Genomic DNA, 57,671 nt, shown 5'->3' with positions numbered 1-57,671 from the left:
CATCAAAAGAAAAGGCTACTTTTTCATCTCCACTATCCATGTAATTTGACCAAGTTCCGTTTAATGAAATTGCGTTTTTTACTGCTAATGAAGTTCCGTTTACATTAAATGTAAAATTATAGCCTGCATAATCTGAAGTTTCATCCGTATCATCAAAGAAATAAGATACGTACCAAGTTCCACTACTTAAAATTGCAGAAAGATTAGCATTTCCTCCTCCCGATGGAGAATCATCACAATCATCAATTGAATCTTCAATAACATCTTCTAATTGATTGTTATTCGTAATTGTGATAGTTTGTCCATTAGAGTTTACTAAAGAAATTGGATATTGAATAGCAACATATTCGTTGTCTTCTAAATTTTCCAGAAAATTATATAAATCTGTATTATTATTTAATGTAACTGTATCCGCCAATTGGTTATTAGCATTATAAACATTAATTACAATTGGAAAATTAAAACTAATACAATCTATTTCATCAAAACCGTCATCTTCACCACAAGCATCAATTGCATCATCTAAATCGTCAGAATCTTGCAATACTTGAGTTGAAAAATTTTGATATTGAATTGTTATTGGGTAAACAAAATTTACGATATCATCATCATTTGAAAAAGCATTAATAGCATCTTGAACCGTTTGATAATCTGCTTGTGTGGCAACCACAATATTTTGACCATTTACAATAACTGTGGCAGGCAATACAACGCTAAAACAGCTTGAATTATCCATCACATTATCCCCAGAAGTAGGATTTTGAGTAACTCTAGTTAACAAAGTGGTTAATGGTGAAGTATTCGTTAAATTTTGATTTGCATCTTGAATTACTTCATTTTCTTCACTTTGACAAGACATTAAAAGCAAACCTACTAAGCTTAAATTTAAAAAATGTTTTAGTTTCATGATTAATTTTTTTTTGGGTTTATAATGGTAAAACAATTCAAATTAATTATACCCTACCTAATTTTTAAAAAAAATAATTAAAATCAAAAATGACTATATTTGTTTCAACTATATAACAATTCATTTTTATAAAACCCTTCCTAAGGTTTAATTAATTTTTAGCAATTTATTCAAAGATGCCTGAAAATAATACAATTTGCCAAGAAAACATTTTTTCAACTTTTTTTAAAAGCCATGCAAAAGGATTACGAAATTATCTTTACTACAAATTTGGCAATACAGAACAGGCTGAAGATGCCACACAAGAAGCTTTTATAAAACTGTGGCAGAATTGTAAAGATGTCCCAATTGAAAAAGCTAAATCTTACATTTACACGATTGCAACTAACAATTCTTTAAATGCAATTGCACATAATAAAGTAGTTCTTACCTATGAAAAAAACAATACTTTAATAGATAGAACCAACGAAAACCCAGAACATATATTAGAACAAGAACAATTTGAATCTAAACTATTAAAAGCTATTAATAATATAAATGAAACGCAAAGAATAGCTTTTTTAATGCATCGAATTGATAGTAAAAAATATGCCGAAATTGCCTCTGAATTAAACATTAGTGTAAAAGCTGTTGAAAAACGTATTCACTTGGCTATGATAGAACTAAAAAAAGAAATAGAAAATTTTAAGTAGGGTAAAAAACAATATACTTGTTACATTATTGTAATACGAAAATTATGGACGAAGATTACAAATTAGCCAAATGGCTTAATAACGAATTAACCGCTGAAGAATTAGCCGAATTTAAACAAAATCCGGACTTTGCTTTGTATGAAAAAATCAAAGAAAATTCAGCACGCTTAAAAACTCCAGCATTTGACCAAGATAAAATGTTGAGTAACGTTGTTGCTACTAAAAAAGCAACAAAAGTTGTGAAACTTCAACAAAATTGGTTTACTCGTGTTGCGGCGGTATTAGTTATTGCTTTGGGATTAAGTTTTTTTGTTGTTAATAGTTTTAAAGAAAAATATTACGGTACTGAACTTACACAATCTGTAAGTTTACCAGATAATTCAGAAGTTATAGTGAATAAAAATTCATATATTGAATACAAAACTTTCTTCTGGAAACACAACAGAACAATTGACTTAAAAGGTGAAGCTTATTTTAAAGTGGCAAAAGGAAAAACATTTGAAGTCAACACGAATTTAGGAAAAGTGACCGTTTTAGGGACACAATTCAATGTAAACTCAAAAGACAATACCTTTGAAGTAACTTGCTACGAAGGAAAAGTAAAAGTAAACTACAAAAATCACGAACTTATCCTAACAAAAAGCATGTTAGTTACTTTTGAAAATGATTCTAAAAAAGAAGGAAAAACAACATTATCAATGCCAAAATGGGCATCTGATAAAATGGAAATGAGTTTTACAAATCAAAACTTAAAAACTATTATTACTGATATTGAAAACACCTATAACGTTACAATTAAAACAAATACTATAGCAACAGAACAATTATTCACTGGAAAACTTCCAAGTAATAATTTAGATGTAGCCTTACAAATAATTGCCTCAACCTATCATTTACAAATAAACAAATCAAACGAAACAAGTTTTGAATTAGTAAAAAAGTAAATGAATTACAATCGTTTTTTAATAATGATATTTAGCTTATTTGTCATTGTCTTACCGCTTCGAGCACAAGACAATGGCAAGGCTATTTTATTGAAAAAAATATTAGAAAACATTGGCAAAACTCACGAAGTAAATTTTAATTTTATTGAAGAAGAAATTGCGTTTTTTAAATTAATTCCTCCTTCGAATTCATTAACTCTTCAAGAAAAACTGAACTATATTTCTGAAAAAACACAATTAAAATTTGAATTTATTTCTGAAAAATACATCTCAGTAATCAACAATCAAAAACTTGACAAACCTTTGTGTGGTTATCTTTTGGATAAAGAAACGAAAGAACCCATACAAAATGCAACACTTCTAGTTTCTGGAACAAACTCTTATGCCATTACAAACGAAATTGGGTTTTTTGAACTTAAAACAAAATCTGCGAATACCATAGAAATTTCGCATTTGAATTATAAATCAGAAATCATTCAATCTTCATTTTTATATGTAGAAAATTGTCCAACAATCTACTTAAAAAGCATAATTAATGATTTAGAACCTGTTGTAACCACCTTATATTTAACCAAAGGAATCAGTAAAAAAAGAGATGGCACTTACGAAGTAAAACCAAAAAAAATTGGCCTTCTTCCCGGTTTAACAGAACCCGATGTATTTCAAACTATGCAGCAAATTCCCGGAATTCATGCTACCGATGAAAGCATTTCAAATACAAGTGTAAGAGGCGGAACACACGACCAAAATTTATTTCTTTGGAACGGCATTAGATTATATCAAACAGGGCATTTTTTTGGATTAATTTCTTCTTTAAATCCCAATTTAGCACACAAAATTAATATTGCTAAAAACGGAACTTCTGCATTTTATGGCGATGGAGTTTCAAGTTCGGTCTTAATTTCAACACATACAGATTCTATAGAAAACACAACTGGAGCTGTAGGTTTTAACCTAATTAACGCTGATTTTTATACGAAAGTAAAAACTTCTAAGAAATCAAATATTGAAATTAGCGGAAGACGATCGTATACAGATTTAATCACTTCGCCAACTTATAAAAGTTATTTCAATAAAATATTTCAAAACACTATTGTAACCAATTACTTTGACAATCAAAACATTAAATACAACTCAAAAGAAGATTTCTATTTTTACGATTTTACAGCACAATACCATCAAAAAATAAAGCAAAAAACCGATTTATTTATTGATATTCTAAGTATTAGTAATGTTTTAGATGTGTTACAAACTAAAACAGAAAATAGCATTACAACTTCAAAATACAGTTGCTTAGAACAACAAACTTATGGAGCAAATGCATTGTTAAAAACAAATTGGAATGCAAAAAATAGAAGCGAAATATCAATTTACGCCTCCTATTACAATATTAAATCTGAAAATGAATCAATTGAAAATAATCAGATATTTAATCAAGAAAACACCATTTTAGATACGGGTATAAAATTACAAAATAGTCATATCTTATCTGACAATTTTACCTTTATGAATGGGTATCAATTTAATGAAATTGGAGTTCGAAATGTGGATATTGTAAATACGCCTGTTTTTTCTAGAAAAATCAAAGAAGTTTTAAAAAATCATGCACTAATTGCCGAACTTAACTATTTTTCAGTTAACACTAAATTTAATGGTCGAATTGGTTTCAGACAAAACTATATTCAAGAATTCTCTACTTTTATTTTTGAACCGCGAATTCAGTTAAATTATAAATTCACTCCGTTTTTCCAATTGGAAATTATGGGTGAAAGCAAACATCAAACTACATCACAAATTGTTGATTTACAACAAGATTTTTTAGGCATAGAAAAACGAAGATGGACTTTATCTAACAATGAAGACATTCCAATTGTGAAAAGTAATCAAGCGTCATTAGGATTCTCTTTCAATAAAAACAATTGGTTGCTAACTTTAGAAAATTTCTATAAAAAAGTAGATGGAATTACCAGTATGAGTCAAGGTTTTCAAAACCAATATGAATTTGTAAAAACCAATGGAAATTTCACGGTTTATGGAACAGAATTTTTAATTCAAAAACAATTCAAACCCATTACAACATGGGTAAGTTATACTTTTCAAGAAAATAATTATGAATTTAAAACATTGAATGCAAAAGCATTTCCTAATAATTTTGAAATTAAGCATCACATAAAATCTGCTATTATTTCAGATTTTAAAAACATTAAACTAGCCATTGGTGCTCAGTGGTTTACAGGAAAACCAACAACTTTACCAATAAGCACAACCCCCATCTACACTGACCCAGAAACACCAACTGTTGGTTATCAAGCGCCAAATTCATCTAATTTAGAAGACTATTTTCAAGTGAATTTTTCAGGTTCTTATGCATTTGCTATTGGTACAAAATCAAAACTAAATTTTGGTTTTTCAGTTCAAAATATATTGAATAATAAAACCAGTATCAATCAACATTATCGCATAAACAACAATACAAATATTGTGGAACAGGTAAATACTTTTTCATTAGAAAGAACACCAAATGCCTTTTTAAGATTTACTTTCTAATAAAAAGTCAGGCTTTCACCTGACTTACTATCTTAATCTTGAATCTTAAATACTTTTCTCAAAATATCTTCCATTAAACACCATTTGGTAAAGGATGATTGAAGCAAATTGGCTCCTACAAAAAGGGTAAACCAATACCAATTTTCATTTACATACATTCCTAAAAGAACACTTAAAATAATAAAGGTTCCTGCCACTGCTCTAACAATTCTATTGATCATAATTTTTGATTTTAATTATATTTTTCTACCGATAAAACGGCTAAATGAACTTTTGATATGGATTCAAGTTTTTTATTAAATGCAGCTACTTCTTCGAATAAAGCATCTAAATTTTGTTGTAAAATGAAGGCGTAAAACAGTACCGAATCGGTTTCATTCATTTCAGAACCAAACCAATTATCTTCTACACTTTCTTCTGAAGCATCTCTAAAACCTTTTACATCGCGGTACGAATAGGATTTTACTTTTGCTTCTTTTAGCATTTTTTTGACTTCTTTTTCAAATTCTGCTATAGCGGTGATTAATACTAATTTCATATTTTTTATTTAAACCTGACAGGTTGTTATTTAATTGTTTTTCTCCCATTTTTTACGTTCTGTAATGTAGTAAATCAAAGGCACCACGATTAATGTCAACAATGTTGAAACAATCGCTCCTGCTACTAACGAAATGGCTAATCCTTGGAAAATTGGGTCAAACAAAATGATTGATGCTCCGATTACTACTGCTCCTGTTGTTAATAAAATTGGGGTGGTTCTCACAGCTCCAGCTTCAATAATAGCTTGTTTCATTGGAATTCCATCGTTCAAACGAATTTCGATAAAGTCAATTAGCAAGACCGAATTTCGTACCATAACTCCGGCTAAGGCAATCATTCCAATGAATGAAGTAGCTGTAAAGAAAGCACCTAAAACCCAGTGACCTAATACAATTCCCACCAAAGAAAGTGGAATCGCAACCATCATTACTAAAGGCGTTTTGAAGTTTTGGAACCAACCTACAATCAACATGTAAATCACGATAATTACCACTAAGAAAGCTGCACCTAAATCACGGAACACTTCTAAAGTAATTTGCCATTCTCCATCCCATTTTACAGTGAAATCACTTTCGTCTGAAGGAGAATCCATATACAATTCGTTTACTTTATATCCTTTTGGTAATTGCATTTTTTCCAACTTCTCATTCATTCCCAAAATCGCATACACCGGACTTTCTAATGCTCCCGCCATATCAGCTAAAACATAAACTACACGTTTTTGATCTTTTCTATAAATGGTATTTTGAAGTGTATCTGTAGTAACTTTTACTAAATCACTAACAGGAACTACATTTCCACGACTGCCTTTAATTTTCAAATTTTGAATATCTTGCATCGAAGTTTTGTCTTTGTCCGCTAAGGATAGTGTGATTCCCACAGGATTATTTGAACGTTCATCATACAAGTTGGAAACTGGCATTTCTCTTAACAAATAAGTTAAATTACCTACTACTTGTTGCGGAGCGATTCCATTTAACATCGCTTTTTCTCTATCTACCTCTAATTTATATTCTACTTGAGGTGCTTCCACCATCCAATCGGTATCTACCACATCAGAAGTAGTTTCTAAAATGGTTTTTACTTGATTCGCAACTTTGATTTGTTCTTCATAATTAGGTCCGTAAACCTCAGCCACTAACGTTGATAAAACGGGTGGCCCTGGTGGAACTTCAACAATTTTTACATTCGCACCGTATTTTTTAGCAATTTTTTGTACTTCTGGACGCACTACTTTTGCGATATCGTGACTTTGTAAATCTCTATCTTCTTTGTGCAGTAAATTCACTTGAATATCCGCCATATTGCTTCCGCCACGCATATCGTAATGACGTACCAAACCATTAAAGGTTATTGGAGCAGATGCACCTATATAATTTTGATAATCCACTACCTCAGGAACAGTTGAAAGATATTGCGCAATTTCTTTGGTAACCGCTGCAGTTCGTTCTAACGTAGTTCCTTCTGGCATATCGATTACGACTTGGAATTCGTTTTTGTTATCAAAAGGCAACATTTTTACCGCAACTGATTTCGTAAAAAACATCAAAACCGAACCGATTAACAAAACACCTGTAACCAAAAACATTAGATTACGTTTTTTAGAATTGTCTAAAAGTGGTTGTTCAATTTTTTTATAGATTTTATAAATCCAAGACGTTTCTAAACCTTGTTCTTCTTTGTGTTCTTGCTCGTCTTTTTCATGTAATAAATGGTAGCCCAAATAAGGTGTAACAGTCAAAGCTACAAACAACGATAATATCATCGCAATCGAAGCTCCAATCGGCATCGGACTCATATAAGGTCCCATCATTCCGGATACAAAAGCCATTGGTAAAATAGCTGCAATCACGGTAAATGTTGCTAAAATCGTTGGATTACCTACTTCGTTAATCGCATAAATAGCGGCTTGTTTAAAAGGCAGTCGCTTCATTTTGAAATGGCGGTGCATGTTTTCGGCAATAATAATACTGTCGTCAACCACAATACCAACTACGAATACTAAAGCAAAAAGAGTAATTCGGTTTAGGGTATATCCCAATAAATAGTAACTAAATAAAGTCAAAGCAAACGTTAATGGAACTGAGAAGAAAACTACTAATCCACCTCGCCAACCCATGGCTAACATTACCAAAACCGTTACTGCAATAATAGCAACACCTAAGTGCAACAACAACTCTCCTACTTTGTGCGAAGCGGTTTCTCCGTAATTACGAGTTACTTCTACATGCACATCGGCAGGAATAATATTTTTCTTTAAGCTTTCAACTTTAGTAATGATTTTCTCTGAAATCTGCATCGCATCGGCACCTTTTACTTTCGCTACCGAAATAGTTACAGCCGGATATTCTGAGTTGAATTTTGAGAATTTCTCATTCGCTTTCCCGTAACCAAAAGACACATAATTCTTTGGTGTTTGAGGTCCATCTTGAATCGAAGCTACTTGTTTTAAGTAAACAGGCATGTTGTTATTTACACCTACTACCAAGTTTTCTACATCTTCTGAAGTGGCTAAAAACTTACCAGTAGTTACTAAATACTCCGTATCGTTTTGTACAAAACTTCCCGATTGTGAACTACCATTATTGGCTTGAATCATTTGCATAATGCTCAACGCATCAACACCATTTTCAGCCATTTTATCTTTGTCTAAAACTACTTTTAGTTCGCGAGTTCTTCCACCAATTTCTTTCGTAATAGCAACGTCTTTTACTTTTTCTACTTCCGAAGTAACTTCTTCTGCGATTTGACGTAACTGAAAATCATCATATTTTTCACTCCAAAGCGTTAATCCTAACATCGGAACATCATCAATCGAACGTGTTTTTACGATGGGTTGCATCACGCCTTCTGGGAACATGGTGCGGTTTTTCATTAATTCGTCATATAATTTTACATACGAATCTTCGCTGTTCTCACCCACATAAAATTGGACCACCATCATCGAATAACCATTCATCGCCATACTGTGAATGTGCTCCACTCCTTTGATGTTGCCAATGATTTTTTCTAATGGTTTTACCACTCTATTTTCAATCTCAGACGGACTTGCGCCAGGATACATGACCATAACATCGGCCATAGGAACGTTAATTTGCGGTTCTTCTTCCCTTGGAATTAAGAACGAACTATAAGTACCAATAATCATCAACGCCACCATTAATAAAATGGTTAATTTTGAGTTGATAAAGAAATTGGCTATTTTACCTGATATACCTTCTTGCATTGTTTTTAAGTTTAAATGTTTATAGCATTCTTTTTACTGAACACTAACCTTCGCTCCGTTGAATAATTTCCCTTCTGCTGAAACGATATATTGCTCGTCTGCTGATAATCCTGATAACACTTCTACTTGATTTCCGAATGTTTTTCCAATTCGTAACCATCTTAGAATAGCAACATTACCGCTTCCTACGGTGTAAATTCCAGTTAATTGACCTTGTTTTACCAAAGCACTTTCAGGAACTAGCACTACATCCGATTTTACAGCAGTTGTTGCTTTTTTAGCTGTTGGAAATTGCACGTTTACGAACATTCCAGATAAAATTTCTTTATCCATTTTGTCTAAAGTTACTTTTACCAAATATTGTCCTCCTGTATTTTTTGCGGATAAACTCACTTCCGAAACTTTTCCAGCTACTTCTTTATTTAATGATTTTACATTGATTTTAACTGGCATTCCGTTTTTCACATTCGAAATATCACTTTCCGAAACCATTGCGGTTACTTGTAATCTTGAAGCACCTTCAATACTTACTAAAGGCATCCCTGGATTTGCCATATCACCTTCTTTTACGAAAGTATTCGTTACTGTTCCTGAAAATGGAGCTGTAATATTTGAATAAGAGAATTGTGCCATCACTTCGTTACGCATTTGTTTTGCCGCTTCTAAACCTGCTTTTGCCATTTCGTAGCGAGCCGTCATATCGTCTAATTCTTTTTGAGAAGCCGATTGTTGCGCAAATAAATTCACAAAACGATCATAATCTTTTTTCGCATTGTTGTACGCTGCAGTCGCTTGCGTGATAGAAGCATCCACCTGTGCTTTTTTAGCTTGTAAATCGGTGTTATTGATGCTTACCAAAAGTTGTCCAGCCGAAACATTTTGTCCCACTTTCACATTCACTTTGGTTACATAACCCATCATTCTAGTACTTAAATTAGCACTATTTTCAGATTCAATTTTTCCACTTGCCATTACATATGGACTATTAGAATTTCCAGAATTTCCAGCCACTTTTACTGGAATTGCAGGTAAATCAGCTACATTTTCTTTTTTATCACTTCCACAAGAAGTTAAGATTAGTGAAGACAAAGTGATTATAGTTATTATCTTTTTCATGTTGTTATTTCGTTAAAAATTGTAAGTATTGTTTGGTAAAGTTATATTCGAAAACGGCTTGCAAATGCTCTAATTCTTTTTGGGCCATTTGGGTTTCCGACAGTAATAAATCGGTTGTTTTTTCTAAACCTTGAGTGAATCTATTTTGACGAATTCTAAAAGCTTCTTGCGATTGTTCAAAAGCCAATTGTGATAAGTTCACTTTGTTTTCCGCATCAAGCAATTGACGATTGGTTTTATTCAATTCTAACTGACTTTGTTTTTTGTATTGTTCGGTTTCAATTTCAGCTTTTTCAAAATCTGCTTTTGCTTTTTGCGTTTTTCCGATGTTTTTATAGCCATCAAAAACATTCCATGATAATTGTGCTCCTACTACATATCCTTTAGCTGAAGTTCCGAAAATGTTTTGGTCATATAATTCGTAACTTCCAAAAGCATTTAATCTAGGTAAGAATCCGAATTTAGACGATTGAAACATTTTTTGATACGCTTCTGCAGATTTTTGCATCGCTTGAATATCCTTTCTGGAATCAGAAATTGTTGTATTGATACTTTCGATGGCAATTGCATTATCTAAAACTTCAACTGGTTTATAGGTTTTCCCAGCCAAATCTTCGTTCAATAAAAAGGCTAAATAATCCGAAGCATTTTGCACATTTGATTTGGCATATTGCAATTGATTTGAAATTTCATTCACACGAACTTGTACGTTTAGCAAATCGGTTTTTTGTAGCATTCCGTTTTTGAAATAGTTTTCTACCAATTTTAAATTGCCTTGTGCTGTCGCATTTGCCTTTTCTAAAACTTTCACTGCTTTATAAGCCAATTGCAATTGCATATAGGCTTTTGAAACTTCCAGTACCAAATATTCTTTAGTACGTTCTGTTTGTAATTGAAAGGCATCCATTTTTGCTTTAGCGGCTTGTCTTCCGTATAAACCATCTAAGTTGATAAGTGGTTGTTGGACTTCTATTTTGGTGGCAAAATTTTGCGTTTTATCAGGATTATTTAATAATGCCGGATTAAAATCGGAAGCGGTTAAAATTTCTTGATTTAATTTCGAACCAAAAGCCATTAATGGATTGGTTGTGACTATTCCTGTATGCGAAACATTAATATTGGGCAAAAAGAGTGCATTCGATTGACGATAATCCGCTTTTGCAGACTGAAATGATTTTTCTGCCACTTTAATTTGTAGATTATTTTCAGTGACTTTCTGTAATAAATCATTTTTTGAAATCCTCAAAGTATCTTGCGCAAGAGCAGAAATAGACACCAATCCAAGTACGATTATTAAATTGATTTTTTTCATAGTTAGTTTTATTCTTAATTAACGATACAAATGTACGTTCGTAAAAAAAGGTAGTCGGTAACAAGAGTTACAAAGCTTTGCAATATTTGTTACATATGAAAAGAGCACCTATACAGATGCTCTTTTACTAACCAATAAAACTAAAAACAGTCATTAATTTCTCAATGAATTGTTTCTCAAAATTATGCCTTTTCAAAAACCCAATCAGCAACATTTGTTACATAAAAAAACGCCCCGAAATAATCGAGGCGTCTTTATAAATATTTAGTATAAAACTATTCAGCTTTTTTCTCAGCAGCTTTTTTAGAAGAACAACATCCTCCTGATTTAGCTTCTGAACCACAAGATTTTTTGTCAGCAGTTGAACAAGATTTTTCAGTTTTTGCTGTTTCTTTTTTTGCTTTTTGTTTTGGCTCTTGAGCATTAACATTCATTGAAAACATAAAAGCAGCTACTGCCATAATTGAAACTAATTTTTTCATTTTTTTGTATTTTTAAATTGTTATTTATTCTTTTTTGTTTGTATTGTACCATTACAAATATATATAATTTTAAAAATAGTACTCTTAATTTTTTATTAATTTAACAGTATTACTGTTTTATCACTTTTTGAGACACATAAAATTTGTCGTCAAAAATGAAAGTAATAATTACGAACTCAGTTTTAGCAGAGGCCAAACTAAAGTTCATAGCATTTGTTCCTGCTTTCACATCTTCGATTTCTCCTTCTTCTGCAATTTTACCATCTAAAGTAGTTAGAATATAATTTACTTTAGCCGAATAAGGCATATCAAATTGAATTCTTACAGAATCATTTGACGTTGGATTAGGTGAAACCGTGAATGAAAACGGATTTTTACCATCAATTTGAGGCGAACTCAACAACGGATTTTTAACTAATTTAACTTGGTAAACCGTTGGATCGGCACTAGTCAAACTGGTTTGGTTGTCCGTAAAAGCTGATATTGAAGAACTTTGAATCCCGCCAAATAAATGTCCGATTACAAATTCATCCGCAGTAATATTCGACAATTGAATTACTTCATTTGAATAATGCGGCAAACTCTCATTTGGGATGAATTCAGCACCAGCTCCTTTTAAATTAGTCATCTCGATAGGTAATTGATATTCGAATAAACTTCCATCGGCTAAACGTGTTGTTCTACTAATAGTTTTCACAAAGGGTACGGTATCATCTTGTAATAAAGTACCATTCGAATAATAGTACTGACTCATACCTCCAAAAAACAAATTATGCATTCTGTTATTGGTAGCATCATACAAACATGCTTTTCCGCTGTGATAATTACTCAAATATTGATTGAATTGCGTCTGTGGAAAATAACCTCCTGCTTTAATATCAACTGGATATAAAAACGGTAATTCCACCGCAATTTGAAATACGCCTGACGAAATCGTGTAACCTAATTCTCCATTAGGAAATATTTGAGGCAACAAATTATAATCGCGACGGTGTAAATGAACCGCATCCACAATTTCTTCATAATTGGCATAACTCAAAGAACTTCCCGAGTTATCAATCGTAAATTTTTGGATGGCATTTGAATAGGTTTGTGTAAACGTTGGATTGTTCATCGGATTGTATCGACCATCAAAACGATGTCCGCCCACCAAATAAAATGTATTTCCAATTTTACCCAATTGTCCTCCCGTAATCGCAAAAACATCATTGGAAATTTGCTTGAAATAGGATGTAATTGGAGTTCCCGCCACAATTGCATTTACCAAATTAGGCACATCAACCGAAGTCAAATTATTGAAGGTTTTATGATCGGCAGCTGTTGTTGAAAAAGCATATCCTCCAATAATAAACAAAGCATCACCATCTTGATAAAAATTCATATTCGTAGATTGCAATTGCTCTTTAATTCCTGTTGGAAGTGAATTCACAGAAGCCGACCAAGATTGCTGCGTTGCAATATCTACCACATACATATCCGTATTATTTTGAGCTCCTGGAAAAGCATTAAAAGGCTGACGTGCGTGAACACCATCTTTTCTACCGCCAATAATAAGCCATTTTCCGTTGTGTTGTGCAAAAGCATAGGAATGCAATCCTGGTAGTCCTGAAACGGAAACCGGAGTTAACACCACATCATATTCGAATGTGCTTTGTGCTGTTGTTGACTGAAAAAAAGCCAACAAAAATACGATTAGTATATTTTTCATTTTATTCCATTATAAGTTAAGCTTGTGTAAAAACACAAACATAAAAATCAACTTTTCTAAGTTAAGAAATGGAAACCTTCGGCGGATGCCAAATGGAATGTTGGTATTTAGAAATAAAGATTTTCTCGTAGTTCGATTTTTCTTTTTCGATTTGAAATTCAGGGAAAGTAATTTCAGGTTTAAAATCCAATTCACTTACAAATTGAACAGGACTAAAGTTTAAACTCATGATGATTTTTCCTTTTTCACAACCTGAAGACTCAGAATCCGAATTATGACAAGTTTGTTCACAATTTTCACTTACCAACATTTTCATAGCTCTTACAGACGGCAAAGCCACCAAAAGCAACAGATAAACGCATAATATGTGAACTAAAAATTTCATTCAACAAATATATACAAACTTTAAAAACATTTGGTAACAATTGTTACACAAGAAATTAGGATTTCTTCTTTTTGAAAAAATCACCTATCATATTAAAGAATAATCCACCTAAAACGCCACCATATAAAGTACTATTTAAGGGTTTCGAAGTAATAGAACACGTTCCAGAAATGCAACCTACATAATGATAATAAACATAACCCGAAATTAATCCGACTACAACTCCTATAAGTGTAATTATGATTTCTCTTTTATTCATCTCGTTTTAAAAGAACAAAGTTACAATGCATACAAATGTAAAAGAGTAACAAAAGTTACTAAAACTGAAAATAAATAAATGGTTGCGTATCGGCTGAAGCGGTTGCATACACTACCCAATAAATCAATCCTAGTAAAACAGCTTTTGCAATCAATGGCAATGTCGAAAATGTTTTTTGCATACCAGCTAAAGTTTTCACTGGAATAAAATGCCAAATTACACCAATTGCAATTAGTAAAAAGACATTTTTATATCCTAAAATGATGGTTTGCCATTGATTTAAATCGAAAGTTAACTTGGTAACATTTTCTGCAATTTGAAATGCTGTTGCGAAATCTTTTGCTCTAAAAAACAACCAACAAAACACCACAAAATGGAAAGTCAAGATAACTTGAATCGTTCTTACAAATACATTCTTAGGTAATTTTATAAACTGTCCAAAGAATTTCTCTACTACTAAAGCCAATCCGTGTAAAACTCCCCAAACTACAAATTTCCAGGAAGCGCCGTGCCATAATCCTCCTAGCAACATGGTCATGAATAAGTTGAAATAAGTTCTGATTTTTCCTTTTCGATTTCCGCCCAACGAAATGTATAAATAATCTCGTAACCAACTCGAAAGCGAAATATGCCATCTTCTCCAAAACTCGGTAATAGAAGCCGATTGATATGGCGTTCTAAAGTTATCTGGCAACCAGAATCCCATTAATAAAGCTAATCCAATGGCAATATCTGAATATCCTGAGAAGTCGCAATAAATTTGGATAGCATAACCGTAAGATGCCATTAAATTTTCGAAGGCTGTATAACTATTTGGTGCATCAAAAACACGGTCGACAAAGTTGGATGAAATATAATCTGAAATTACCGCTTTCTTTAATAACCCTCCAATAATCAAGAATAAAGCGCGATTAAAATCTTCTTTCGTAAGTTTTAATTTCTCATAAATCTGAGGAATGAAATCACTCGCTCTAACGATTGGCCCAGCTACTAATTGCGGGAAAAATGAAACGAAAAACAAGAAATCCATGAAACTTTTCGTAGGCTCTAATTCTCTTCGGTAAACGTCAATCGTGTAACTTAAGGTTTGAAACGTGTAAAATGAAATTCCGACAGGAAGAATAATATCTTCAAACTTCATATTTCCGTTGAAAAGTGCGTTGTAATTATCGATGAAAAAATTCGTGTATTTGAAATACGCTAACATTCCAAGGTTAATTAACAAACTCAATATCATGTAAAATTTACGATATCCTTGCTTAGCTTCTTCATAAATTAATCGCGACAAAACATAATCGACTACCGAGGAAAAAATTAACAATCCAAAGTAAATTCCGCTTGATTTGTAATAGAAAAACAAAGAAAATAATACCACATAAGTAATACGGAAATAATGCGTTTTTCTTGATAAAATATAAATAATATAGAATACTAAAAAGAATCCTAAAAAAATGGCACTATTAAATAATAACGGCTGTTTTGGATTGAATAAAAACCAATTTTTAATGGTGGCTAAATCGATATTCCCTACATTTTCAAGAAACCAATTTTGTATGCTAAAAAGTGCTTTCACTACTGCTTTGTCGATTTAAATAATTCGTATGATTGTAAAAAGGCTTCAAAAAATAATTCGCCTTGTTTTTCGTATCCTGCTTTTGAATAATGGACTTTATCTCTTGACATGTAGCCTTTTGACGAATTGCGTTTTATAGATTTATTACCTCCAAAAACATCCAAAAGATTCCAAACCGCATAATTTTTCACTTGAGCATTATTTTCAATGATTTCTGCATACTTTTCAATAAAAGTATTTTTATATTTTCGATGTAAAACCGAAGGCGGCGAAGTCATCACCAAAACACAAGCTTGTGGATTTTTCTCTTTAATTCCCTGAATCATTTGGTCCAAATTCGCAAAATATTGTTCGCCAGATTGTTTATCAAAACTCTCATTCGTTCCCAACGAAATAATCACTAAATCTGGATTCAATACTGGCAATTGCTCATTAAACAATCGGAATTTATTATAATCAGAAGCTTTCGCCCCATTTACTCCTATACTGTGATAAATCACACCCGAATTATCATTTTCTAAAACCAATCCATTCAAAGCAAAATCTTCAATTTCTTGATTGGGAACAATCGCAATTTTATCCAAAGGCGTTTCCGAAATATAATCATTTGAAAATAACGAAGGTTGTAATTCAATTGGAATATATTCTGTTTTGGTTGTAGTTTTCGATTGTGTTCCTTTCGTTGGAATCGTCAAAACTTTCCCATCACGAATGATATCACTTTTTAATCCGTTTGCTTTTTTCAAAGCTTTTAAAGAAACGTTGTATTTATCAGCAATTCCTCCTAAAACTTCACCTGGCTTAACTTTATGTGTGATTTTTTTCGGAACTTTTCGTTCAATGACAATATTTTTATTAGAAATTGATACATCAAATAAATTGACATTCTGAGGCGTGATTACTTTCAATTTCGTGAAATAATATTGTGCATCTTTTACATTCATTTGAATCGCAAAATCTTTTGAAGTAGTTTCCATAGAAAAACCACTCAAGCCAACAGGACGATTAGCATCGGCATATAAATTTCTAAAACTTTGAAAATTTCCTGAAGCGGAATAACGAATCGGAGCGCTATTATTTGTCTTAGCTACGCTATACGGAAAAGTAAATCCAAAACCACCATTCCCATAGACTTTTTGAAACTGAGTACGGATTTTTGCAGTAAACAAATCGGCTTGAATATGCGAATCGCCAATATGAACAATGTTAATCTTTCCCGATTTACTTTGCTCTAATTGGTACATTTTTTCATAAAATGCCAAAAGTGCATTCGGATTATGAATATCATTTCCAGTGAAAGTAACTTCAATAGAATCGACAACAGGAAGATCTACCTCAACAGAATCTATTGGCACCAACAAAGTATCTTGAGCAAATCCAAAAAAAGAAATCCCAAATAAAAGCATCAAAAAACTATTCTTCATAAACCGAATCTTTATTGGTGATTATACTATCTTTTTTCACTGGTGCAGCAGGTTTTTTACGCTTTTTTCTCAATTCTTTATACATTTCATAGCCTTTATTTAATTGGGTAAAAATTAAATTAGCCGCTTCTTTTGCGCCTCTGTGATTGAAATGCGTGTAATCTTTATTGGCTCTTGCTGGCTCTTGTTCTACCCATTGAATCATAGAACCATCACCCCCCATTAATGTGTACATGTTTACAAAACTCGATTCTGATTTAATAGCATAACGCTTTTGAGCTGTATTCAACGGAACAACAGCAGAATCGGTTTTCATTTCTAAATCGTATTTAGTAGATTTATCAGCCGTTGAGACAATTAAAATTGCAACTCCTGGGAAACACTCTTTCAAATGCGCTACCACTTTTGCCATTCGTTTTTCGTACCAAGAATAATTCAACGAACCGTAATTCAACACGTTAGCACCATATTGCAAAACGATTAAATCGTAATCTAATTTCGAATGAAACGCACGCATAGTAGCAACATCAAAACTACCAATTGGTAATCCTGAGTTTCCTCTGTTCGAGAAATTATCTACATGAACGCCTTTTCCGTCATCAAAATTGAATCCGTAAATAGGAATAGAATCGGCTTTTTTGAAATTCACTTTGATGCTTTTCAAATTACTTTCAGAAAGTACAACTGTATTTACTAAAGCATTTGGAGTTAATTTTTTAGAAATAGTATCAGTACCAATAACATATTTAATTTTTCCTTCTTTATTGGATGAACGTCCATAAAATAAAGTTGGATGCGGTAATTCTGATGCAAATCTTGTTTTGTTTGCTTTGTATTTTACCCAAGCTACATTTGCTGTATCATTCGCATAAAACACATGACCATTCACTCCAAAAGGATTCGATGGGCGCTTTACTTTTAAATACGATTGGGTTTTCCAATTTCCTGAAAATTCATGTGTAATCGAACTTCTAGAAGCAGCTGATTCTGATGTAATATTCACAAAACCAACGCCTTGACCTCCGAATTTTTCTTGCAAATACGTTCTAAAATCTTTTACAATTAAGTCACCATCTGTCATCGAATCACCAAAATAGGCAATACGAACATTACCTTCTTTTTTAGTTTCCAATTGAAACAGTTTCTCGAAAAATGTCGCTAAGTATTGATTTCCAGTATATTCTTCGAATGTTTCTGGTGGAAATTTTATTCCATTCACAACTTTATAATCGATAATGGTTTTAGCCATTGAATCTTCGACGATTGCACCTTCGTCTTCGGCAATAGCTTCCAAAAGCAAACTATCGACTACTACATTTTTGGAATCTAATTTACTTTCGGCAAATAATTTCTTAGGCAAAAACGTTTTGAATGCCAAAAAAGACAATCCAGAAACGATTACCACGACTAAGGTTTGAAAAAAATATTTTGATGTGTTCACTTAATTTTATCTCTTATAACTGATTTACTATTTCAAAATTCGTTGTTCCAAGTTCGTTGTTCGATATTTAAACAAGGAATATACAACTTGGAATTGTGAATGTTGAAATATTTTTACATACGCTCAGGAACTTCAATCCCTAATAACTGAAATGCATTTTTGATGGTGTTTCCAACCGATTTAGACAATTGTACTCGAAACACTTTTTTATCGTGATTTTCTTCTCCTAAAATCGAAACTTGTTGATAGAATGAGTTAAATTCTTTCACCAAATCATACGTATAATTCGCAATCAACGCCGGACTGTGATTTTCTGCAGCATTTTGAATTACTTCAGGGAATAACTGCACTTGTTTGATTAATTCTTTCTCTTTTTCGTGTAATTCTAATTCCGAAATTGAAATTGAAGTATCAAAATCTGCTTTTCTCAAAATCGATTGAATACGAGCATACGTATATTGAATGAATGGTCCTGTATTCCCTGCAAAATCAACTGATTCTTCTGGATTGAACATCATTTGTTTTTTAGGATCAACTTTCAACATATAATATTTCAACGCACCTAAACCGATTGTTTTGAATAAAACCGCTTTCTCTTCTTCAGAATATCCATCTAATTTCCCTAATTCTTCCGAAATAGTTTGTGCAGTAGTCGTCATTTCTGCCATTAAATCATCTGCATCTACAACGGTTCCTTCACGCGATTTCATTTTTCCAGAAGGTAATTCTACCATTCCGTATGATAAATGATATAAGCTATCTGCCCAATCAAATCCTAACTTTTTCAAGATTAAGAACAATACTTTGAAATGGTAATCTTGCTCGTTTCCTACCGTATAAACCATTCCACCAACATCTGGAAAATCTTTCACACGTTGGATTGCGGTTCCAATATCTTGCGTCATATAAACCGCTGTTCCATCAGAACGAAGCACGATTTTTCTATCTAAACCATCAGCCGTTAAATCAATCCAAACCGAACCATCAGGGTCTTTCTCGAAAATGCCTTTTTCTAAACCAAATTGCACTACTTCTTTTCCAAGTAAATACGTGTTGGATTCATAATAGTAGCTATCAAAATCAACGCCAAGATTTTTATACGTTTGAGCAAAACCATCATACACCCATTGGTTCATGGTTTTCCAAAGTTCAATAACTTCTGGTTTTCCATTTTCCCAATCTAAAAGCATTTGTTGTGCTTCTAAAATAGATGGCGCTAGTTTTTTTGCTTCGTCTTCGGTTTTACCTTGAGCGATTAATTCTGAAATTTCTTTTTTGTATTGCTTGTCGAATTCCACATAGAAATTTCCAACCAATTTATCCCCTTTCAATCCTGTTGATTCTGGCGTTTGTCCGTTTCCGAATTTCTGCCAAGCCAACATTGATTTACAGATATGAATTCCTCTATCGTTGATGATTTGGGTTTTGTATACTTTTTTTCCTGAAGCTTTTAAAATTTCAGCAACCGAATAACCCAATAAATTATTTCTGATGTGACCTAAATGCAAAGGTTTGTTGGTATTTGGTGAAGAGTATTCTACCATTACCGCTTTTTCTCCTTCTTTTGGAGCTACAAAACCAAAGGTTTCGTTATTTTTTATAGTATTGAAAAATTCCACATAAAAAGCATCCGAAATCACGATATTTAAAAATCCGCCTACTACATTGAACTTAGAAACTTCATTTAAGTTTGCTACTAAGTAATTTCCGATCTGATTTCCGATTTCAACTGGGTTGCCTTTTAATGCTTTTACCAAAGGAAAAACTACCATAGTAATATCACCTTCGAACTCTTTCCTAGTAGCTTGAAATTCAACTTTTTCAATAGAAATATTGAACAATTCAAGAACCGCTTTTTGGATGTGTGTTGTTAATGTGTGATGTAATGTCATTTTACCTTATTTTTTTGAACGTGCAAAGGTAATAAATAGTAGTTTGCGATTAGTAAATAGTGATTAGTTTTTTTTGATTAAAAAAATATTTCAAAAATACTGTAACAATTAACAATTGTTGAAGTCTATTAAACACAATCATCAATCATATAATTAAAAACAAACAAATGAAACTTAAATTAATTATTACCTGTTTTTTGTGTTCCATTGCTTTTGGATTTGCACAAAATTCGGGAACTATCAAAGGAAAGGTTATTGACAAAAAAACTAATGAACCTTTACCGTACGTAAACATTATTCTTAAAGATAATAATAAGATTGTTACAGGAGGTGTAACCACAGAAGACGGAAATTTTGCCATCAACAAATTAGCTATACAAAAATACACTGTCGAAATTCAATTTATTGGATACACAACGGTTGTAAAAAATATTGATTTGACTGCTGATGCTAATCAAAACTTAGGAACAATTGCTATTTCTGAAGACGTATCCGAATTAAAAGATGTTGAAGTGGTTGCAGAGCGTTCAAACATGGTGCAAAAAATTGATAGAAAAGTTATCAATGTGGGAAAAGATTTAATTGCTTCAGGAACTACTGCTTCTGAAATTATGAATAATATTCCAACAGTAAGTATCGACCCTCAAACGAAAGAAATTAGTATGAGAGGAAACAGCAATGTTCGTGTACTTATCGACGGAAAACCCTCGAATGTTTCGGTGGAGCAATTGTTACAACAAATTCCTTCGGCTTCAATCAAACAAATTGAATTGATTACAAATCCTTCAGCAAAATATAATCCAGAAGGAATGAGCGGAATCATCAATATTATTTTGCATAAAAATTCACAAGATGGTTTTAATGGTTCTATCAACACAGGCGTTACTTTCGGAATCACACCAAAAACCAACTCGGCTCTGAACATGAATTACCGTGTAGGAAAAGTCAATTTTTACACCAATTATGGCTTTAATCACGGAATTAACGCAAACAATGGTTATGTAGATAGCGAAAGAACCAATCAAGAAAATCGTCAAGATTTTAATTTCCGAAATAAGAATAATTCACATCTATTAAAACTAGGAATGGATTATTACATTAACGAAAAAAACACATTGTCAGCTTATACCAATCAAAGTTTTACTTATGGTTCTGGTACAGGATTGACAACAGTTGTGTATGATGATGCAATTACAAACCGAAATACAACTCAGCTTTTTGGAAGTAATGGAAACAACAAAAACCAAACCTATGATATGGTTTTCAAACATGATTTTGAAAAGAAAGATGAAAATTTAGAACTTCAATTGAATTACTCACATACTGTAAATGATGAAAACACGCTTTATGATGAAACTATTTTAAACCCATCAGAAAGTTTTGAAAGAAGAAATATTATTAAAGGAACAACTGATTATTTTCAATTTAATGCCGATTATGTAAATCCGTTAACCGAAAGCACGAAATTAGAATTGGGAGTGGAAACGAGAATTCAGAATTCGGGTAATCGTTTTAATGATATTAATCCGAGTTTTACAAGCGCTAATAATTCGTTTGAATTTGGAAGAAATATTTATTCAGCTTATGCTAATGTTGGCAAACAAATTGGAAAATGGAGTGGTCAACTTGGCGTTCGTTTAGAATATTTTGACTTGGATGCTAATTTCGCTATCAACGAAACAAATCCAAACTTTAATGATGCTCAAAATATTTCAGATGACTTATTTACAGCTTATCCATCAGCTTTTTTAACGTATACAGCAAACGATAAAAACTCATTCAATTTCAATTATTCAAGACGTGTTGACCGACCAAGTATTGGACAAATTAGCCCAATTAGAGAATGGACAACGCCTTTAATGGAATCAAGAGGAAATCCAGCTTTAGTACCACAATTCACTAATTCATTCGAAATTAATTATACTAGAACTACAAAAATTGGTTCCATCACAAGTGGTGTTTTCTATAGAAGTATTTCGGATGAGATTTCAAGAACGGTTTATAACGACCCAAACAATCCAAACCGTAATATTTTATCGTATGCCAATTTTGCAAACAATGATGCTTTTGGAATTGAATCTTCTGCAAATTTAAAATTCACAAAATGGTGGGCAGTTAATGCTAGTTCGGATGTATATTTTAAAACCGCTAAAGGAACCGTACAAAATGCAAACACAAACGCATTAGAAAATGCTTCAGTAGATGTAACTACATTTAATGCTAGAATAAATAACACTTTTACAGCAACCAAAGATTTACGTTTTCAATTATTTGGAATGTACCGAGGAAAAGACAAAGGCTTACAATACGATAGAAAACCAATGTATAAAATGGATTTTGGAGCAACCTACAACATTTTAAAAGGAAAAGGTACGATAACAGCTCGTTATAATGACGTTTTCGAAAACATGCGTTTTGCTTTTGATGGAAATATACCTTACAGACAACAAGGTGCTTTCTACTGGGAAAGTCAAACATTTTATGTAGGATTCAATTACATGTTTGGTGGTGGAAAAAATCGTGCTTTAGCAAGAAAACAAAGAGATGCTAACGAAACAAGTGGCGGCGGCGGAATGTTCTAAAACTTCAATATTCGTTGTTCAAATTAAACATTTGTTATTTAATATGATGTTGAATATTCAACTTGGAATTTTCAATAAAGAAGTAAAAAAACGCTCTGAAAATTCAGAGCGTTTTTTTTATTTTCTTTTGTAAAAAACATAATCCGTTATTAAAGGCTTTAATCCTAAACTTTTCAGTTCTGAATTAATCTGCGCTCTATGATAATTTGAATGATTAATTACATGAAATAACAAATCTTGAATGGAATTAGAATAATGTTCACCTGTTGAAGTTATGTAATCTACATTAGCATCTAGTTCTTTTGATTCTAAAATAGACAAAGAAATTTCATAATTCTTTATATCTACTTCAAGCATTTCTTTCCAATTTTGCAATTGCCAAACTCCATATTGTGTTGGAACTTTTAAAATTCTAGTATTCCAAATTTCATGAGCATTTAAAATGTGTGAAATCAGAACGTGTATCTTTTCGCTTAGTTCATTTTCATGCTCAACAAGAAATTGAATCATTTACTGATTCTTATCTAAATTATACTTGAATTTATCTAAATAAAATGCTTTCATTACCATCTAATAATCACACTTCCCCAAGTAAATCCAGAACCAAAAGCAGCTAAAACTACTAAATCGCCTGATTTGATTTTACCTTGTTCCCAAGCTTCGGTTAATGCAATTGGAATAGAGGCTGCAGTGGTATTTCCGTATTTTTGAATGTTGTTGAATACTTGGTCATCTGTTAAACGGAATTTCTGTTGAATGAACTGTGAAATTCTCAAATTCGCTTGATGTGGTACCAACATATTAATATCGGAAACTTGTAAATTATTCGCTTGTAATCCTTCATTGATTACTTCACTAAAACGGACTACTGCATTTTTGAAAACAAATTGTCCGTTCATATATGGATAATAGCTTTCATCGTTTGGATCGTTATCCGCAATGATGTCGGTTACCCAACGTTTGCCCATTCCTGGTGCAACTAAAGATAATTCTTCAGCATGTTGCCCTTCTGAATGTAAATGAGTTGATAAAATTCCTTTAGTCAAATCTTCTTCTCTTGAAAGTACCGCCGCTCCTGCTCCATCTCCAAAAATTACAGAAACTCCTCTTCCGCGAGTCGTCATATCTAAACCTGTTGAATGGAGTTCGGAACCAATAACTAAAACGTTTTTATACATTCCGGTTTTGATGTATTGATCCGCAATTGAAATCGCATAAACAAATCCAGAACATTGATTACGAACATCTAAAGCACCAACAGTTCTTAACCCTAAATCGCGTTGTACTAAAACTCCTGGACCAGGAAAATAATAATCCGGACTCAACGTAGCAAAAATAACAAAATCGATATCTTCTTTGGCTACTCCTGAACGCTCAATAGCAATTTGAGCTGCTTTTACACCCATTGAAGTGGTTGTATCTTCTCCTCTTATAATATGACGACGCTCTTGAATTCCCGTTCTTTCTTGAATCCATTCGTCGTTTGTTTCCATTATTTTTGACAAATCATCATTAGTTACCACATTATCAGGAACGTAATAACCTAAACCCGTAATTTTTGAATGATACATATTTTTCTTTCTAAATTAAGCTACAAAAATACGAAATTATTAATTTGGAATCTTTTTTTTGTGCTTTTGACAAATCATAAAAAAAGTGCCTACTTTTAAGAAGGCACTTTTTAAATCTATTTATTAAAATTATGCTGTTTGATCATCAACCGAAGCGTCTGGAGCATTTTTTGCTACAGAAGCAATTCCGTTGTCTCTTGAAGCAGTGCTTTCATACATTTCGCTAGTTCCTATAATCTGACCATTAGTAGCTTTCAAATTGAAATAAAATTTACCATTTTTTGATTCTAACTTATCAAAACGAGCCTCGTCTTGTGAATTTTTCTTCACAGATTCAACACCGTTTAAACAAGCTGCTTTAGTTGTATATCCTTCACTAGCTAAGATTTCTTGACCATTACCAGCTTTTAAGCTAAATTGAAATTCTCCGTTTTTTCTTGTTGAAATTACAAATTTTCCCATAATTTAAAATGTTTTTATTGTTTTAATGAATCATAAAGATAAGAAAAATTAACAAATAATTGTAAAAAAATTGTAACTAAAAAAATAATTTTAGAGCAAATTATAAAACCAAAAACAATGAAACTAAAACTCCTTTCTTTGTTTGTTTTTGTGGGAACATTCACCTCAATAGCACAAGAAAATGTAACGTATCAAAAGCCATCAGCAGAAATTTTAGCTTTGGCTGATTACGAAAGAGCACCATCGGTAAGTATGGATACTAAAAAAGAATACATGCTTTTAAGTTATCGAAATACTTACAAAACATTAGACGATTTAAATCAGACCGAAATGAAATTAGGTGGATTACGTATTAATCCTGTTACAAACATTTCGAGTACGGTAACGTATATCAACAATCTTAAGATTAGAAAAATCAAGGACAAAAACGAAATTCAAGTTAGTGGATTACCTGCAAATGCTCGAATTACAAATATTTCTTGGTCGCCAAACGAAAAGAAAATTGCTTTTACGAACACTACGAATCAAGGCGTTGAACTTTGGGTAATTGATGTAGCAACAGCAACCGCTAAAAAATTAACTTCTGATAATTTGAATGCGAATCTTGGAAGTCCGTTCAATTGGATGAAGGACAACGAAACTTTATTGGTAAAAGTGTTACCAAAAAATCGTCCAGCTTTAATCGATAGCAATAAGGATTTACCAAAAGGACCAACAGTTTCAACGAGTGATGGTTCAAAATCACAAAACAGAACGTATCAAGACTTATTGAAAAACAAAACAGATGAAGCTAATTTTGATGTTTTAGTTACTTCAGAATTGTATAAAGTTAGTCTTTCTGGAAATACTACTTTATTTAAAGGTGCTGATATTTACGCAGGAGAAAGTTTTTCTCCAGATGGCAATTATTTAATGCTAACCACCATTCAAAAACCATATTCTTATATTGTTCCGATGAGTCGTTTTCCTCAAAAAACTACTGTTTATGACGCCAACGGAAAAGAAGTTAAAATGGTAAACGAAGTACCTTTAACCGAAATCATGCCGAAAGGTTTTTCATCGGTACGTAAAGGAAAAAGAAGCATGGGATGGAGAGCCGACAAAGCAGCAACTTTATATTTTGTTGAAGCTTTAGATGGTGGAGACCAAGCAGTAAAAGCAGATTTCAGAGATGAAGTTTTCTTATGGGAAGCGCCATTTACATCAAATCCTACAAGTTTAATCAAAACGCAACAACGTTATGGTGGTATCATGTGGGCGAATGACAAAATTGCAATTGTAGCGGATTCATGGTACGATACAAGAAATACAAAAGCCTATTTATTTAATCCATCCAATTTAGCTATTGCTCCAAAAATTATTGAAGATAGAAATTCACAAGACATTTATTCAGATCCTGGAAATTTCGAGATGAAAAAGAACGAATTTGGACGTTATGTAATTGCGATAGAAAACAACAAAGGGTATTTAATAGGTGACGGACATACAAAAGAAGGACAATTTCCTTTTATTGACGAGTATGATTTCAATACGTTAAAAAAAACGAGATTGTATACATCGAACATGAAAGACAAAAAAGAAGATTTGATGTCGATTGAAGATTTCAAAAAAGGAGAAGTGTTAGTAATGATTCAATCGAAAAATGAATATCCAAATTACTACTTCAGAAACATCAAATCGAAAAACAAATTAACGCCGATTACCACTTTCAAAAATCCATTCGAAAGTATTAAAAACGTGCACAAAGAAGTAATCAAATACAAGAGAAAAGATGGAGTTGAACTTTCAGGAACTTTGTATTTGCCAGCAGGTTATGACAAAACGAAAAAAGAGAAATTACCTTTGTTAATTTGGGCATATCCAGCAGAATACAAAGACAAAAACTCAGCTGGACAAAGTGATAAAAACCCGAATGAATTTACATTTCCTAATTACGGTTCGTTTGTATATTGGGTAACCAAAGGATATGCAGTTTTAGATGACGCGGCTTTCCCAATTATTGGAGAGGGAACAACAGAACCTAATGACACATTTATTCCACAATTAGTGGCTAATGCAGAAGCAGCAATTGATGCAGTAGATAAATTGGGTTACATCAATCGTAAAAAAGTAGCAATTGGAGGTCACTCATACGGAGCTTTCATGACGGCTAATTTATTAACGCATTCGAATTTATTTGCTTGTGGAATTGCAAGAAGTGGTGCTTATAACAGAACATTAACGCCTTTCGGATTCCAAAGTGAGCAACGTAATTACTGGGATGTTCCAGAAGTATACAATACTATGTCGCCATTTATGAATGCAGAAAAAATGAAAACACCTTTATTATTAGTTCATGGTGAAGCCGATAACAACCCTGGAACTTTTACACTACAATCGGAGCGTTATTTTCAAGCGTTAAAAGGTTTAGGTGGACCTGCTAGATTGGTGATTTTACCTAAAGAAAGTCATGGTTATGTTGCCAAAGAAAACATCTTACATTTGTTATGGGAACAAGATCAATTCTTAGAAAAGTATTTAAAGAATTAGTCCTTCGACAAGCTCAGGATAACATAAAATAAAGAAGATAGGCCTTTGAACAATTGTTTGAAGGTCTATTTTGTTTTCAAACAAACCACTTCCCCATTCTCCAAAATCGTATCATTTTCAAAAAACAGATTTTGATTACCAAATTTTGCTTCTATCAAGTAATGACTTCCTCTGAAATAAGAATTGACAATCTGCACTTTTAAATCGGAATGTAATGTCAATTTCAATTGATGTGGATAAACAAATTTTAGTTCTCCGTTGATTTCAACCTCATTAACATCTCCAAATAATGAAGCTACATATTTGTCTCTTGGATTATCGTAAATGAATTTTGGAATACCACTTTCGATGATTTTTCCTTCTTTAATAATCGCTATCTCATCGGCAAAAGATAGAACATCAGTACTATCGTGAGTAGCAACAACACATGTGATTCCTTTTTCTTTTAAATAACCAAACAGTTTTCTTCTCAAACTATTCTTTCTGAAATTATCGATATGACTAAAAGGCTCGTCCAACAATAAAACTTCCGGTTCAAGAGCCAAAACCCTTGCTAAAGCCACACGTTGCATTTGACCGCCACTTAAATACTTAGCTTTTATATTGGCATATTCTGTCATTTCTACGATTTCAAGTAGCTCGGTGATTCTGGCTTTTTTCTCTTCTGGATAAAAATTAGAAAGATATTTTCCAACATTCTCCGCCACCGTAATAAAAGGCATCAAATCGAAATCTTGTGCCAAATATTTCATGAAAGGCATTCCTGGAATCAAATGATATTTCGGACCCAACACTTCTATATCATTCCAAAAAATCTGACCTTCATCTAAGTCATACAAACCGTAAATCAATTTTAATAAGGTACTTTTTCCACAACCACTTTCTCCAATTAAAGCTAAATTTTTCCCTTTAGTCAAGCTTAGAGAAATAGAATGCAAATTAGGTGAATCGATATAAGAAAAAGTAATATTTTGAACAGACAGCATAACTATTTTTTTTACAAAGATAAGATTAAAAATTATGTCAATTTGTCACCAATTTAAGTTTGGTATTTCTTTTGAAAGAAAGATAATCATCAAATTGTTTAACTTAAAATTTTAAATATGGCATCAGGAAAAATTAATGTTTCAGTAGAAAACATCTTTCCCTTAATCAAAAAGTTTTTGTACAGTGACCACGAAATTTTTCTTCGTGAATTAGTATCGAATGCAACCGACGCTACTTTAAAATTAAAACATTTAACTAGTATTGGCGAGGCAAAAGTGGAGTACGGAAATCCTAAAATCGAAGTAAAAATCGATAAAGAAGGTAAAAAACTACACATCATCGACCAAGGATTAGGAATGACAGCCGATGAAGTGGAAAAATACATCAACCAAATTGCTTTCTCAGGCGCGGAAGAATTCTTAGAAAAATATAAAGATTCCGCCAAAGACTCAGGTGTAATTGGACATTTTGGATTAGGATTTTATTCGGCGTTCATGGTGGCTTCTAAAGTAGAAATCATCACCAAATCATTCAAAGACGAGCCAGCAGCACATTGGACTTGCGATGGTAGTCCGGAATTCACTTTAGTACCTCATGACAAATCGGAAAGAGGAACCGAAATCATCTTACATATTGCAGATGATTCAGTAGAGTTTTTAGAAGAATTCAAAATTCGCGAATTGTTGACCAAATACAACAAATTCATGCCGATTCCGATTAAATTCGGAACTAAAAAAGAGGCACTTCCAAAACCAGAAGATGCTCCGGAAGATTACAAAACAGAATATGTTGATGTAGACAATATCATCAACAATCCAAATCCTGCTTGGACCAAACAACCAAGTGATTTATCGGATGAAGATTATAAAAATTTCTATCGCGAATTGTATCCAATGCAATTTGATGAACCGTTATTCAACATTCACTTAAATGTCGATTATCCGTTCAACTTAACTGGAATTTTATATTTCCCTAAATTATCATCGGATTTACAAATTCAGAAAGACAAAATCCAGTTGTACCAAAATCAGGTTTTCGTAACGGATAACGTAGAAGGAATTGTGCCTGAATTCTTGATGATGTTAAAAGGTGTGGTGGATTCGCCTGATATTCCATTGAACGTATCGCGTTCGTACTTACAAGCCGATGGTAATGTGAAGAAAATTTCAAATTACATCACTCGTAAAGTTGCTGATAAATTGAAATCGTTATTCAACGAAAACCGAGAAGATTTCCAACAAAAATGGAACGACATCAAAGTGGTATTGGAATACGGTATGCTTTCGGAACCAAAATTCTATGAAAAAGCAGGCGATTTTGTATTGTATCCAACAACTGAAGACAAATATTACACATTAGCGGAATTAAAAGAAGCATTAAAAGACAACCAAACCGACAAAAACGGAAAATTAGTGGTGCTTTATGCTTCAAACAAAGACGCACAACATAGTTACATTGATATTGCAAAAGAAAAAGGCTATCAAGTGTTATTGTTAGATTCGCCAATCGTGTCGCATTTGATTCAAAAATTAGAAGCGGATAATGAGAATTTAACTTTTGCTAGAGTTGATGCAGATCATATCGATAAATTAATTCAGAAAGAAGAAGAAACGATTTCGAAATTATCGGATGACGAAAAAGAGAAACTAAAAACGGCTGTTGAAACAGTAGTTCCAAAAGAAAACTACACAGTACAATTAGAAAACTTAGATAGCAATGCTGCACCATTCATTATTACCCAACCTGAATTCATGCGTAGAATGAAAGAAATGAGTGCAACTGGCGGTGGTGGCATGTTTGGCATGGGCAATTTCCCTGATATGTATAATTTAGTGGTTAACACAAATTCAGAATTAGCAACTACTATTTTAAACAGTCCAGAAGACGCACAAAAAGACTTGGTAAAACAAGCTTTAGATTTAGCAAAACTTTCTCAAGGATTACTTAAAGGTGAAGAGTTGACTGCTTTTGTTAAGAGAAGTTTTGAGACGTTGAAGTAAGAAATAAAAGAAAAAAACAATCTAAAAACCTACAAGATTTAAAATTCTTGTAGGTTTTTTTTGTAATATTGTTATTTACAAAAAATATTCAAAATGAAAATCAATCAAACCCTATTAACAGTTTTCTTTCTTATAAGTTATGCAATGTTTTCACAAGAAGACAAACCAAAAATATCATTAAACATATTGGCGAATGATAAAATTTCAGAAGTCAATATTAATGAAGATAAATACATTGCGAGTATCGGAAAAATAATCAAACATTTTGAAATAGAATATAAAACACTCCCAAAAGAAGAAAAAATCGGAGTTTTAATCATTAGTCATAAAACTGGAGATCCAACTATTAAGGTACATTCTGATCCAAAAATTGATGCAATTAAAGAGCAAAAAATAGTAACAGATATAAAAGCATATAAATTAGAAAACACAAAACTTGTTGATTTTCCAGTATTCATTTCTGTCAATACAAAATCAGAAAAAGAAATAACTGACTTTAAAGATTATATAGACCCAATTAAACAGAAATTAGAGGAATATAAAAAAGCTAATTTAGAAACTAAAATACAGCTAAATAAAGATTATGCTATTAATGAAGTTCTTCCTGTTTTAAGTGCTTATCAAGTTATTGTTGATGATAAATTTGCTGGGGTTAAAAATTTTGGCAAACTAATTGAGAAAACCGATTTTACAAAAACTCAAAACATTGCTGAGTTAACGGATAAAAATTCAGACTATTGGAGAGCTTGTATGGAAATGTCGAATGGAAATCTATTGATTCCTATAACAAAAACTTTTATGTTAGTTTCTCAAGGCGAGTTTGATTATGCATACAAATACATTGAAATATTAAAACTTTTTGCAGACAAAGAAAGCATCTCAACTGACTATTTAAAAGAAATTGAGTTTCGATTAGAACTTTTCAACAACGAAATAAATGATGAAATTGCAAAAGGAATTACTGAGCATGACAAAAAAAACTATGACAAAGCAATTGAAATTTATCAAAATATTAAAAAAGTATATCCAAATTCATCATGGAACCTGTATGAATTATATTTTTCACAAAACACAAAAGATCTAAATGATAAAAAAATTGAATCAAACGATAGATCACAATGGGATAAAGCCAAAATAGAGATTTACCAACACAATCCTTTATACAATATGGATGTTAGAGCCAGCAACCCAAAAGAAGGTTATTTATTATTTAGACGACAAGAAATTCAATCTTTATTTAAAAATAAAAATGAAATTCTAAATGACATATACAAATACGCTGACATTGCATTAGATTTAGGTGTTTACGATTTTGCTGCACAGGTATTTTGGCTAACTGCTCCTTATATGAAAAATGATTCTGAAAAAGCAATAAACATATATTTATACAGCTTAGAAAAGTTAGGCGTTAAAAATTTAAAAGAGAATTTTAAAGGAAATTTTACTTCTATTTTCAAAAAAATAGAAAAAGAAAAGGAAAAAGAAATGCAGGAGAATATATTATATAAAAACATGAAAAAATAAAATATGAAAAAACTAGCATTATTATCAATTCTTTTCCTTTTAAATCTTGTGTCAGCACAAGACAATGTAAATTATGAGAAAACAAACCTTTTAAAGGTTGGAGATAAATTACCTATGTTTAGTTATCTAAATGAAAAAGGAGAATCAAAAAACATATCAGAGCATAAAGGAAAAATAATTCTTATTAATTTTTTTGCCACTTGGTGTGGTCCGTGTATGCAAGAAATGCCTCATTTGGAAACTGAAATATGGAATGTTCACAAAAATGATAATTTCATTTTAATGAGTTTTGGTAGAGAGCACAAATTAGAAGAAACCAATGCTTTTATCGCAAAGAAAAAATTCACTTTCCCAATTTATCCTGATGAAGCAAGAGCCATTTATAAACTTTTTGCAACGCAATTTATCCCAAGAAATTATCTAATCGATGAAACTGGAACTATTATTTACACATCAATAGGATTCAAACAAGATGATTTTGAAGAATTGAAAACGAAAATCAAAGCATTGTTAAATAAGTAAAAACAACCTTTAAATATTAATCCTGACAGGTTTTAAAAACCTCTCAGGATTTTTTTGTAATTTTATATTTTATAAAAATAGTATGACACTCTCAATAGAAACTCCAGCTTTATTATTCTCCGCAACCTCGTTAATCCTATTGGCTTATACGAATCGATTTTTAACGATTGCGCAAATCATCCGTAACTTGAAGAAAAACTACGACGATAATCACAATAAAAGCATTTTACTAGAAATTAAAAACTTAAACTTAAGATTAACGCTAATCCGTTACATGCAATTGTTTGGTGTAATGTGTTTGTTCTTATCTGTTTTTGCAATGTTGCTACTTTATGTAAATCAAGGAGATTTTGGCATTTACCTATTTGGAGGTAGCTTATTTTGTTTATTGATTTCATTAGGAATTTCGTTTTGGGAAATAAGTATTTCAGTAAATGCATTAAGAGTTCATTTGAAGGATTTATCTGAAGATGTAGAATAATTTATTCAATAATCCATAACAAAACTGATTTTTCTGATTGTTGTAAACGTTTATCTAACTTTTCCATAAAAGCATCAGAAACTGCTGGGCAACCCCAACTCAACGGACTATATCTTGGATAAATTTCTTGATTTTTAACAGCATTCCAAGAATGCAAAACAACAACTCTTTTTTCCGCATTTCTATTGGAAGACTCTAGTCCGTGTAACCAATATTTCACGTTGATTCCCCACGAACTATAATCGCGAGTTCCTATTTTGTATTTCCCCTTCATCGAGCAATGACTGTCTACTCTATTATCAAATTTTACCTTTTCCCATTTGTCTGGATTCTCTTCAAATTGATCGCAACTGCCATGTGTAACCAAATTTTTATCCAACACTTTCTTCGTTGCAAAATCATAAATAAAAAAACGATTTTTGCCAGAATGCACACTCAAATCAACTAAAAAATAATACGATTCATTATAATTATTTTCTTTACAAAAGGAAGCTGCTTCTTCATGAAAAGAACTGTAATCTTTTACAGCTAAAGGTTCAACTTCCGAATTATTACAACACAAAAAACAAACTGCTATCAATAGTAAAAAATGCTTCATAGAAATGGGATTAGAATAGTATAACTCCACTTTCGAATTTTTATTTAAAACAATAATGTTAAATTCGTACTAAAATTAAACCCTCAAAAAATCTTTCTTCTTTTATCTATTCTCTTTTTTCTTTTTACCCTATCTTTGCGCCCCTTAAAAATTTAGGATATGTCAAACAACAATATTATCAAAGGTGTTTTCTTGGTTGCATTAGGCGCAACGAGTTACGGTATGTTAGCTACTTTCGTTAAACTAGCTTACAAAGAAAATTTTACAACAGCGGAAGTAACTTCATCACAATTTATTTATGGAATCATTGGGATTTTAATCATCAACTTATTCCAACGTACTAAAAACAAAAACACAGCGGTAAAAGCTTCTCCAAAAAATATTTTCCAATTAATGTTGGCCGGAACTTCATTAGGAATGACGAGTGTTTTCTACTATTTAGCAGTAAAATATATTCCTGTTTCTATTGGAATTGTATTGCTAATGCAAACCGTTTGGATGGGTGTTTTATTAGAATGGTTTTTAGACAAAAAAGCGCCTTCATTTCAAAAAATAATTTCAGTTATCATTGTATTAATTGGTACTGCTTTAGCTATCAATATTTTTAAAATCGACTTCAATGACCCAACAATCGATTGGGCAAACGGATTATTTTGGGGATTATTAGCTGCTGCTTCTTTTACTACAACAATGTTTACAGCCAACAAAGTCGCATTGGGAATTTCGTCTGCACAAAGAAGTTTATATATGTTATTAGGTGGGGCTGTTATCGTATTTGGTTTCAGCTTATACACTCAAGTTACGCCTTTTAATTTCGAAATTTTTACAAAATGGGGAATTGTATTAGCCTTATTTGGAACCATCATTCCACCTATGTTATTAAATGCAGGATTTCCTCATACGGGAATTGGATTAGGAAGTATTGTTTCTTCATTAGAATTACCTGTTTCGGTAATGATGGCATTTTTCCTTTTAAACGAGCAAGTGTTATTCATTCAATGGATAGGAATTGTATTAATTATTACAGCAATTGTGATTATGAACATACAATTCAAGAAAAAATAAAGTAAATTAGCGATGTTAATCATCGCTTTTTTTATGCTTGATTTATTTCCAAAAGAAAAAATAATACTTCCGCTACCTGATGCGGTTTTTGAATTCTATCCCAACTTCTTCAATCAGGAAGAAGCGGATTTACTTTGGGATAAATTAATGAACGAAACGCCTTGGCAACAAGATGACATCACCATTTTTGGAAAGAAAATTGCCCAACCCAGATTAACGTGTTTATTCGGAAATGAAGGTAACCCTTACTCTTATTCAGGTTTAACAATGCAACCTCACGCTTGGAATCCAACTTTGATGTTCATTAAAGACAAAGCAGAACAAGTGGCTAATCACAACTTCACCACCGTTTTAGCTAATTTATATCGAAATGAAAAAGATAGCAACGGTTGGCATGCCGATAATGAAAAAGAATTGGGCCGAAATCCTATTATTGCATCCGTTAGTTTTGGCGAAGAACGCAAATTTCAATTGAAACACATTACCAATTCGGAAGCAAAAATGACCTTGAATTTAAACCACGGAAGTTTATTATTGATGAAAGAAGGCAGCCAAATTCACTACAAACATCAAATTCCGAAAGCTACTCAACCTAAAAATGCAAGAATAAATTTAACGTTTAGAACAATTTTATAAATATTCACTAAAAACAACTAGCAACTTTCGAATAATTTTAAAAATTTCAAAAAAAGCAATTGGCATATTTTTTGAATTTATTTTTTTATTAATATTGAATAATAAACCAATAAAAAAAGTAAGAATTAGTATTCATCTGATGAGAAAGAAGAAAATTTCAGAATTCGACAACGAAACATTAGACAGAGTTGTTGCAATGGCTCAAGAGGAAAAAAAGCCTTTTGAAGTATTAAAGGAAGAGTTTGGAGTTTCAGAAAATGAGGTTACCGAATTAATGCGCAAAAGATTATCCAAAGACAATTTTGAACTTTGGAAAAAGAAAGTGACTGCTAGTAAACCAAAACCAAAACCAATAAAGTACAACGAATTGGAAGATGAAGATTTAGATAGCAAATATTACTTCAAAAATAAATTCGACTAAAAACTAAAGCTCTTATCTAATTTAAGAGCTTTTTTATTAGCACTTACTTAAAAAGATTAAAACAATTCGATAAAATTTCCAAACGCGAATTGTAACAATAATTCTATTTTCTCTACTTATAAACAATTCAATCTACACAAAATGAAAAAAATAATGCTTTCCCTTGCTTTCGTGGGATTTTTATGGAGTTGTAGTCCAACGCAAACGACTACCAAACAAAATGATGTTGCCGTTACAATCGATTTAATCAATGTAAAAGACGACAAAGTAATGGTAACCGTTACGGCTCCAACAATTACAACAGAAACGGTAACTTATCATTTCCCTAAAACAGTTCCTGGAACGTATTCAGAAGACGATTATGGGCGTTTTATTGAAAACGTAAAAGCTTTTGATGCTAAAGGAAATGCACTTAAAATTGCGAAAATTGACGAGAATTCATATTCAATTTCAGATGCTACTAAATTAGCTAAAATCACTTACTTGGTTAACGATACTTTTGATACGGAAGGTGGCGCTGGTTTTGGAGAAAGCGAAGATGTATTCTCTCCAGCAGGAACCAACATCAATGCAGGTGCAAATTTCATGTTGAACACGCACGGATTTATTGGATACTTCAAAGGAAAAGAAGAAACACCATACAAATTAACCGTTACACATCCTGAAACGTTAATGGGAGTTTCAGCTATGACAGATGCCGATGCAAGTGCTACATCAGATGTGTTTTACATGCCTAAATATGCGAATTTGGTAGAAATGCCAATCATGTATTCAAAACCAGATTTCACATCGTTTATGGTGGATGATATGGAAATCATCATTAGTGTGTATTCTCCAACAGGAAAATATACCGCAAAACAAATTACGCCTAACATGGAAACGATGATGAAAGCGCAAAAACGTTTCTTAGGACCTATCAACTCTACAAAAAAATACGCTATTTTATTGTACTTGTCTGATATGAAAGCTAAAGACGCTAAAGGATTTGGAGCTTTAGAACACCCAACATCAACAACAGTGGTTATGCCAGAAATGATGGGATTAGAAATGTTACAAGAACAATTAAAAGACGTAGTTTCGCACGAATTCTTCCATATTGTAACTCCATTAACGATTCATTCAAACGAAATCCAATATTTCGACTTCAACAATCCTCAAATGTCAGAACATTTATGGATGTATGAAGGAGTTACCGAATACTTTGCCAACTTATTCCAAGTAAATCAAGGCTTAATTGACGAAAAAGAATTCTTTGAAAGAATGGCAGGTAAAATTGCACAATCACGTCAAATGAATGACAATATGAGTTTTACTAAAATGAGTAAAAACGTATTGAATGCACCTTACAAAGATCAATACTTAAATGTATACCAAAAAGGAGCTTTAATTGCCATGTGTGTTGATATTTTAATTAGAGAAAACAGCAACGGTCAAAAAGGAATTTTAAACCTAATGCAAGAATTAGCTAAAGAATACGGAACTAAAAAAGCATTTAAAGACGATGAGTTATTCGCAAAAATAACGGAATTAACCTATCCAGCGGTTGGTGAGTTCTTAAAAACCCACGTAGCAGGAGAAACTCCAATTCCATACGAGCAATATTTCGCTAAAATGGGAGTTACTGAAGCATCAATTGAAGTAGCAGGAAATCCATTCTTAAAAGGACAAAGAGAGCCTTACATTACGGTAAATCCTAGCACAAAAGAAATCATGATTTTACCTGAAATCGAATTAAACATTTTCATGACCACTTTAGGTTTAAAAAACAATGATACCCTTTTAGCTTTCAACGATAAGAGTTACAACTTAGACAATATCTACGATTTAATCATGGCAAGTATGAACTGGAAAGATGGAGACGCTATTACCGTTAAAATTAAAAGAGACGGCAAAGAGCAAATCGTAAAAGGAAAAGTAGTAATGCCAAAAGAAAAACAAGACGGCTACCAATCAACGGATGCAACTAAAAAAGCAGTTCGCGAAGCTTGGTTAAGAGGCTAAATTTAAGTTTGAAGAGTCACATATCTTGATTCTTGAAATTGATTTTGAAATTGATTTTGAATTTCGCAATTGATATTGCACTTGAAAATCCTCAAAGTACTTAGTATTTTGAGGATTTTTTTATTTACTTTGCGAACACAAATTAAAAATTCACGATGAAGAAGATAGTTTTAGCCGTAATTGCCGTTATCACATTAATAGCTTGTAACAAAGAAAGTGCTTCTGATGCTAATGTTCACATTACAGGAGATGTAAAAGGACTAAGTCAAGGAAAATTATATTTACAAAGAATACAAGATTCAACTTTGGTAATTCTAGACAGTATTATTATTAATGGTGATTCAAAGTTTGAAAGCCACATTAAATTAGATAGTCCAGAAATGTTATATTTATCTTTAGATAGAGGACAAACCAACTCAATTGATAATAGCTTACTATTCTTTGCAGAACCAGGTGACATTAAAATTGAAACTTCTTTAAAAGCGTTTTTCTCAGAAGCAAAAATTACAGGTTCAAAAAATCAGGATTTGTGGATGAAATTTGACAGCATAAACAAGCGTTTTAACGAAGAAAATTTGGTGTTAATAGAGAAACGCTTAAAAAACGAAATAAAACCAAATCCGACTACAGCAGATAGCATTGAGCAAGCCTATCAAAAACTTTTAAAAAGAAAATACCGTTACACAGCCCATTTTGCAGTAACACATGCAGATAAAGAAATTGCGCCTTATTTAGCGCTTTCAGAAATTGCAGATATCAACACCACGTATTTAGACACCATTCAAAAAAGTTTGACACCAGAAGTTGCCAAATCAAAATACGGAAAAATGCTTAACCAGCATATTAAGGAAAGAAAAACTTTAGAAGTTCAGAAATAAAGTAAAGCGGTCAGTAATTGGCCGCTTTTTTTTATGCTATATCTAAAATTGATTTTTTATCTTTATAGAATAATTTATAATCCACACAAAAGTATTCGTGCAAGAGCGAAGAAAACGAAATGATAAAAAATAAAGAAAATTATTACAACTTATTACGTATTCTATTACTATTACTTATAGTTTTAGGTGTGACTTTTTTCTCAATAAGTAGAATAAAAAACCTTAAAGAAAACCACGTAATAGTTATTGGTATCGCAATTAAAAATACCCATGGAACTGGAAACGATGGCGTTGAATATAAGTTTGATTATCAAGGAAAAACATATGAAGAGTGGTGCTTTACAAATACAAACACAATTGAAGGAGGAAAATATTTTGTCTTATGTCATACTGAAAATATAAGTAGAAGTAAATTATTAGAAAAATGTCCTGTACCAGATACAATTGAAAAAGCACCTTTAAATGGATGGCAAAAAATACCAGTTAAAGCTTATCAAAAAAATGTTGATGGGTATTTTAAAACATTCATATCTGACTAGGTAGCGTACCACTAGCGCGAGCATCTTGCTCGTGACTACATATTTTAAACAATCAAAAACCTTTTTCACACTTTTTGTGCACAAGCGTGACGCTTGCGGGAGTGTTTTAAAAGATTCTGAAATCGTAGATTCAACGAAGCTAAACAAGTTCAGAACGACTTAAAATAAAAAAACCACCACATTTCTGTGATGGTTTCTACTTTAGAGCCGATGGAGGGACTCGAACCCACGACCTGCTGATTACAAATCAGCTGCTCTAGCCAGCTGAGCTACACCGGCAACTCTATTGCGGTGCAAATATAGTTCTGAAATTTAAATTTCCAAAAAAAATCTGCACTTTTTTATCGCAATTTTTTAGTTTAATTCGTTTATTTTCGCAACAAATTGATTTGCAGCCGCTTCGTAATCCTTACGGATTTGTTTAAAATGCGCTTTTTTGTTCTCAACGTCTTTTTGATTCGCTCTAGTCATTAAAGTATCAAAAGTTTCGTAGATTTCATCAACTAATTTATCAGATGCTTCAGTTGGTTTTCCAGCTGTAGACATTTCCCAAATGTAAACGATGTTTACAATATCCCCTAAAACGTAGTTGATTTCTTTTTTCAAGTTTTTAACGCTTGCCATTTTGTATAAATTTAAAATTTGAAGCAAAATTACATAATATATTTTGTTCTCAATACATTATATCGAAATTTCTAGCAAAGTAGCCTTTCCTTTAATCGTTAAGTTTTCTATACAAGCCGGAATCAAAATCGTGTCGCCCATTCGGTAACGCAAGATTTCACCATTTACAATCATTTCAAATTGGCCATTAGTACACATGAAAACAGTGAAAGCTTGTTGGGTGCGCTTCCAAATAAAACGATCTTGTAACGCAATAATATTAGTGACAAAATAAGGACAATTTACCACTGAAGTACTTTGATTGGCTTCTTCCTTATATTCAATTTTAGAATGAGTGGCATTGTAATTAATTGCTTCTAAAGCTAAATCTGTATGCAATTCTCTTCCATTTCCATTAGCATCTACTCGATCCCAATCGTAGATTCGATACGTAACATCACTCGTTTGTTGAATTTCCGCTACCACAACTCCAGCTCCAATAGCGTGAATGGTTCCAGTTTCTAAAAAGAAGACATCGCCTTTGGAAACGGGATATTCATTTAATAAATCAATTAGATTTTTATTTTCTAAATGCGCCAAATATTCTTGCTGATTAGAATCCTTTTTTAATCCAACAACCAAACGTGCCGATTCATCTGCTTGCATTACATACCACATTTCGGTTTTCCCGAAAGAATTATGACGTGTTTTAGCCAATTCATCATTCGGATGCAATTGAATCGATAAATCTTCTTTGGCATCAATGAATTTAAAAAGCAATGGAAATTGTTTCCCAAAACGAGAAATAACCGATTTTCCTAAAATTTCTTCTGGATACAAATCGATAATTTCATTGATATTTTTTCCTTTTAAAACGCCATTATTAACTACACTAATGTCGCCAGGCACGGTTGAAATTTCCCAACTCTCGCCTGTAGTTTCAGAAACTATTGGTTTGTTGAGATAAGTTTTTAACTTGGTTCCGCCCCAAATGCGGTCTTTAAGTATTGGTGTAAACGTTAAAGGATAAAACTTCATAGTCAAATAGTGAAGTACAAAGATGCGAAAAAAGTATTAAAATCCTAAAATTTAGAGTTATTGGATTTATTATTTTGCCTTCTGAATGGCTTTTAAAGCTCTTTCAATATGATTTTTCGCACTCATACTATCAAAAATATAAATACAATAGCCTTTAGCATCAAAAACATACGTTACGCGACCAGGTAATAAACCTAAAAGCGCCGTTGGAACTCCAAACAAACGTCGTAACTTTCTATCAGCATCCGAAAGTAAGATGAAAGGTAATTTGTATTTCTGTTGGAAACTTTGATGTGAGCTAGCAGAATCACCACTAACACCAATTACTTCAGCACCTAAATCCTGAAAATCTTGATAGGCGTCTCTAAAACTACATGCTTGCGTAGTACAACCTGGTGTAAAATCTTTTGGATAAAAGTAAATCACAACGGGTTTTTCATGAATTTCATGACTATCAAAAGCAGTTCCATCCTGCTTAGTAGCTTTAAAATTGGGTAATTTATCTCCTATTTGAATCGCCATATTACAAACCTTTATAAGTTACAAAATTGCGTGGTGTTTCGTAAAGTGTAATTTCCAACTCTTTATCAGCAGCAATTAAAACGCGAAGTTTATGCCAAATGATATAAGCGATATGTTCGGCGGTTGGATTTAAATCTCTGAATTCTGGCACATCTTCATTCAAATTTTTATGATCAAACGCTTCTTCGATGTGTTCTTTAATTAAATCAGATAAGATTTTTGTATCAATCACATAACCCGTTTCCTTATCCACTTCACCTGTTACCGAAACAATCAATTCGTAATTGTGCCCATGAAAGTTCGGATTGTTACATTTTCCAAACACTTCCTGATTTTTTTCCATAGACCAATCCTTGCGATACAAACGATGTGCAGCATTAAAATGGGCTTTTCTTGAAACAGTTACTCTCATGGTAATTTAGAATTTAGAAATTTGAATTCAGAATGTTGTTTTTATAAAAATGTTGAGAAATAAGATTTTTAAAATTTATACAATTTCTTCAATCTGTGTTCCTTAAATAAAATTTACAATTTATGATCTTCTAGATAATGATAAAACTCATCAAAAATGATTTTAAACCAAACGGTATAAGCATCAGGATTTTCAATCATATCATCTTTAATAGCTTCAATGGTCAACCATTTCCAACTCTCCACTTCGTCTGGATTAATAATTGGTGCTTCGTTATAATAACCAATCATCACGTGATCCAATTCATGTTCGGTTAAACCGTTATCGAAAGGTGCTTTGTAAATAAAGTGAAATAGTTCTTTCAATTCGGTTTGAAAACCCATTTCTTCAAACAAGCGTCGTTTTCCAGCTTCAATATTGGTTTCACCGGCACGTTGATGACTGCAACAAGTATTCGTCCACAAAAGCGGTGAATGGTATTTGTGATGGGCGCGTTGTTGCAACATCACTTCGTTTTTATCATTCAAAATGAATACCGAGAAAGCTCTGTGCAAAACGGCTTTTTCATGCGCTTCCATTTTATTCATGAGCCCAATTGGCTCATCTTGTTCATTGACTAAAATTACTTGTTCTTCTATCATATAGGTTATAATGCTTGTCAAAAATACAAAAAAAGATAGGATTAAATACTCGTTTTTGAGTTTGTGATAAGTTTAACGTGTGTTGAATAAAGTTTTCTCAAAACCCAAATCATGTATTAAATTATGCATTTTTACAATTGCAACACTTTTTTCACTATCTTTGCACCATTAGTAATGATATGAATTTCTTCTCGCAATACTTTGAATAAAAGTACTTTATAAATTTCTTGTTTATTTCGCTTGTGTGTTTTTATCCTTTTACTTTTAAAACAAATACTAATTTAAATTATTTAAAATTTAATGGCTAGACCACAGGAAACCTTTAACAAAAAAGAACAAGAAAAACTTCGAGCAAAAAAGCGTAAAGAAAAACAAGAAAAAAAAGAAGCTCGTAAAGCCAATCCAAAATTATCTGGAGAGGATTTATATGTCTATGTAGACGAAAACGGGCACTTAACAAGCACTCCTCCAGACCCATCTAAGAGAATTGTAGTAGATGTAGAAAGCATCGAAATTGGTATCTCTAGAAGAACAGAAGCGGAAGAAGCTCCTGCAGAACGTAGAGGAACAATCGATTTTTTCAACGATTCTAAAGGTTTTGGTTTCATTAAAGCTGTTGAAACTGGAGAAAAATACTTCGTACACATCAGTGGTTTAATTGATGATGTAAAAGAAGGTAACTTAGTAACTTACGATTTAGAAAAAGGCGCTAAAGGCATGAATGCTGTAAACGTTAAAAAAATATAATTCCCCTTTTTATCCCAAAAATTAAAATCACAGTGCAAGCTGTGATTTTTTTATTTCGCTAAACTCTCTGCAATTTTCAAAGCACATTTTTCACCATCAATTGCTGCCGAAATAATGCCACCAGCATAACCAGCTCCCTCTCCACAAGGATACAAACCTTTGATTTGAACATGTTCCAATGAGAAATTATCTCTTGGAATTCTAACTGGAGATGAAGTTCTACTTTCTGGCGCGTGTAAAATGGCTTCGTTAGTCATATAACCTCGCATTGATTTTCCAAATTGCACAAAACCTTCGCGCATGATTTGAGTTAAAAATCCAGGAAAAACTTGACCTAATTCTACCGAAGTAGTTCCAGGAACATAGGATGTTTTTGGAATGTCTTTTGAAACTTTATTTTGAGTAAAATCAACCATTCGTTGCGCAGGAACTTTTTGAGTTTCTCCCGCCAAATGCCATGCTTTTTGTTCGATAGCTTTTTGAAATTCCATTCCCGCTAAAGGTCCAAACTTTTCATAAGGTTTGAAATCTTCCAACTTTAATTCTACAACAATTCCAGAATTCGCTGTCGCTTGATCACGCTTTGAAGGCGACCAACCATTGGTAACTACTTCACCAGGAGCTGTAGCACAAGGCGCAATGACACCACCGGGACACATACAAAACGAATACATCCCACGACCATTCACTTGTTTTACAATTGAATACGGTGCTGGAGGCAAATAATCACCTCTAAAATCACACGAATATTGAATTTGATCTATTAATTCTTGTGGATGTTCTGCACGAACGCCTAAAGCAAAGGGTTTCGCTTCAATGTGAACGCCTTTTTTATGTAACAATTCAAAAATATCACGAGCGGAATGTCCAGTTGCTAAAATAACTTTGTTAGCCGAAATCACATCGCCATTTTGAATGACAACGCCTTGCATTTCGTTATTTTTGATTACGAAATCAGTCACACGAGTTTCAAACAAAACTTGTCCGCCACATGCGATGATTTTTTCTCGAATATCCTGAATAATTTGAGGTAATTTGTTGGTTCCTATGTGCGGATGTGCTTCTACCATAATTTCTGGTGTGGCTCCAAAGCCCACCAAAAGTTCGAGAATTCGATCCACATCGCCGCGTTTTTTTGAACGGGTATATAATTTCCCATCGGAATACGTTCCGGCTCCACCTTCTCCAAAACAATAATTGGAATCTTCATTTACGATACCATCACGATTAATTGCTTTTAAATCGCGACGACGACCACGAACATCTTTTCCACGTTCTAAAACGATTGGTTTTAAGCCTAATTCAATTAATTGCAAAGCCGCAAACAACCCAGCCGGACCTGCTCCAACTACAATCACTTCTTGTTTGTTGGCAACATTAGGATAATTGGGTAATTCGATTTTTGAATCAATATACTCTTCTCCAACCAAAAATACATTCGCCTTAATATTCATTTTAATGGATTTCTGACGCGCATCAATAGAACGTTTTAAAACATCCACTTTTTGAATTTCTTTTGGGCTAACCTGAAATAACTTGGCTACATGTTGGGCTAACAAACTTTCGTTGGCAGCTACTTCGGGTGAAACTTGAAATTGAAATTCGCGTGGCATATCATAAATTTAAGAGTGCAAATTTAATTCTTTCCACACAATTAAATAATTTATTTATCAAATTCATTTAATTATTTCAAACGGAATTCAAAAAATTCTTACATTTGTAAACAACTAAAAATTAATTCATTACGTCTAACTCTCAAACTTAAAATTATGAAAAAAAAACTACTCTCAATTTTTATTTTCATTTGCTTAACTTCTAATTCACAAACCTTTACTTCTGGAATGATTGAGCAAGGAAATGGATCTTCAAATATCTTTAGCACAACATCAATTGGGTCTGATGGTAAATTTTATTGCTTTTTTAATGATGGAACTGTAACGCATGCATCAAACAATGTAAATCCAGTTTATCGTTTGGTAAGGTGGGAATCTGGTAGTTCTAGCTGGGTTTCTGTCTCTAATTTAGACGCCGCAAATATTCCAGGTGTAATAATTACATCTGGCACTACTATGTTTAATGATGGCATTGCATTAGAAGTTGACTCATCTGGAGGTTTTCACATATTAATGAATGTTTACACAAGTAATGGTAGTGAATTAAAATACGCATATAGTAGCAATGGAGCAAGTTGGACTTACACAACCGTAGACCATTCAAACAATCAAACAAACTATAGTTTCACTAATTTACAATTGAAATTAGATAATACGAATTATCCTCATGTGTATTATGTTATAAAAAATATTGGCTCTGGAGGCATTTCTACTAGAGTATATTCTGTTATACATAAATTTTATAATGGAAGTACTTGGACAACCGAAACCACATATTCACAAACGGGAGGAAATGGAACTGGTGCTAACGATATTAACATGATGGCCGCCAGTATAGATAGCAATAACAAATCTCACATAGGGTTCGTAGCTGAAACAAATGGAAGTGGAACGGACGGAAGCTTATTGTATATTAATAATATTTCAGGAAGTTGGACTGCACCTACTTTTATTGTTACTGGAGCAACAGGAGCACCTGCTGCTGATAGAGTTAATATTTTATCTGACACCAACAACAAACAACATATAATTTACAGAGAAAACAACACTACTTTTAAACTTATCTACACAACCAATAAAACAGGTTCATGGGTGGGAAGTCAAATAAATTCAAGTTTAACTTCTGGAATAATTTCAGCTACAGATAGCTATAATGCATTTACTAGAAACAGTTCAAATGATTTGTTTTTAGCATATAATGCTTCCCCAAACACTACAAATAATGGACAAGTAAATTATGCTTGTTTATTCAATGGATATAGCACTTGGCAAACGGGAAGTGTATTTACAGGTAATTTAAGAACAGGACAATTTATTTCTGCTGAATTTAATAATAGTAAAAATGCAATGATTACTTTTGATCATTTTACTGACCCTGCAGCTACAGGAGGCAATCCAAGTTATGGCCCTCCAAACAATCCAAGACAATTACAATACGCAACCACTATCGTAAACAATTTATCTTCCAGTGATTTTATAAAAAATAATTTTAACATTTATCCTAATCCTACAAATTCATTATTATTCATAGATTTTGCAGAATTTTTAGATATTTCTTTACAAGTTTTAGACTTGAATGGAAGAATAATAATTTCTAAATCAGCATCAAACTCTACGACCTTAGATACATCAGATTTGTCATCAGGAGTATACCTTCTTAAAATTGATTCAGAAAAAGGAACTGGAACAATGAAAATCATTAAAAACTAACTTAAATACAAAATAAGCTTCACGGATAAAACCGTGAAGCTATTTATCAAAAAAATGTCAAGAAAAATAAAACTAATTTGGGATTTTAGAGGTGAAGCCGCAGCCAAAACAGCGGAACATCATGATATTCATCTAAATGAATACTTAGAAAAAGAGAAAATCACATTAGAAAAAACAGGCTTTGAAGTTATCAATGAAATGCATGCGATTGCTTTCATTGTGGTAGATGAAAAAGATATGATTACTTTTAGAGATATTTTAAAACCTCACAGAGGCGAAATTTATCAGAATTAATTTTTAAGTTGATTTATAAATTCTGTTGGAGTTACGCCTACACTTTTCTTAAACAATTTTGAAAAATAAGAATAATTAGAATAGCCTAATTCATCTGCAATTTGAGCAATTGTTTTGTTTTGGTCTACCATAATACGCTTGCTTTCTAAAATTACTCTTCTGGTAATTAATTCTGTTATGGTAATATTCAATATATTTTTTGAAATTCTATTGAGATGTTTTAAGGTAATTGCCATTTTATCTGCATAAAACGAAGGCGACTTTTCGGTTCTATAATATTGCTCTAACAACAATTCAAATTCTTTTAACTTATGATTGTAGGTAGAAGTTAAATGATTAGAATCGACATTATAAATTCTTAAAATTTCAATCAGAATGCAATCTAACAAGTTGAGCATTTTGTCTTTTTTATGCAATTCGTCTTGTTCACTTTCAATTACCATTAAATCAAAATAAGGCTGAATTTGCCTCATTTCATTACCCTTCAATTGCAATTCGGGATTATTTTTAGACGATTGAAAAAACAAATATTCTTCGATTTTCTTATCTCGAAAATGCAAATTATAAATCTCTTTGGAAAAGAAAACAATGTATCCATCAATATCTGAAGAAAGTTCCCAAAGGTGAATTTGCCCAGGTTGCATTAGAAAAAAGCTTCCTTTTGTAATAACAAATTCGTCAAAATCTATTTTATGTAAACCCGTTCCTTGGGTAAACAAAACCAAAACATAAAAATCATGTCGATGTAAAGATTCAATAAAACGATGCTCTTTTAAATGATTTTGAAACGTATTGACATATAAATTGTGATGAAAGAAATTGCGTTTAAACTTCTTAATTTCGTAAACTTCGTTTTTCTTCATGTCAAAAATGTCTTTTTTGTGCTATAATATGCGAAAATACAAAACCTCTTTTAAATTATAATCGCTTAAATTTGCTAAAAATAAAAAGCAATGTTAAAAACCGTTATAAATATGTTGGGAAACAAATGTCCCAATTGCAACAAAGGGAAGATTTTTGAAAAAGGATTATTGCATTTTAGCTTTAGTTTTCCAAAAATGCATGAAAATTGCTCTAATTGCGGAACAAAATTTGAAAAAGAACCTGGTTTTTTCTTTGGAGCAATGTTTGTAAGCTACGGACTTGGCGTTGCTGAAGCGTTAATTACTTACTTCATTTGCATGCCTTTCTTTGAAGAAACATTCGATTTGCGAATTATTCCGATTATTGGAGTTGTAATTTTAAGTTTAACCTTGGTCAACATTAAACTATCGCGAATTATTTGGATTTATATGTTTAAGGAATATTCGATGTAAAAAGAAAATCCAAATTCTATTTAAAGAATTTGGATTTTTTATTTTTAGAATTTCTCAAATTATTTCAATAGGTGTTCCTTATTTCAAAAATTGAGAATTAATTCGCTACTTCGCTAATAAACTTAATTCGCATTAAACGAAGTTCTTCGATATCGTAATCGCCGTCAAATTCTTTTAAAGCATCTTTGATATTATCGGATTCCGAATCCATGAAATAATCGTGAATTTCTTCTTGTTGATCTTCGTCTAAAATCTCATCAATCCAATAGCGAATATTCAATTTCGTTCCTGAATATACAATCTGTTCCATTTCTTTCAACAAACCATCCATATCCAAGCCTTTGGCTTTCGCAATATCGTCTAAGCCTAGTTTTCGATCCACATTTTGAATGATATACAACTTCAATCCAGAATTAGCTCCAGTAGATTTCACTACCAAATCATCTGGACGAATAATATCGTTATCTTCTACATATCGATTGATTAAATCAACGAATGGTTTTCCATATTTTTTAGCTTTTCCTTCTCCTACTCCATGAACATTACTTAATTCATCAATAGAAATTGGATATTTTAACGCCATATCTTCCAAAGAAGGATCTTGGAAAATTACAAACGGTGGAACACCTAATTTTTTAGCTTCTTTTTTACGTAAATCGCGCAACATGGTCATTAAAGCTTCATCAGCCGTTCCTGTAGATTTTGCTGCAGTTACTATTGCCTCATCTTCTTCTTCATTATATTCATGGTCTTCTGACATCATAAAAGAAACAGGCTTTTTAATAAAAGCTTCTCCTTTTTCTGACATCTTTAACACACCATAGGTCTCAATATCTTTCGTTAATAACCCATCTACTAACACTTGACGAATTAAAGCCATCCAATATTTTTCATCAAAACCAGAACCACTACCAAAATAAGGTTGTGCATCTATTTTTTGTGCTTTAATAATTGCATTTACTTTACCTACAAGTGCTAAAACCACTTCTTTAGACTTAAATAATTGCTTGGTATCGCGAACTACTTTTAACAAGGTAACCACTTGGTCTTGTGCTTCGACTTTTTTCTTTGGATTACGAACGTTGTCATCCATATCAGCACCTTCTCCGTTGACATCATCGAATTCTTCACCGAAATAGTGTAATAAGAATTTACGACGCGACATCGAAGTTTCGGCATAAGCAACGACTTCTTGCAGCAACGCAAAACCAATTTCTTGTTCAGCAACCGGTTTTCCTGAAAGGAATTTTTCCAACTTTTCAATGTCTTTATACGAATAGTAAGCCAAACAATGTCCTTCGCCACCATCACGACCAGCACGACCCGTTTCTTGATAATAACTTTCTAATGATTTTGGAATATCATGGTGAATTACAAAACGAACATCGGGTTTATCGATTCCCATACCAAAAGCGATAGTTGCTACTACGACTTCTACATCTTCCATTAAGAACATGTCTTGATGTTTTGCTCTCGTTTTAGCATCTAAACCAGCATGATACGGAACCGCACTAATACCATTAACTTGTAAAACCTGTGCAATTTCTTCCACTTTTTTACGACTCAAACAGTAAATAACACCCGATTTTCCTTTATGTTGTTTGATGAATCGAATAATATCCGATTCTACATTTTTAGTTTTAGTACGTACTTCGTAATATAAGTTTGGACGATTAAACGAAGCTTTGAAGGTGTTTGCATCTGGCATATCCAAGTTTTTCAAGATATCTTCTTGTACTTTTGGAGTAGCTGTTGCGGTTAAACCAATCATGGGCACATCGCCTAGTAGGCGAACGATATTTCTTAAGTTACGATATTCAGGACGAAAATCATGCCCCCATTCTGAAATACAGTGTGCTTCGTCAATAGCTACAAATGATATTTTAACACTGTTTAAAAACTCAATATATTCTTCTTTTGTTAACGATTCAGGGGCTACGTATAACAATTTCGTGATGCCCGAAGTAATGTCTTTTTTTACTTTGGCAATCTCAGTTTTATTCAATGAAGAATTCAAAACATGGGCAATTCCTTGTTCTGAACTTAAACTTCGAATGGCATCTACTTGGTTTTTCATTAGGGCAATCAGCGGAGAAACCACAATTGCAGTTCCTTCCAATACCAAGGCTGGTAACTGATAACAAAGCGACTTTCCACCACCAGTAGGCATAATCACAAAGGTATTATTTCCTGTGATGATACTTTTAACTACTTGTTCCTGAAGCCCTTTGAATTGGTTAAAACCAAAATATTTCTTTAATTCTTTATGTAAATCAATTTCGTGTGGATTCATTCTCTATTAATATGATTTTACCTAAATTTGCAAACATAAAGATACGATTTTCTTTTATACACACAAATTTTTTAATATTTCTATTTTGAGCACAACTGAAACGATTTTAGCTACCGCAAAACGAACTTTACTTTCGGAAAGTAAAAGCATCGCAGATCTAGTGAATTATCTTGACGAGGATTTTGCAAAAAGTGTTACCGCAATCTACAACACCAAAGGAAGACTAGTTATAACTGGAATTGGCAAAAGCGCTTTAATCGCTCAAAAGATTGTAGCTACTTTAAATTCAACAGGAACGCCATCTATGTTTTTACATGCAGCCGAAGCGGTTCATGGCGATTTAGGAATGGTACAACCAGAGGATATTATCATTTGTATTTCAAAAAGCGGTAATAGTCCAGAAATTAAAGTATTGGCGCCGTTATTAAAACGTTTTGGCAATACCTTGATTGGGATGACGGCTGATAAAAATTCGTTTCTAGGGAAAGAATCACACTACATTTTACATGCTTATGTGGAAAGTGAAGCGTGTCCAAACAACTTAGCGCCAACCAACAGTACTACTGCTCAATTAGTATTAGGTGATGCTTTAGCAGTTTGTTTGATGGAAATGCGCAACTTTAAAAGTGAAGATTTTGCCGTGTATCATCCAGGTGGTGCTTTAGGAAAAAAATTATTATTGCGCGTAAAAGATATGTTAGATACTACTCACAAACCAATGGTAACTCCAGATGCTTCTATCAAAAAAGTGATTATGGAAATTTCCGAAAAACGTTTGGGTGTAACAGCGGTTATTGAAAACAATCAAGTAATTGGAATTGTAACAGATGGGGATATTCGTCGTATGTTGAACAATCGAGACACTTTTACAGATTTAACAGCGCAAGATATCATGACGAAAAATCCAAAAAACATCAATTCTAGCATTTTAGTTTCGGAAGCGTTGAATATTTTGGAAAACAATTCGATTACACAATTAGTTGTAATTGACAATAACGAATACAAAGGAATACTTCACTTACACGATATTTTAAAAGAAGGAATCGTATAATGGCAAATAAAAACATAAAAGAGATGTCATTTTTAGACCATCTCGAAGAATTACGTTGGTTATTAGTAAGAAGTTCAGCTGCCATTCTAATTTGCGGAATTGTAGCTTTCTTTTTCAGTGATTTTATTTTCAATGAAATTATTTTCGGCCCTAAAAATCCAGACTTTGTTACATACCAATTCTTTTGTGATTTAGGAAAACAATTTGATATGGGCGATACGATGTGTATTACCGAAATCAATCTTCCCATTCAAAACAGAGAAATGGGCGGACAATTTTCAATGCACATGTGGACCTCCATTACGGTAGGGTTTATTTTCGCCTTCCCTTTTATTCTTTGGGAAATTTGGAAATTTATTAGTCCGGCTTTATATGAAAAAGAGAAGAAATACGCGGCATCATTTATTATCATCTCTTCTATATTATTTTTTATCGGAGTTTTGTTTGGCTATTATTTAATTGCACCATTATCCGTTCAATTCTTCGCCAGTTACATTGTGAGTCCAGAAATTAGCAATTCAATTGATATTGATTCCTACATGAGTTTGATGAAAACATCCGCTATTGCAAGTGGATTGTTATTTGAATTACCAATCATCATTTTCTTCTTAACCAAGATTGGACTAGTCACTCCAGAATTTTTAAGAAAATACAGAAAATACACTTTAGTTGTCGTATTAATTGTAGCCGCTGTCATTACACCACCCGATGTTTTGAGCCAAATTATCGTTACAATTCCAATTATGATATTATACGAAGCAAGTATTTTAATTAGTGTTTTGGTAGTAAAAAGTCAAGAAAAAGAAAAATTAAAAGCATAAAAAAATGGCAGATTTAGTAAAAGAATTCAACGATTATCGTTCAAAAATGAACGAAAAATTATTAGCCGACAACAACAAAGTCATCAAAAGAATTTTTAATGTAGACACGAATGCCTACATGGAAGGTGCTTTAGATGTAAAAACTAAAGAACTATTAGGTTTAGTAGCTTCAGCAGTATTACGTTGCGATGATTGTATCAAATATCATTTAGAAACGGCTTATAAAAACGGCGTTACTAAAGAAGAAATGATGGAAAGTATGGGAATTGCCACTTTAGTAGGCGGAACCATTGTAATTCCACATTTAAGAAGAGCATATGAGTTTTGGGAAGCCCTAGAAGAGCAAACTAAATAATTGTTAAAAGATAAATTGTTAAATTGTTTATTCGTTTATTTGTAAATCGATTAAACAATTCAACTTCTAAACAAGTAAACCTTAGAATGAAATTAAGAGCAGAAAATTTAGTCAAAACCTACAAAAAAAGAAGTGTAGTAAAAGGGATTTCCGTTGAAGTAAACCAAGGTGAAATTGTAGGTTTATTAGGTCCAAATGGTGCCGGAAAAACCACTTCGTTCTACATGATTGTAGGTTTAGTAAAACCAAATAGTGGCCATATCTATTTAGATGATATGGACATTACCAATTTCCCTATGTACAAACGAGCACAAAACGGAATTGGCTATTTGGCACAAGAAGCTTCTGTGTTTAGAAAATTGAGTATTGAAGATAACATATTGAGTGTACTGCAATTAACCACACTTTCAAAAGCCGAACAAGAAGCTAAAATGGAAGAATTAATTGCAGAATTCGCATTAGAACACATTCGTACCAATCGTGGAGATTTACTTTCAGGAGGAGAACGTCGTCGTACAGAAATTGCTCGTGCTTTAGCAACCGATCCAAAATTCATTCTGTTAGACGAACCTTTTGCAGGAGTTGACCCTGTAGCAGTTGAGGATATTCAAAGAATTGTTGCCCAATTAAAAAACAAAAACATCGGAATTTTAATTACCGACCACAACGTTCAAGAAACCTTAGCGATTACCGACAAAACCTACTTAATGTTTGAAGGTGGAATTCTAAAAGCTGGAAAACCAGAAGAGCTAGCTGCCGACGAAGTTGTAAGACGTGTTTATTTAGGACAAAATTTCGAATTAAGAAAAACCAAAATCGATTTTGAAGCGCCTAAAACCACAATCATTCACGGCAAAGGAGAATTGAATTTAAATAAAGAAGAATAAAAAAAATCCCTCAATCTATCTATTTGAGGGATTTTTTTTATATAATTTAATCATCGAATACACTTTAACAACAACTTATTTTTATCGCCATTAAAAATATTGATATCCACCATGCCTTCTATACCTGCAATTTGAGCTTTTTCGGTGAATTGCCAAAACGACCAATCGTCTTCTAAATGATTACGCCAAAAATTATAGTTGGCAATCCAAAGCGGATATTCTGAAAATTCTTCTTTTAAAAAATCGGTATAATAACTCTCGCCTGAATAAATGATTGGCTTAACTTTATAATGCTTTTCTACTTTTTTCAACCAACGACGTAATCCTACTTTAAGGCTATCAATCGATTGTGATTTGGGTAATTTTTCAATATCTAAAACAGGAGGCAAATCGCCTTTTTGCAACTTTACAGTTTTGATAAAATTTTCGGCTTGTTCAATCGAATTTTCATTAGGACGATAATAATGATATGCGCCTCGAATAATTTCTCTTTCTTTAGATGCTTTCCAGTTTTCTTTGAATCTTTTATCTACTTTATTTTTTCCAGCGGTAGCACGAATAAAAACAAACGATAACTCAAACGATTCGTCAAGGTGATAGGTTTGTTCCCAATCGATTTCACTTTGGTATTCCGAAACATCAAAACCTATGGCTTTGTCATCATGTTTATGCAAGACTTCGTAAATGCGGATATCGGCTAACTTTCGTTCTTCTTTCGATAAAGTTTCAATATTTTTATCGGTTTTAAAACCTAAATAATAAAGAAAACCATCGCGAAATTTATAAATTCCAATCGCAACAAATAGAAATAACACAAAAGAAATCAGATAGAAAATCCATTTACTTGTAGCGTTGGATTTTCGTTTTGTAGTAGGTTTTCGTCTATAATTTTTAGACGCCATTATGCCTTAGCCGTCATTTTATTACTGATTACAGAAATCAGCACATAACTAATAATAATCAATGGAATTGCAACAAATCCTAAAATGAAAAAAGACAACAAAGAACCAATTAAAAACAAGATTTGCTTTTTATACTTCGCCCAAGTAAACTCTTTAATTTTCAAAGAAAATAACGGAATTTCAGCGTTTAAAATATATGAGCTCAAAATCGTGACAAACAACAACACATAAGGATTGTATAAAATAGTAGTCAATCCTTCAAAGTCATTTGCATATTGAATCATCGGAATACTCATAATTACCAAAGCGTTGGCTGGAGTTGGCAAACCAATAAAAGAATCGGTTTGACGTGTATCGATATTAAAATTTGCCAAACGATAGCAAGAAGCCAACGTGATTAAGAAACCTAAATAAGGCACAAATCCCATATAAAAATACTCTTCTGTAAGATAGTAAACCGAAGTAGAATCTTCCTGAATATTTTGAAACAAGACAAACATCATTAAACCTGGCACTACGCCACAAGTCACCATATCTGCTAAAGAATCTAATTGTACTCCTAAAGGCCCGGCAACATTGAATTTTCTGGCTAAAAATCCGTCCCAAAAATCAAAGAAAATACCCAAACAAACAAAAATAAACGCTTCATCGTAGTATCCTTTAAAAATAGCGATGATAGCTAATAATCCTGCTGCTAAGTTTAGCAAAGTGATCAGATTGGGAATGTGTTTTTTGATATTCATATAACGTGACTTTAAAACTCTTTACTTAATTTATTACTGCTTTTGCAACTAAAATAATTACAAAATTACAACTAAAAAAGACCTAAAAACAAGCCTTTGCTAATTTACAGCAAATGTAATACAATAAGTTAATACTTTTAGAGTTTACTATTTGAGAAATTTATTTCATCTTTGTAAAAAAATTGGCATTGAAAAAGACCATTTTACTACTTTTAATTTGTTTTTGTGGGACAACCTATGGGCAAACCGTACGAAAATATTCTAATGAATTTATGAATATTGGCGTTGACGCTGCTGCTTTGGGAATGTCTAATGCTGTTGTGTCGCATACTGGCGATGTAAATTCAGGCTATTGGAATCCTGCGGGATTATTAAAATTAGAAGACAAACAGTTTTCATTAATGCATGCCAATTATTTTGCGAATATTGCCCAATATGACTACGCTGGTTTTGCGATGCCAATCGACGACAGAAGTGCGATTGGGATTTCCTTAATTCGTTTTGGAGTTGATGATATTTTAAATACCACACAATTAATTGATAGTGAAGGAAATATCGATTACAACAGAATTTCACTTTTTTCTACTGCTGATTATGGTTTAACAGTTTCTTATGCCAGAAGTTTACCTATTGAAGGTTTAAATTATGGAGTAAACGCGAAAGTAATACGAAGAGTAATTGGAGATTTTGCTAATTCGTGGGGATTTGGATTGGATTTAGGAATTCAGTACATCAGTGATGACGAGGATTGGAAATTTGGCTTAATGATTCGCGATATTACTACAACTTACAATACTTGGACAATTGATGAAGAAAAGTTTCAAGAAATTGCAGATGCCATTCCTGGTGAAAATCAAGAATTACCCGAAACTAGCGAAATTACATTACCAAAAGCGCAATTGGGAATGTCGAAAAAATGGATTATTCGTTATGACTATAGCTTGTTAGCGGCAACTAATTTAAACATGCAATTTGCACGAACGAATGATATCATTTCTACTAATGCGGTAAGTATTGACCCAGCATTAGGTCTAGAATTTGGCTATATTGATTTGGTTTATTTAAGAGCAGGCGTTGGAAATTTTCAGCAAATAACTCAAATTGATAATTCAAAGAAATTGAGTTTTCAACCAAACATTGGATTGGGATTCAAATACAAAGGTATTCAAGTAGATTATGCTTTAACCGATTTAGGAGATCAGAGTGCTGCTTTATATTCCAACATTTTTTCCTTAAAAGTAGATTGGGAATTGTTTAGATAATTTTAGAAGCAAGAGAAAAGAAACAAGAAGAAAGACTTTATATAAAATGACAAAAAAACTACTTTTCGCTTTACTTATTTTAATTTCTTTTTGTGGGTTTTCCCAAAATATTTCACTTTCCGAAAAAGCAAAAGTCAGCATTTTAACTTGTGGTTTAGGTCCAGAATCGTATGCTATGTATGGTCATACAGGAATTCGTATTCAAGACAGTATCCATGGAATTGATGTAGTTTACAATTATGGTGCATTTGATTTTAGCACACCTAATTTTATTGGCAGATTCATAAAAGGCGATTTACAATATTTTGTCACCAACGGTAGTTTTATCGATTTCTATTACAATTACCAAGCGGAAAATAGAGAAATCATTGAACAAGAATTAGACCTCAAACCATCTCAAATTAACACCCTGTTTCAACAATTAAATCAATCGGTTTATAGTGAGGACCGATTTTATACCTATAAGTTCATCGACAGAAATTGTACTACTATGGTAGTAGATAAAATCAATGGGGTTTTAGGAAAAGAAGCTATCAAATCAGATACTTCCAATCAATCCTATAGAGAAATTCTGTATCCCTATATGAGTGATTTTTATATGAAATTAGGAATTCAATTGATTTTTGGAACAAAAGTAGATGAACCAGCAACTCGCTTATTTTTACCTTACGAATTCAAAGATGCTATTTCAACTGCAAAAATAAATGGAAATAAAATTGAAAAGAGTAATTCAAAAATTTTGCAAGTAACCAAAGCCGAAACTCCATTTAATTGGTTAAACTCAATTTATTCTTTACTTACAGCACTTTTAATCTTAGTATTTTTAAACAAAAAATGGATAAAAATTAGCTACTTTATATTTGCGGGAATATTAGGACTTTTCTTCTCTTTGGTAGGATTATACTCATTGCACGAAGAAATCTTATGGAATTATAATATTTTACTATTTAATCCGCTTTTATTAGTATTCGCTTGGTATCTTAAAAAAGGAATTAAAGAAAAAATAGTTTTGTTTGGACAAATTATTTTAGCAATGTTATTGGTTTATCTAGCCTACATGACCACTAAAATTCATTTAGAAATCGTTTGGCCTTTTATAGCCTTACATTTTTATTGGATAGGATGTAAATCGTCAGCAAAAAGTGGACTGATTTAGTTCAAAACTAAGAGAGTGTTTTCAAAAATTATTAACTTTGAAATAGTATGAAAACACCTAA

General features: G+C 32.4%; 54 protein-coding genes and 1 tRNA gene (1 of these 55 running past the window's edge). 25 read left to right on the top strand and 30 right to left on the bottom strand.

Translation table 11 applies throughout. The features are described 5' to 3' along the window. Nucleotides 1–907: the 5' portion of a hypothetical protein gene (locus BP92_RS0102235; RefSeq protein ID WP_026724552.1), read on the bottom strand. Its footprint begins 125 nt before the window's first position; only the first 907 of its 1,032 coding nucleotides appear in the window; the start codon lies at nucleotides 905–907; the stop codon falls past the left edge of the window. A 176-nt stretch (nucleotides 908–1,083) separates the two neighbouring features. On the opposite strand from BP92_RS0102235, the gene BP92_RS0102230 reads away from it, so the two are divergent. From BP92_RS0102230 to BP92_RS0102220, 3 genes are read left to right on the top strand one after another with little or no spacing between them, the layout of a single operon-like run. Beyond that, nucleotides 1,084–1,599, top strand: a complete 516-nt coding sequence (locus tag BP92_RS0102230; protein ID WP_026724551.1) for an RNA polymerase sigma factor — start codon at nucleotides 1,084–1,086, stop codon at nucleotides 1,597–1,599. 44 nt (nucleotides 1,600–1,643) lie between these two features. After that, entirely contained in the window at nucleotides 1,644–2,543 is a 900-nt protein-coding gene (locus BP92_RS0102225; RefSeq protein WP_026724550.1) for a FecR family protein, read from the top strand. A gap of 24 nt (nucleotides 2,544–2,567) precedes the next feature. Then, a complete protein-coding gene (locus BP92_RS0102220) occupies nucleotides 2,568–5,090 on the top strand; it encodes a TonB-dependent receptor (RefSeq protein WP_160169109.1) in 2,523 nt (840 codons plus the stop codon). Between the two features lie 32 nt (nucleotides 5,091–5,122). On the opposite strand, the gene BP92_RS0102215 is transcribed toward BP92_RS0102220, so the two are convergent. The 13 genes from BP92_RS0102215 to argS form a co-directional block, all read right to left on the bottom strand. After that, nucleotides 5,123–5,311, bottom strand: a complete 189-nt coding sequence (locus BP92_RS0102215) for a YgaP family membrane protein (RefSeq protein WP_026724548.1) — start codon at nucleotides 5,309–5,311, stop codon at nucleotides 5,123–5,125. Between the two features lie 11 nt (nucleotides 5,312–5,322). Next, a complete protein-coding gene (locus tag BP92_RS0102210) occupies nucleotides 5,323–5,628 on the bottom strand; it encodes a hypothetical protein (protein WP_026724547.1) in 306 nt (101 codons plus the stop codon). 30 nt (nucleotides 5,629–5,658) lie between these two features. After that, entirely contained in the window at nucleotides 5,659–8,856 is a 3,198-nt protein-coding gene (locus BP92_RS0102205) for an efflux RND transporter permease subunit (RefSeq protein ID WP_026724546.1), read from the bottom strand. A 33-nt stretch (nucleotides 8,857–8,889) separates the two neighbouring features. Next, entirely contained in the window at nucleotides 8,890–9,972 is a 1,083-nt protein-coding gene (locus BP92_RS0102200) for an efflux RND transporter periplasmic adaptor subunit (protein ID WP_026724545.1), read from the bottom strand. Nucleotides 9,973–9,976: 4 nt separating this feature from the next. After that, nucleotides 9,977–11,284 carry a TolC family protein gene (locus tag BP92_RS0102195; protein WP_026724544.1) on the bottom strand — a complete coding sequence of 436 codons (1,308 nt, stop codon included), beginning with the start codon at nucleotides 11,282–11,284 and terminating at the stop codon, nucleotides 9,977–9,979. A gap of 275 nt (nucleotides 11,285–11,559) precedes the next feature. After that, entirely contained in the window at nucleotides 11,560–11,766 is a 207-nt protein-coding gene (locus BP92_RS0102190; protein ID WP_026724543.1) for a hypothetical protein, read from the bottom strand. A gap of 109 nt (nucleotides 11,767–11,875) precedes the next feature. Then, nucleotides 11,876–13,474 carry a hypothetical protein gene (locus tag BP92_RS0102185; protein ID WP_026724542.1) on the bottom strand — a complete coding sequence of 533 codons (1,599 nt, stop codon included), beginning with the start codon at nucleotides 13,472–13,474 and terminating at the stop codon, nucleotides 11,876–11,878. A gap of 61 nt (nucleotides 13,475–13,535) precedes the next feature. After that, on the bottom strand, nucleotides 13,536–13,859 hold the full coding sequence (locus BP92_RS15650) for a hypothetical protein (RefSeq protein WP_026724541.1): 324 nt from the start codon (nucleotides 13,857–13,859) through the stop codon (nucleotides 13,536–13,538). Nucleotides 13,860–13,914: 55 nt separating this feature from the next. Further along, complete coding sequence (locus BP92_RS0102175; RefSeq protein WP_026724540.1) at nucleotides 13,915–14,118, bottom strand: DUF6132 family protein; 204 nt, start codon at nucleotides 14,116–14,118, stop codon at nucleotides 13,915–13,917. Nucleotides 14,119–14,176: 58 nt separating this feature from the next. Continuing rightward, nucleotides 14,177–15,691 (bottom strand): MBOAT family O-acyltransferase, encoded by a 1,515-nt coding sequence (locus tag BP92_RS0102170; RefSeq protein ID WP_084329622.1) that lies wholly within the window; start codon nucleotides 15,689–15,691, stop codon nucleotides 14,177–14,179. Further along, nucleotides 15,691–17,115, bottom strand: a complete 1,425-nt coding sequence (locus BP92_RS0102165) for a GDSL-type esterase/lipase family protein (RefSeq protein WP_026724538.1) — start codon at nucleotides 17,113–17,115, stop codon at nucleotides 15,691–15,693. The genes BP92_RS0102170 and BP92_RS0102165 overlap by 1 nt, the downstream gene beginning before the upstream one ends. Then, nucleotides 17,105–18,556 carry an SGNH/GDSL hydrolase family protein gene (locus tag BP92_RS0102160; protein ID WP_026724537.1) on the bottom strand — a complete coding sequence of 484 codons (1,452 nt, stop codon included), beginning with the start codon at nucleotides 18,554–18,556 and terminating at the stop codon, nucleotides 17,105–17,107. The genes BP92_RS0102165 and BP92_RS0102160 overlap by 11 nt, the downstream gene beginning before the upstream one ends. 113 nt (nucleotides 18,557–18,669) lie before the next feature. After that, the gene (gene argS / locus BP92_RS0102155) at nucleotides 18,670–20,448 is read right to left on the bottom strand and encodes an arginine--tRNA ligase (protein ID WP_026724536.1); all 1,779 of its coding nucleotides are present in this window, start codon (nucleotides 20,446–20,448) and stop codon (nucleotides 18,670–18,672) included. Between the two features lie 167 nt (nucleotides 20,449–20,615). On the opposite strand from argS, the gene BP92_RS0102150 reads away from it, so the two are divergent. Then, a complete protein-coding gene (locus BP92_RS0102150) occupies nucleotides 20,616–23,030 on the top strand; it encodes an outer membrane beta-barrel family protein (RefSeq protein ID WP_026724535.1) in 2,415 nt (804 codons plus the stop codon). A gap of 117 nt (nucleotides 23,031–23,147) precedes the next feature. Here BP92_RS0102150 and BP92_RS15645 read toward each other — a convergent pair whose 3' ends face one another. The 3 genes from BP92_RS15645 to BP92_RS0102130 all read right to left on the bottom strand — a co-directional run bounded on the left by BP92_RS15645 (nucleotide 23,148) and on the right by BP92_RS0102130 (nucleotide 25,063). Then, the gene (locus BP92_RS15645; protein ID WP_051604354.1) at nucleotides 23,148–23,540 is read right to left on the bottom strand and encodes a DinB family protein; all 393 of its coding nucleotides are present in this window, start codon (nucleotides 23,538–23,540) and stop codon (nucleotides 23,148–23,150) included. Between the two features lie 53 nt (nucleotides 23,541–23,593). Beyond that, a complete protein-coding gene (locus BP92_RS0102135) occupies nucleotides 23,594–24,601 on the bottom strand; it encodes a 3-oxoacyl-ACP synthase III family protein (RefSeq protein WP_026724534.1) in 1,008 nt (335 codons plus the stop codon). 129 nt (nucleotides 24,602–24,730) lie between these two features. Next, the gene (locus BP92_RS0102130; RefSeq protein ID WP_026724533.1) at nucleotides 24,731–25,063 is read right to left on the bottom strand and encodes a YegP family protein; all 333 of its coding nucleotides are present in this window, start codon (nucleotides 25,061–25,063) and stop codon (nucleotides 24,731–24,733) included. A 117-nt stretch (nucleotides 25,064–25,180) separates the two neighbouring features. Between BP92_RS0102130 and BP92_RS0102125 the strand changes: the two genes are divergently transcribed. After that, nucleotides 25,181–27,592 carry a S9 family peptidase gene (locus tag BP92_RS0102125; RefSeq protein ID WP_026724532.1) on the top strand — a complete coding sequence of 804 codons (2,412 nt, stop codon included), beginning with the start codon at nucleotides 25,181–25,183 and terminating at the stop codon, nucleotides 27,590–27,592. 65 nt (nucleotides 27,593–27,657) lie between these two features. On the opposite strand, the gene BP92_RS0102120 is transcribed toward BP92_RS0102125, so the two are convergent. Then, nucleotides 27,658–28,578, bottom strand: coding sequence for an ABC transporter ATP-binding protein (locus BP92_RS0102120; protein WP_026724531.1), 921 nt, complete (start codon nucleotides 28,576–28,578; stop codon nucleotides 27,658–27,660). A gap of 117 nt (nucleotides 28,579–28,695) precedes the next feature. Between BP92_RS0102120 and htpG the strand changes: the two genes are divergently transcribed. The 4 genes from htpG to BP92_RS0102100 all read left to right on the top strand — a co-directional run bounded on the left by htpG (nucleotide 28,696) and on the right by BP92_RS0102100 (nucleotide 33,106). After that, nucleotides 28,696–30,579 carry a molecular chaperone HtpG gene (gene htpG, locus BP92_RS0102115; protein WP_026724530.1) on the top strand — a complete coding sequence of 628 codons (1,884 nt, stop codon included), beginning with the start codon at nucleotides 28,696–28,698 and terminating at the stop codon, nucleotides 30,577–30,579. A gap of 93 nt (nucleotides 30,580–30,672) precedes the next feature. Next, a complete protein-coding gene (locus tag BP92_RS0102110; protein WP_026724529.1) occupies nucleotides 30,673–32,103 on the top strand; it encodes a hypothetical protein in 1,431 nt (476 codons plus the stop codon). 3 nt (nucleotides 32,104–32,106) lie between these two features. Beyond that, nucleotides 32,107–32,625, top strand: a complete 519-nt coding sequence (locus tag BP92_RS0102105) for a TlpA family protein disulfide reductase (RefSeq protein ID WP_026724528.1) — start codon at nucleotides 32,107–32,109, stop codon at nucleotides 32,623–32,625. Nucleotides 32,626–32,707: 82 nt separating this feature from the next. After that, the gene (locus tag BP92_RS0102100; RefSeq protein WP_026724527.1) at nucleotides 32,708–33,106 is read left to right on the top strand and encodes a DUF2721 domain-containing protein; all 399 of its coding nucleotides are present in this window, start codon (nucleotides 32,708–32,710) and stop codon (nucleotides 33,104–33,106) included. Nucleotide 33,107: 1 nt separating this feature from the next. On the opposite strand, the gene BP92_RS0102095 is transcribed toward BP92_RS0102100, so the two are convergent. Continuing rightward, nucleotides 33,108–33,704, bottom strand: a complete 597-nt coding sequence (locus tag BP92_RS0102095; RefSeq protein WP_026724526.1) for a murein L,D-transpeptidase catalytic domain-containing protein — start codon at nucleotides 33,702–33,704, stop codon at nucleotides 33,108–33,110. A 159-nt stretch (nucleotides 33,705–33,863) separates the two neighbouring features. Between BP92_RS0102095 and BP92_RS0102090 the strand changes: the two genes are divergently transcribed. The 6 genes from BP92_RS0102090 to BP92_RS0102065 all read left to right on the top strand — a co-directional run bounded on the left by BP92_RS0102090 (nucleotide 33,864) and on the right by BP92_RS0102065 (nucleotide 39,244). Continuing rightward, a complete protein-coding gene (locus BP92_RS0102090; protein ID WP_026724525.1) occupies nucleotides 33,864–34,769 on the top strand; it encodes an EamA family transporter in 906 nt (301 codons plus the stop codon). Between the two features lie 33 nt (nucleotides 34,770–34,802). Next, entirely contained in the window at nucleotides 34,803–35,405 is a 603-nt protein-coding gene (locus BP92_RS0102085; RefSeq protein WP_026724524.1) for an alpha-ketoglutarate-dependent dioxygenase AlkB family protein, read from the top strand. Between the two features lie 139 nt (nucleotides 35,406–35,544). Beyond that, on the top strand, nucleotides 35,545–35,826 hold the full coding sequence (locus tag BP92_RS0102080) for a TIGR03643 family protein (RefSeq protein ID WP_026724523.1): 282 nt from the start codon (nucleotides 35,545–35,547) through the stop codon (nucleotides 35,824–35,826). A gap of 141 nt (nucleotides 35,827–35,967) precedes the next feature. Then, entirely contained in the window at nucleotides 35,968–37,827 is a 1,860-nt protein-coding gene (locus BP92_RS0102075) for a M61 family metallopeptidase (RefSeq protein WP_026724522.1), read from the top strand. A 155-nt stretch (nucleotides 37,828–37,982) separates the two neighbouring features. Then, nucleotides 37,983–38,705, top strand: coding sequence for a DUF4369 domain-containing protein (locus tag BP92_RS0102070; RefSeq protein WP_026724521.1), 723 nt, complete (start codon nucleotides 37,983–37,985; stop codon nucleotides 38,703–38,705). A gap of 119 nt (nucleotides 38,706–38,824) precedes the next feature. Next, the gene (locus tag BP92_RS0102065; RefSeq protein ID WP_026724520.1) at nucleotides 38,825–39,244 is read left to right on the top strand and encodes a hypothetical protein; all 420 of its coding nucleotides are present in this window, start codon (nucleotides 38,825–38,827) and stop codon (nucleotides 39,242–39,244) included. 205 nt (nucleotides 39,245–39,449) lie between these two features. Here BP92_RS0102065 and BP92_RS0102060 read toward each other — a convergent pair. The 6 genes from BP92_RS0102060 to idi all read right to left on the bottom strand — a co-directional run bounded on the left by BP92_RS0102060 (nucleotide 39,450) and on the right by idi (nucleotide 42,460). Next, nucleotides 39,450–39,523 (bottom strand) — tRNA-Thr (locus BP92_RS0102060). Between the two features lie 75 nt (nucleotides 39,524–39,598). Continuing rightward, nucleotides 39,599–39,868, bottom strand: a complete 270-nt coding sequence (locus tag BP92_RS0102055) for a hypothetical protein (RefSeq protein WP_026724519.1) — start codon at nucleotides 39,866–39,868, stop codon at nucleotides 39,599–39,601. A 57-nt stretch (nucleotides 39,869–39,925) separates the two neighbouring features. Next, complete coding sequence (locus tag BP92_RS0102050; protein ID WP_026724518.1) at nucleotides 39,926–40,891, bottom strand: type I phosphomannose isomerase catalytic subunit; 966 nt, start codon at nucleotides 40,889–40,891, stop codon at nucleotides 39,926–39,928. Nucleotides 40,892–40,954: 63 nt separating this feature from the next. Further along, nucleotides 40,955–41,407 (bottom strand): peroxiredoxin, encoded by a 453-nt coding sequence (locus tag BP92_RS0102045; RefSeq protein ID WP_026724517.1) that lies wholly within the window; start codon nucleotides 41,405–41,407, stop codon nucleotides 40,955–40,957. A 1-nt stretch (nucleotide 41,408) separates the two neighbouring features. Further along, nucleotides 41,409–41,819 carry a 6-pyruvoyl trahydropterin synthase family protein gene (locus BP92_RS0102040; protein ID WP_026724516.1) on the bottom strand — a complete coding sequence of 137 codons (411 nt, stop codon included), beginning with the start codon at nucleotides 41,817–41,819 and terminating at the stop codon, nucleotides 41,409–41,411. Nucleotides 41,820–41,932: 113 nt separating this feature from the next. Next, nucleotides 41,933–42,460, bottom strand: coding sequence for an isopentenyl-diphosphate Delta-isomerase (gene idi / locus BP92_RS0102035; RefSeq protein ID WP_026724515.1), 528 nt, complete (start codon nucleotides 42,458–42,460; stop codon nucleotides 41,933–41,935). Between the two features lie 300 nt (nucleotides 42,461–42,760). Between idi and BP92_RS0102030 the strand changes: the two genes are divergently transcribed. After that, nucleotides 42,761–43,207, top strand: a complete 447-nt coding sequence (locus BP92_RS0102030; protein WP_026724514.1) for a cold-shock protein — start codon at nucleotides 42,761–42,763, stop codon at nucleotides 43,205–43,207. 50 nt (nucleotides 43,208–43,257) lie between these two features. On the opposite strand, the gene BP92_RS0102025 is transcribed toward BP92_RS0102030, so the two are convergent. Next, a complete protein-coding gene (locus BP92_RS0102025; RefSeq protein ID WP_026724513.1) occupies nucleotides 43,258–44,820 on the bottom strand; it encodes an NAD(P)/FAD-dependent oxidoreductase in 1,563 nt (520 codons plus the stop codon). Nucleotides 44,821–44,976: 156 nt separating this feature from the next. Between BP92_RS0102025 and BP92_RS0102020 the strand changes: the two genes are divergently transcribed. Beyond that, nucleotides 44,977–46,530 carry a T9SS type A sorting domain-containing protein gene (locus tag BP92_RS0102020; protein ID WP_084329620.1) on the top strand — a complete coding sequence of 518 codons (1,554 nt, stop codon included), beginning with the start codon at nucleotides 44,977–44,979 and terminating at the stop codon, nucleotides 46,528–46,530. Between the two features lie 54 nt (nucleotides 46,531–46,584). Further along, nucleotides 46,585–46,824: a hypothetical protein gene (locus BP92_RS0102015; protein WP_026724511.1), complete on the top strand. Its 240-nt coding sequence runs from the start codon at nucleotides 46,585–46,587 to the stop codon at nucleotides 46,822–46,824. On the opposite strand, the gene BP92_RS0102010 is transcribed toward BP92_RS0102015, so the two are convergent. Further along, nucleotides 46,821–47,687 carry a helix-turn-helix domain-containing protein gene (locus BP92_RS0102010; RefSeq protein ID WP_026724510.1) on the bottom strand — a complete coding sequence of 289 codons (867 nt, stop codon included), beginning with the start codon at nucleotides 47,685–47,687 and terminating at the stop codon, nucleotides 46,821–46,823. The genes BP92_RS0102015 and BP92_RS0102010 overlap by 4 nt on opposite strands. 90 nt (nucleotides 47,688–47,777) lie before the next feature. Here BP92_RS0102010 and BP92_RS0102005 point away from each other — a divergent pair, with 90 nt between their 5' ends. After that, on the top strand, nucleotides 47,778–48,140 hold the full coding sequence (locus BP92_RS0102005; protein ID WP_026724509.1) for a DUF983 domain-containing protein: 363 nt from the start codon (nucleotides 47,778–47,780) through the stop codon (nucleotides 48,138–48,140). 97 nt (nucleotides 48,141–48,237) lie between these two features. On the opposite strand, the gene recQ is transcribed toward BP92_RS0102005, so the two are convergent. Next, nucleotides 48,238–50,433: a DNA helicase RecQ gene (recQ, locus tag BP92_RS0102000; protein WP_026724508.1), complete on the bottom strand. Its 2,196-nt coding sequence runs from the start codon at nucleotides 50,431–50,433 to the stop codon at nucleotides 48,238–48,240. Between the two features lie 85 nt (nucleotides 50,434–50,518). Between recQ and BP92_RS0101995 the strand changes: the two genes are divergently transcribed. The 4 genes from BP92_RS0101995 (at nucleotide 50,519) to lptB (ending at nucleotide 53,547) form a co-directional block, all read left to right on the top strand. Next, nucleotides 50,519–51,484 (top strand): KpsF/GutQ family sugar-phosphate isomerase, encoded by a 966-nt coding sequence (locus BP92_RS0101995; RefSeq protein WP_026724507.1) that lies wholly within the window; start codon nucleotides 50,519–50,521, stop codon nucleotides 51,482–51,484. Continuing rightward, entirely contained in the window at nucleotides 51,484–52,305 is an 822-nt protein-coding gene (gene tatC, locus BP92_RS0101990) for a twin-arginine translocase subunit TatC (protein WP_026724506.1), read from the top strand. The genes BP92_RS0101995 and tatC overlap by 1 nt, the downstream gene beginning before the upstream one ends. Before the next feature lie 4 nt (nucleotides 52,306–52,309). After that, a complete protein-coding gene (locus tag BP92_RS0101985) occupies nucleotides 52,310–52,660 on the top strand; it encodes a carboxymuconolactone decarboxylase family protein (RefSeq protein ID WP_026724505.1) in 351 nt (116 codons plus the stop codon). An 86-nt stretch (nucleotides 52,661–52,746) separates the two neighbouring features. Next, on the top strand, nucleotides 52,747–53,547 hold the full coding sequence (lptB, locus tag BP92_RS0101980) for an LPS export ABC transporter ATP-binding protein (protein ID WP_026724504.1): 801 nt from the start codon (nucleotides 52,747–52,749) through the stop codon (nucleotides 53,545–53,547). 50 nt (nucleotides 53,548–53,597) lie between these two features. On the opposite strand, the gene BP92_RS0101975 is transcribed toward lptB, so the two are convergent. Then, complete coding sequence (locus tag BP92_RS0101975; RefSeq protein WP_026724503.1) at nucleotides 53,598–54,449, bottom strand: glycoside hydrolase family 25 protein; 852 nt, start codon at nucleotides 54,447–54,449, stop codon at nucleotides 53,598–53,600. Further along, nucleotides 54,449–55,192: a CDP-alcohol phosphatidyltransferase family protein gene (locus tag BP92_RS0101970; RefSeq protein WP_211252187.1), complete on the bottom strand. Its 744-nt coding sequence runs from the start codon at nucleotides 55,190–55,192 to the stop codon at nucleotides 54,449–54,451. Before BP92_RS0101970 ends, BP92_RS0101975 begins: the two co-directional genes overlap by 1 nt. A gap of 188 nt (nucleotides 55,193–55,380) precedes the next feature. Between BP92_RS0101970 and BP92_RS0101965 the strand changes: the two genes are divergently transcribed. Beyond that, nucleotides 55,381–56,454, top strand: coding sequence for a putative type IX sorting system protein PorV2 (locus BP92_RS0101965; protein WP_026724501.1), 1,074 nt, complete (start codon nucleotides 55,381–55,383; stop codon nucleotides 56,452–56,454). Nucleotides 56,455–56,500: 46 nt separating this feature from the next. Beyond that, entirely contained in the window at nucleotides 56,501–57,610 is a 1,110-nt protein-coding gene (locus BP92_RS15640) for a lipoprotein N-acyltransferase Lnb domain-containing protein (protein WP_051604353.1), read from the top strand. Nucleotides 57,611–57,671 lie beyond the last annotated feature (61 nt).

The sequence above is a fragment of the Flavobacterium sasangense DSM 21067 genome (assembly GCF_000686885.1).
Lineage (GTDB): Bacteria > Bacteroidota > Bacteroidia > Flavobacteriales > Flavobacteriaceae > Flavobacterium > Flavobacterium sasangense.
This window is presented reverse-complemented; position numbering and strand designations above follow the sequence as displayed.

What these genes read in the sequence shown, in the direction of transcription:
- BP92_RS0102065 (WP_026724520.1), top strand. Translation starts at nt 38,825, where the DNA reads ATGATAAAAAATAAAGAAAATTATTACAACTTATTACGTATTCTATTA.
- BP92_RS0102210 (WP_026724547.1), bottom strand. Translation starts at nt 5,628, where the DNA reads ATGAAATTAGTATTAATCACCGCTATAGCAGAATTTGAAAAAGAAGTC.
- BP92_RS0102105 (WP_026724528.1), top strand. Translation starts at nt 32,107, where the DNA reads ATGAAAAAACTAGCATTATTATCAATTCTTTTCCTTTTAAATCTTGTG.
- BP92_RS0102005 (WP_026724509.1), top strand. Translation starts at nt 47,778, where the DNA reads ATGTTAAAAACCGTTATAAATATGTTGGGAAACAAATGTCCCAATTGC.
- idi (WP_026724515.1), bottom strand. Translation starts at nt 42,460, where the DNA reads ATGATAGAAGAACAAGTAATTTTAGTCAATGAACAAGATGAGCCAATT.
- BP92_RS0102075 (WP_026724522.1), top strand. Translation starts at nt 35,968, where the DNA reads ATGAAAAAAATAATGCTTTCCCTTGCTTTCGTGGGATTTTTATGGAGT.
- BP92_RS0102220 (WP_160169109.1), top strand. Translation starts at nt 2,568, where the DNA reads ATGATATTTAGCTTATTTGTCATTGTCTTACCGCTTCGAGCACAAGAC.
- BP92_RS0102130 (WP_026724533.1), bottom strand. Translation starts at nt 25,063, where the DNA reads ATGGGAAAATTTGTAATTTCAACAAGAAAAAACGGAGAATTTCAATTT.
- BP92_RS0101970 (WP_211252187.1), bottom strand. Translation starts at nt 55,192, where the DNA reads ATGAATATCAAAAAACACATTCCCAATCTGATCACTTTGCTAAACTTA.
- BP92_RS0102010 (WP_026724510.1), bottom strand. Translation starts at nt 47,687, where the DNA reads ATGAAGAAAAACGAAGTTTACGAAATTAAGAAGTTTAAACGCAATTTC.
- htpG (WP_026724530.1), top strand. Translation starts at nt 28,696, where the DNA reads ATGGCATCAGGAAAAATTAATGTTTCAGTAGAAAACATCTTTCCCTTA.
- BP92_RS0102015 (WP_026724511.1), top strand. Translation starts at nt 46,585, where the DNA reads ATGTCAAGAAAAATAAAACTAATTTGGGATTTTAGAGGTGAAGCCGCA.
- BP92_RS0102100 (WP_026724527.1), top strand. Translation starts at nt 32,708, where the DNA reads ATGACACTCTCAATAGAAACTCCAGCTTTATTATTCTCCGCAACCTCG.
- BP92_RS0102070 (WP_026724521.1), top strand. Translation starts at nt 37,983, where the DNA reads ATGAAGAAGATAGTTTTAGCCGTAATTGCCGTTATCACATTAATAGCT.
- argS (WP_026724536.1), bottom strand. Translation starts at nt 20,448, where the DNA reads ATGACATTACATCACACATTAACAACACACATCCAAAAAGCGGTTCTT.
- BP92_RS0102200 (WP_026724545.1), bottom strand. Translation starts at nt 9,972, where the DNA reads ATGAAAAAGATAATAACTATAATCACTTTGTCTTCACTAATCTTAACT.
- BP92_RS0102125 (WP_026724532.1), top strand. Translation starts at nt 25,181, where the DNA reads ATGAAACTAAAACTCCTTTCTTTGTTTGTTTTTGTGGGAACATTCACC.
- BP92_RS0102190 (WP_026724543.1), bottom strand. Translation starts at nt 11,766, where the DNA reads ATGAAAAAATTAGTTTCAATTATGGCAGTAGCTGCTTTTATGTTTTCA.
- tatC (WP_026724506.1), top strand. Translation starts at nt 51,484, where the DNA reads ATGGCAAATAAAAACATAAAAGAGATGTCATTTTTAGACCATCTCGAA.
- BP92_RS0102090 (WP_026724525.1), top strand. Translation starts at nt 33,864, where the DNA reads ATGTCAAACAACAATATTATCAAAGGTGTTTTCTTGGTTGCATTAGGC.
- BP92_RS0102230 (WP_026724551.1), top strand. Translation starts at nt 1,084, where the DNA reads ATGCCTGAAAATAATACAATTTGCCAAGAAAACATTTTTTCAACTTTT.
- BP92_RS0102055 (WP_026724519.1), bottom strand. Translation starts at nt 39,868, where the DNA reads ATGGCAAGCGTTAAAAACTTGAAAAAAGAAATCAACTACGTTTTAGGG.
- BP92_RS0102175 (WP_026724540.1), bottom strand. Translation starts at nt 14,118, where the DNA reads ATGAATAAAAGAGAAATCATAATTACACTTATAGGAGTTGTAGTCGGA.
- BP92_RS0102225 (WP_026724550.1), top strand. Translation starts at nt 1,644, where the DNA reads ATGGACGAAGATTACAAATTAGCCAAATGGCTTAATAACGAATTAACC.
- BP92_RS0102020 (WP_084329620.1), top strand. Translation starts at nt 44,977, where the DNA reads ATGAAAAAAAAACTACTCTCAATTTTTATTTTCATTTGCTTAACTTCT.
- BP92_RS0102165 (WP_026724538.1), bottom strand. Translation starts at nt 17,115, where the DNA reads ATGAAGAATAGTTTTTTGATGCTTTTATTTGGGATTTCTTTTTTTGGA.
- BP92_RS0101985 (WP_026724505.1), top strand. Translation starts at nt 52,310, where the DNA reads ATGGCAGATTTAGTAAAAGAATTCAACGATTATCGTTCAAAAATGAAC.
- BP92_RS0102150 (WP_026724535.1), top strand. Translation starts at nt 20,616, where the DNA reads ATGAAACTTAAATTAATTATTACCTGTTTTTTGTGTTCCATTGCTTTT.
- BP92_RS0101975 (WP_026724503.1), bottom strand. Translation starts at nt 54,449, where the DNA reads ATGGCGTCTAAAAATTATAGACGAAAACCTACTACAAAACGAAAATCC.
- BP92_RS0102040 (WP_026724516.1), bottom strand. Translation starts at nt 41,819, where the DNA reads ATGAGAGTAACTGTTTCAAGAAAAGCCCATTTTAATGCTGCACATCGT.
- lptB (WP_026724504.1), top strand. Translation starts at nt 52,747, where the DNA reads ATGAAATTAAGAGCAGAAAATTTAGTCAAAACCTACAAAAAAAGAAGT.
- BP92_RS0102195 (WP_026724544.1), bottom strand. Translation starts at nt 11,284, where the DNA reads ATGAAAAAAATCAATTTAATAATCGTACTTGGATTGGTGTCTATTTCT.
- BP92_RS0102135 (WP_026724534.1), bottom strand. Translation starts at nt 24,601, where the DNA reads ATGTATCATTCAAAAATTACGGGTTTAGGTTATTACGTTCCTGATAAT.
- BP92_RS15640 (WP_051604353.1), top strand. Translation starts at nt 56,501, where the DNA reads ATGACAAAAAAACTACTTTTCGCTTTACTTATTTTAATTTCTTTTTGT.
- BP92_RS0102080 (WP_026724523.1), top strand. Translation starts at nt 35,545, where the DNA reads ATGAGAAAGAAGAAAATTTCAGAATTCGACAACGAAACATTAGACAGA.
- BP92_RS0102205 (WP_026724546.1), bottom strand. Translation starts at nt 8,856, where the DNA reads ATGCAAGAAGGTATATCAGGTAAAATAGCCAATTTCTTTATCAACTCA.
- BP92_RS0102185 (WP_026724542.1), bottom strand. Translation starts at nt 13,474, where the DNA reads ATGAAAAATATACTAATCGTATTTTTGTTGGCTTTTTTTCAGTCAACA.
- BP92_RS0102045 (WP_026724517.1), bottom strand. Translation starts at nt 41,407, where the DNA reads ATGGCGATTCAAATAGGAGATAAATTACCCAATTTTAAAGCTACTAAG.
- BP92_RS0102215 (WP_026724548.1), bottom strand. Translation starts at nt 5,311, where the DNA reads ATGATCAATAGAATTGTTAGAGCAGTGGCAGGAACCTTTATTATTTTA.
- BP92_RS15650 (WP_026724541.1), bottom strand. Translation starts at nt 13,859, where the DNA reads ATGAAATTTTTAGTTCACATATTATGCGTTTATCTGTTGCTTTTGGTG.
- BP92_RS0102085 (WP_026724524.1), top strand. Translation starts at nt 34,803, where the DNA reads ATGCTTGATTTATTTCCAAAAGAAAAAATAATACTTCCGCTACCTGAT.
- recQ (WP_026724508.1), bottom strand. Translation starts at nt 50,433, where the DNA reads ATGAATCCACACGAAATTGATTTACATAAAGAATTAAAGAAATATTTT.
- BP92_RS0102030 (WP_026724514.1), top strand. Translation starts at nt 42,761, where the DNA reads ATGGCTAGACCACAGGAAACCTTTAACAAAAAAGAACAAGAAAAACTT.
- BP92_RS0102120 (WP_026724531.1), bottom strand. Translation starts at nt 28,578, where the DNA reads ATGCTGTCTGTTCAAAATATTACTTTTTCTTATATCGATTCACCTAAT.
- BP92_RS0102025 (WP_026724513.1), bottom strand. Translation starts at nt 44,820, where the DNA reads ATGCCACGCGAATTTCAATTTCAAGTTTCACCCGAAGTAGCTGCCAAC.
- BP92_RS15645 (WP_051604354.1), bottom strand. Translation starts at nt 23,540, where the DNA reads ATGATTCAATTTCTTGTTGAGCATGAAAATGAACTAAGCGAAAAGATA.
- BP92_RS0102110 (WP_026724529.1), top strand. Translation starts at nt 30,673, where the DNA reads ATGAAAATCAATCAAACCCTATTAACAGTTTTCTTTCTTATAAGTTAT.
- BP92_RS0102095 (WP_026724526.1), bottom strand. Translation starts at nt 33,704, where the DNA reads ATGAAGCATTTTTTACTATTGATAGCAGTTTGTTTTTTGTGTTGTAAT.